A 57,671-nucleotide genomic window follows, 5' to 3' on the forward strand; every position below is an offset into this window, starting at 1 on the left:
TACGGCTTCAATTTTGAATTCTTCAGTGAAATTTTTGGCTGACATAAACACTCCTTCATTGAGCCTCCATTATGAGGTAAAAAAGTGTCTACGAAACCCGGGTCTATTCATTATGGCCTGCTCCCCGTTTATAGACATGCAGCTTTGTTAGTAACGCCCACATCAGATGTAAGAGTAACGGCTAACTTCCGCTTTTCGCTCATAGCGGACTATGGTCAAGGTTGTTGGCAATTGGGGGCCAATGATAAAAGCTTTTTGGCCTGCCTAAACCTTGCTTTGATATCCATATTGGTGTTGTACTGATATGGTTTTGTGCTTACTCGTGGTGTCTGATTTTTGTACGGATTTTTGTTTGTGGGTACAAGTGCGGGTACAAGCTCTTAGTGTTAAAAATAAATAATATTGATATCAGTAGGTTGCATGATATATGCGAGTCCGGCCTTCGCACCATTAGTATGAAAATCAAGTCACCGCAAGGTGGCTTTTTTTTTTGCCTAAAATCCAGTTCCCGCATAGCTTTCCCTCTCTTTTCAGTCAACCTGATTCAATCTACATCAAGTTACTGATGTGGGAACATTTGCGAGTAATCCCGCTTAGATAATGTTTGTCCCCACACAGAGCCCTTGAAAGGATACTCATCATGGCTTTGAGTGATGTGAAGGTTCGTACGGCTAAGCCTGAAGCAAAAGCCTATAAGCTGACTGACGGCGACGGCATGGTTTTGCTGGTTCACCCTAACGGCTCCAAATATTGGCGGCTTCGTTATCGCTTTGGCGGTAAAGAAAAGATGCTGGCGCTGGGCAAATACCCTGAAGTATCGCTGGCTGATGCCAGGGCGTGGCGGGATGAGGCGGGGATGAATAGCGCAAAAGGGTAGTAGCGAGGTAGGGTGATTTCTAAGGCCGCTTCTTTTGTCATTGTCAGTTTTTAGCTGTTTTCGAGTTAATTAAAAGAGCAAGAAAATTTAAATTTACCTTAAGTTTAATTTATTTCTGAAATTGGATGGCGTGATTTTTTGATGTTCCATACAGGCAGATATGAGAAAGGTTTCTAGCGAGGTTTTTTTAATCTTATTCTTGACTATTTTGCTATTTTTTAAATTTAGAATAATAGCTTTTAGATTGATTTATTCGTCTTGTAGGGATTTTCCTACAGCGTTATGAGAAAATTCATATATCAGATGTAGGATATTTCATTTATTATTATACGCCATTTCATTTTTATTGGTTTTGATCAAATAAGATATATCGCTATTAAATTAAAAACATTTAGCACTTAAGTATGACAATCTTTACTTTATGGATACGAAACACCATATTTAACTGTGTTTTGAAGGATAAATATCTATTTAATTTAATTAAAACGATCTTTTAATCGGAAAAATCACAATTTACTAGATAAAAAGATCGTGTATAGTTCGTTCGTGTTGTTCGGGGTGAAATTTAAGGAAAGTTGATAATTCAGAGTATTTAGAAAAATCTGTTAACTATGACATATAGTGTAGGCATAAAGAAAGTCATAAGATGGGTATCTTCTTAATTATCCTCTATTTGTCTGCCTATAAAAAAATATTATCGGTTTTGCTATTCTGTCTTTTTAGAAGGTTTGTACCTTTTAATAATTATTTTGTTTTCTTATTTAATTTTTAATGGCTATTCAATTGCGGTGTTTTCAGCTAAGAATTTGAATTTATCGCACAATCATATCTGTATAAAAATATTATCTAATCAAAGGTCTTTATTATGTCTAATTTCAAGAGAAGTGTATTGGCTACAGCATTTATTTCTTCTGCGTTTATTTCTCAGGCATTTGCTGCCGATGAAGGTAATGGGCGAGTCCATTTTACTGGTACAGTAATTAATGCTCCTTGTTCGATTGCGCCAAATTCTACCGATATTAATGTCGATTTGGGACAGGTATCAAATAAGGTGCTGGAAACTGGCAATAAACATTCCGAGAACGTTAGCTATAACATCGATTTGCAAGATTGCGATCTGAGTGAGCAAACGGCTGGTTCAGTAACTTATCCGGCAATGTCTAAAGTTAGCGTGACCTTCGGTGGGGTTTCCGATGCCTCTGCTGTGGCTTTGCTGGCTAACACCGGTAGCGCGACTGGCGCGGGTATCCGCCTGATCGATGCTAATGGCGCATTACTAAAAGTTGGCGATACCAGCGCTGATATCAATCTGATCTCCGGTATTAACCAAATTGCTTTTGCAGCTCGTGTTGAGGCAACTGGTACAGCAGTGAAGGCCGGTACTATTGTTTCTCAGGCTACCTACGCACTGAACTATAAATAATCTCTCTTTTTATCACGTCGATTTAAGGGGAGGAAACTCCCCTTTGTTCATTTGTGCCAAAAAAGAAACGCTCTAAATCGATATAAATAATTATTTATACGCCATAAGACAGTGATTTATTTATGCAGAGTAATTCTAAAAGAAAAGCAATGATCTTTCGAATGATGCCAATATTATCGTTGGCAGGCATAGGTTTATTCCTGCCTGAGTGTGCTACGGCGGTAGAATTTAATACCAATATTATTGACGCTCAAGACCGTAATAATATTGATCTTTCTCGATTTGAAATTAATGACTATACGCCACCAGGTGATTATCTTCTGGATATTATGGTCAATGGCAGGTTATTACCTGATTCATCTCTGATTACCTATTTGCCTATTGATGAAGGGAGGTCAAGTAAGGTTTGTTTAACGCCTGAATTGGTCAATTCTTTAGGTCTTGCTCCAGCAGTGCGTAATTCAATGGGGTTATGGGATAACGGTCGATGCGTTTCTATCGATGATAAACAAGAAATAACGGAAAGTTACGATAAAGAAAAACAGCATTTGATTATTTCTATTCCGCAAGCCTGGCTAGCGTACAGCGATCCAAATTGGGTTCCGCCATCGCAATGGGATGATGGCGTACCCGGCGCTTTGCTGGATTACAACCTGTTTGGGAACTATTACGCACCTAATTCAGGGAGGAGTACGACAAATATCAGCAGCTACGGTACCGCAGGCGCCAATATGGGGCCTTGGCGTATTAGGGCCGACTACCAATATATTAATAGTGACAATGAAGGTACGCATTACAGTAATTTTGACTGGTCGCAGGTTTATGCTTTTCGTGCTATTTCGTCGATAGGTGCCAAATTTGTCGGTGGGCAGACGTACCTCAGCTCCAGTATTTTTGATTCTTTTCGTTTTTTGGGGGCTTCCCTCGCGACTGATGAGCGGATGTTGCCACCTACGCTGCGTGGCTATGCGCCACAAGTTATGGGAATTGCCCGTACCAATGCGCGTGTCGTTTTGAGCCAGAATGGCAGAACCCTTTATCAGACTAACGTTGCTCCAGGCCCATTTGTTATTCAAGACATTAGTGAAACGGTGCAGGGAAATATTGATGTGAGAGTAGAAGAAGAGGATGGGCATACCACTTCTTTTCAGGTCAGCGCTGCTAGCGTGCCATTTTTAACTCGTAAGGGTTCAGTGCGTTATAAGACCGCTTTGGGGCGGCCAATGCATGGCAGCCATAATGCGCTGGGCGATCCGATTTTCTTTAACGGGGAATTTTCCTGGGGAGCCTTCGACGATATATCGCTATATGGTGGCCTGATTGCCACGTCGCAGGATTACACAGCGGTTGCGATGGGAATGGGGCAAAATTTGCATGAGTTTGGTGCTTTATCCGTTGATGCGACTCACTCACAAGCTCAATTACCTGAGCAGGAAAAACTGAGCGGGGAAAGCTATCGGATCAACTATTCCAAACGTTTTGATCAGACTAATAGCCAAATCACCTTTGCCGGATACCGTTTCTCCGAAAAAAACTTTATGAGCATGAATCAGTATTTGGATCGGCTGAGTGGCAATAACTATCTACAAAATGACAAACAGACTTATACCCTGACGGCCAACCAATATCTGACATGGCCGGATGTCACGATGTATTTATCCGCGACGCATAAAACCTACTGGAATGATGTTTCCAGTAATAACTATGGGATTTCGCTCAGCAAGCTTTTGGATATTGGTCCGTTTCAGGGCATTTCTGCGGCTGTTTCTGCCAATAGAGTGAAATACGAGAACGAAACTGAAAACCAGATTTTCTTCTCTTTTAGTTTGCCAATTGGCGCAGGGCAGAAAATTAGCTATGACGCGCAGCGAGATAAGACGAACGGCTACACGCAAAATATTTCTTACTTTAATAGCCTGGATGCCAAAAATATCTGGCGTGTCAGTGCTGGCGGCGGAAATCCCGAATTGCAGAAGGGTGATGGTGTATTTCGCGGCGGTTACCAGCACCGTTCGCCTTATGGAGAATTTGGTATTGATGGTAGCCATAAAAATAACCAATACAACTCGGTGAATGCCAATTGGTATGGCTCATTAACGGCGACTGCGCAAGGCGTAGCCGCGCATCAGAATCCGTCGGGTAATGAACCCAGACTGATGATTGATACCGGTAATATTTCTGGAGTGTCTTTCAATATTAACTCTACCGTAACTAACGGTTTTGGTTTGGCCGTTGCCAATGGAGTGACAAGCTACCAGCAATCGGATGTTCGGGTTGATATGCAAAGTTTGTCTGATGATATCGAAGTGTATAACACAGTGATTCAGAAAACCCTGACCGAAGGTGCGATTGGCTACCGAAAGATTCGGGTGGTGAGAGGTCAGCAACTGATGGCAGTCATTCGTTTATCCGACGGTAGTTATCCGCCATTGGGTTCTTCGGTAGTAGCAGATAAAACCGGCGCTGAAATCGGAATAGTTGGAGAGAACGGGCTGGCTTATCTGGCCGGATTGGAAGAAGCGGCACAGTTAACCGTGCAATGGGGGAAAAATCAGTGTCGTCTGACATTGCCAGAGAATAAGGGTATCAACTCCGGAAAAATTTTACTGCCTTGCCAGTAACCCAATGATTAATTGACCTTCAGATTGACCTGAATGGCTCAGGCAATTGGGCAATAGAGAGTACAGAACTGACAAAATTTAAAGTGAGTATTAATGATGAATTTAGAAAAAAAAATGAGACGTATGACGGCTAGTCAGTCTAAAAACATGTTGGTGGTGCTGGCGTTAATGCTGCTCGGCACTATGAATAGTCAGGCGGCAATAAATTTGGACCGGACACGGATTGTTTTCGATAGTAGCGATAAATCGGTCAGCATTATTCTTGAAAATAAGAGTAAAACTTCCCCTTATCTGGCTCAGTCCTGGCTGGAAGATGCGAAAGGGAAAAAGATTGAGCGTCCTCTCGTCGCCTTGCCGCCGATGCAACGTATTGATGCAGGTCAAAAAAGTCAGGTTCGTATTATGAAATTGCCTGATGCCAGCACGCTTGCTACGGATCGCGAAACGTTATTCTATTTTAACGTGCGTGAAGTTCCGCCAAAAAGTGAAATGGCTAACGTGGTTCAGATTGCTATTCAGAATCGGGTAAAACTCTTTTATAGACCAACGGCGATTAAAGCGGATTATAAAGAGTCCTGGCAGGACAAACTTCAGCTTACTAAACAACGTGAAAGTCTGAAAATCTATAACCCGACGCCTTATTACGTGACGCTGGGATATTTGAGTCAGGATAATCGAGGTAATTTCCCCGGTTTTGATAGTGTGATGATTGCGCCTTTCAATACTGAAATCGTGAAAACTCCGGGCTATAGCGGAGATCATTATAGCTTGGGATATATGGATGATTTTGGCGGCTTGGTGTTGCGCATATTTAATTGCTCATCGGTTGAGTGCCAGATCCAGCCTGCGGAAAAGAATAAATAATGTTTATTGCCGTTTCGTTAATGGCCAAGGATAAATAATGATTCCTTTTTTTCTAGCTAAATTGCGCCGCTTCTATGGCTCGCTGGTTCTTTTGAGCGCAACTTTGTTACTGGCTCCAACGGCATATGCCCTTGATTGTGTAGAAGCGGGCACCGGCATGGTTATAAAACCGGCAATTCCGATTGGTGCATTGGCAATTCCATCCAATGTCGCTGCAGGAACTAAGGTCTGGGAATCTAATGATATTACGGTGACGGCTTACTGCGATAATGTGCTGGGAAGTGTCCGGGATCAAGTATGGTTTTATTTTAACCCGTTGAATAACGCATTAGGTCAGGGTTTGCAGTTAGGCGTGAGTTATTTAGGTCAGGAGTTAGAAACTAACGGTAAGGGAATAAATACCAATACGGCACCTATCGTTAAAGGGCAGAGCGTAACCGTGACCGTGACCTTCAGACTTTATATTAAAGTGACAGGAAACCCGCCCTCCAGCGGCACTTATCCCGGGGCTAATACTTTTACGGTTTTCCAGTTGGATGGCTCCAATGGGCTTAACCTTACTCCAGCAGCGAAGAATCTAAGATATTCTCTATCTGGATTAAGTTCGACGCGCTTTATTGCCTGCGGTGCGGATTTAGTGGTTTATCCGGAATCACAGGTCGTTAGTTTTGGTTCGTTTAATAAATCGCTGTTATCAACGACGGGAAATGGGATTAGCGCGCCATTTGCAATTACTTCAGTGAAGCAAGGCTGTTTGTCCAACTTTTCTATTCAGGCACAGTTTTCAACTACCAATCCGTTAATTGGTGATAATGCCATCGATATGCAAAATGGTTCTAAATTGACCATTTATGATGATGCTAATCAAGCGGTAGTATTTAACCGTTATGCTGATTTTGCCGTGATGAATGATGTGAATCAGGTAACGAAAAATTATACCGCTAGCCTGAATGCCATTCCGGGGCAAGCCATAAAATTGGGGCAGTTTGATGCGACGGCAATAGTTAAGATTAACTATTACTAGGTTGAGACAGGCAAGTGAAGACTGAAAAGATGCAGCCAGACGAGGCTGCATTTATGGTGCACCCAGATTAATTGATCAGGAATGATTTACCTTGCTGGAGTACTAAATCACAGGCTTTAGTTTTAATTTTTTCAGTGAGTTGGGCAGTGCCCAGATTATTGAGATCCAGACTTTTACCTTCGCCGGTTTTCAGTAATCCCCCCAGGCCTTCCTGATAGTCCTGACTTTTGGCATTTTCCGTACTGGTAATGCCCAATTTACTCATCAGCTGATCTTTAATTGCCGAAGTGCCATTGGCCGATAAAACGTTATTTTGAACGCAGTATTGCAAAATACCTGCGGCATTCGTCATGGTACTCGCGCTGAGTGCTTTATCGCCGCCGTTAAGCAGCCCGGTAAGCGAAGATAATGATGAAGAGCTATCCCCCGATTTACTGTACTCGTCCGCTGCATTTTTTACCGAGTCGAATAAACTGTTGGCTTGAGCACTACCGGTTACCAGAGTGCTGGAAAAGGCCAAAGCCAGTAATAGACGATGGGTGTTATTCATAGAAACTCCTGTTTCACATTGTGGGCTATAGCCAAAAGCCTGAAGCACTGAAGCAGTTAGATAGACCGTTAGTCGTTAACTTCACGGGCAGCATAACGTAAAAATATAACTTAGGAGAGCGTGTGATTTTAGCTCTACTGCATATTTACAGATTTAGAATCCGCATATCAGGTTGTCCGAAAGCTGATAACTTATCGGGTTGGATAATAGAAACACACTGAGAATCATCGGAAATCTACCCCTGAGTGACACATTATGGGATGATCATGACAACAACATAATTTAGGGGACGTTATGGCTTCGCTGAAAGATGTGGCTAATTTGGCTTCGGTATCATTAATGACTGTTTCTCGGGCGATTAATAACCCGGAGCAATTGCGGCCTGAAACCTATCAGCGAGTGGCGCAGGCCATCGAAGCTCTTAATTATGTGCCTGATTTTTCTGCGCGGAAAATGCGAGGTAACACCACGAAAACCTCGACGTTAGGAGTTTTGGCTTTCGATACGGCCACGACGCCATTTTCCGTTGAAATGCTGCTTTCGATTGAGCTGACGGCGCGAGAGTGCGGCTGGAATAGTTTTCTGGTGAACCAAACTTCAGCGGAAGACAGTGAACGCGCTGTTAATCAACTGCTTTCCCAGCGTCCAGATGGCATTATTTTTACCACTATGGGGTTACGCAGTATCCAGATCCCAGCGCGCTTAATGGATAAAAAGTTAGTGCTTGCTAACTGCGTGAGCGACAATTCGGATGTGGCCAGCTATATTCCAGACGATTTTTGGGGACAATATCAGGCGATAAAACGACTGATTGAACGTGGGTATCGCCGCCCTTTGTGTTTTTATCTGCCTGAAAATACGCTCGCTGCTCAGGCTCGTCGCGCTGGCGCTGAAAAAGCGTGGCAGGATGCCGGTCTGCCTTTAAGTGATTTACGTCAGGAACACATGATTTGGGGGGATGAGCATTACCCGGATGTCGTTACACTGCTAAATGCACACTGTCCTAATGGAAAACTAGATTTTGATATTTTGGTTTGCGGCAATGATCGTATCGCTTTTCTCGCTTATCAGGTGCTATTAGCCAAAGGCATTAAAATCCCGCAGCAAGTTGGGGTGCTCGGTTATGACAATATGGTCGGTATCGGTGGGCTATTTTTACCTCCGCTGACTACGGTGCAATTGCCGCATAATGAAATCGGCCGTGCCGCTGCTTTGCATTTAATCCAAGGCAGAACGGACAGCGAAATTCATAAAATTCCGTGTCCTCTGCTAGAAAGATCCTCTCTCTGACTTTCCAATTAAACCGACTGCGGTATTCATCCGCAGCCGTTTAATCCTAAATTTTTCAACCTGTTTTTAGCGTCCAGTATTGCCCACTCGCCAGCAAGGCCTGGCCATTATCTGCAAAAAGTGAAAGCTGGCGCAGGCCTTCACTTGGATAAATTCGACTGGTCAGGCTAGCTTCGCCATTATTTACAAACACCTCTATTGATGATTTATCGATAAATATTCTAAATGATAAGGTGTCGCCAGCGGGGATTTCGACGCTGCGATAGCCGGAAAGACGGTGCTGCGGATAATGGCGATTGAGGATCAACCGTTGAGCCTGGTTGTCGATAAAGACAGATACGCCTTCATCTGCGCCCTCAATTCCCCCCAAACGTAGGCCGAAGCGTTCGGCGTTGCTATCGTTGAGATTCCATTGCAACTGGATTTCCAGCGCGCTGGCCTCGTCGACTATTTGTCGGGTAGCGTTTTCCAATGGCAACTTTTCTAACTCTACGTGCTGGCGACGCAGCGTTTCCAGCTCAGATATGGGCTGCATCCATAACTTCCCATTATCCTTAATACTTAATTCTCGCGGTAAAGTCAGGCAACCGGCCCAATATTCCGCTTTAGAAGGCATATTGGATTCCCACATATCCATCCATCCAATAACAATTCGGCGACCATCTTTTGCTGTGAATGATTGCGGTGCATAAAAATCATGTCCCAGATCCAGCTCGACAAAAGGTTGGGCACGATGAAAGACCGTGCCGGGTCGCCAGGAACCGCGTAAATAACCGCTCTGGAACCGATTCCGGAAACGGTAGCCTTCGGCTTTTATACCTTGCGGGGAAAACATTAAAACCTGCTCCCCTCCCAGAGTGAAGAAGTCCGGGCACTCCCACATATAGCCCTCGCCGGTATCCGCTTTGGCTAGAACCTGTTGAAAAGTCCATTGGTGCAGCGTTTCGCCGCGGTATAGCAACACATGTCCGCAATCGACATGATCTCGCGCACCAATCACCATCCACCAAACGCCGTCTTGTTTCCATACCTTGGGATCGCGAAAATGCATGATGCCGTTCGGTGGAGTCAGGATAACGCCCTGTTTTTCAAAATTGATTCCATCTTGACTGGTTGCTAGACATTGCACTTCGCGAATAGCGCCATCATCTCCCGGTTGATTGAGCCAAACGTGACCGGTATAAATCAGGGTCAGCGTGCCATTATCATCTACCGCGCAGCCGCTGAAACAGCCGTCTTTATCCCACTCATCGCCCGGCGACAGTGCGATCGGCTGGTGTTGCCAATTCACCATATCGGTGCTGGTGGCGTGCCCCCAGTGCATGGGCCCCCAGTTTTCGTCATAGGGATGATGCTGGTAAAAGGCGTGATAAAGGCCGTTATGATAAATCAGTCCGTTGGGATCATTCATCCAACCCGCCGGAGGAGCCAGATGATAATTGGGGTAAAAAGCGTCCCCGACCTGAGGAATTAATTGTTGCAGCGCATGGTTAGCGCGATCCAGTTGCGTTTTCATAATCATTCACTTGGTTGATAAGTTAAGAGATAAGTGCTGGTTTCGGGGATCAGCGCGTAGCAGGAAGCAGGAAAGCAGAGTCAGGCCCAGCACCATGCCGCCCATGATCATGTAAGTTGCAGCGAAGCCGCGTAGGTCATAGCTATGTCCCGCCAATGGCGACAACACGCTGGCGCAAACCTGAGTGACAAATTGGAAACCCACCAGATATAAAGTGGCGGAGAGGCGTGGATCGAACTGGCTGGTGATGTATTTGAACATGGCGATCAATAGGATCGGCAGTTCAACGGCGTGTAGCAGTTTCATTAGGGAAATGGTGACGGCATCATCAGCTAATCCTGAACCGATAATTCGCAGCGACATGATCATACCGCTTAGTAGCAGAGCTTGTTTGGCACCAATGCGATTAACCAAGAAGGGAGCCAAAAACATGCCGCCTGCTTCCAGGAATACCTGTAGTGAATTCAGAAAACCGTACATTTCATTGCCATGGCGCGGATCTGAAAATAGAGAAGAGAAATAGACCGGGAATTGTTGGTCATAAACGTTATAAATACTGACGCCCATAACAAATACGACCAAAGCCCAAAAACGTGGCGTTTTAAGCAGGCCTAGAGCATCTGATAGGGTTAATGCGCTAGATTTGCCATATTCCAACTGATTGAGGGCATCGGTTTTAACTTCCCGAAGACAGAGTAATAACAGCAGAAAGACCACTGCCGATGAGGATGCCATCCAAAAATTGATATTAGGATTAATGTTAAACAGCATTCCGGCAAAGAAAGTGGCGCAGGCCCAGCCTAAAGATCCCCACATGCGTGCTTTGCCAAATTCAAAGCCGACAATACGGCTAACGCGTTCGGTATAGGATTCCAGTGCGCCGATGCCCGCGAAGAAAGTGGCTCCTATATATAATCCGCCCACAATTGCGCCAGCCAGCATGTTAAGTCGCAATAACGGAGCATAGATAAAGATGAAGAAGGGGCCGCTGAGCAGCAATAAGCCGCCAATTGCCCACAACAGATTTTTCCGTAGCCCTAATTTATCCTGAATAAAGCCGTATAGCGGTTGGGCGCATAACGCAGTGAGCGCGATGGCTGAAAATGTAGTGCCCGTTTCTGCGCCTTTTAAACCGACACTTTGATTTAACCATATGGAAAATAAAGAGAATGCCGAAGACCAGGTGAAGAAAAAAGTAAACAGCAGTCCGCTCAAAATCAGATATTGGTTACGAATGTTGCCTTTCATAGCAGTACCCTGATGGCTTTGTATGGCGCTATTGTTAACGTTAACTTTTCATCATGAGAAGCTAGCGTCTTCTTTATTTGCGATGTTAATCACAAATGTTAACGTTAACATTAATGGGTTGTGAGCTGGATACCATAAATTAATTGGTGGACAAGAAAGCAGAGGAATACAGGAAAAAGAGATGTTGATTTGTTTTGGCGATGGTTATTAGTATATTGATATGCAAAAACGATTGCCATAGGGTAAATGGCTGATATAGCATAATTGCCCTTATCTTTTGTTGCCTAAAATGGCGCATCCCATGATGAATACGTCAAATAAGACACAATCCCTCGATGGGCAACGTTCAGCCTCATTATCTTCGTCAACACTTCCCGATGCTGTCCGGAATAAAGAAAGTGTTCAACGTATCCTGGTTATCAAACTGCGGCATTTTGGTGATGTTCTTTTAACCACCCCGTTGTTAAATACGCTGCGAGAAAACTATCCGAATGCGTTGATAGATGTGCTGCTTTATGGTGGAACAGAAGCGATGCTGGCGGCAAATAGCACCGTTAATCATGCTTATATCGTCGATCGAGATTTAAAGCATGCTGGTCTCAAGGCACAAATTTGTGGCGAAAAAGCGTTGTTTAGCGATCTGAAAAAACAGCGATATGATCTGATCCTCAATTTATCCGATCAATGGCGCGCCGGCGTTTATTGCCGTTTATTACAGCCTAAATTCAGTATCGGTATTCGTTTTCCTAAACGGGATAACGGGCTGTGGCGCTACTGTCATTCCCGACTGGTGGATATTCCGCGGGCAGAAGAACAGCATACGGTATTAAATAATCTGGCGATTCTTGAGCCGCTTGGGATTGAGAATATCAGTACTCAAGTCACGATGGCATTCAGTCAGGCTAATATCGATCGGGTCGTTGAGATCCGCCAACAGAATCAACTTGATAGCTATGTGCTGATTCAACCTTCTGCCCGTTGGCGATTCAAGACATGGTCTGCCAGTCATTTCAGCCAATTGATCGATTCACTGACTCAGCAAGGTCAGAAGATCTTGCTGACCGGGGGACGCGACTCCGCCGAGTTGGATTATATTGCCGAAATTATTGGCGGCTGCGCGCAGCCTGAGAAGATTATTAATCTGGCGGGGACGTTGGATTTACCTGAATTAGCTGTATTAATTGATCAGGCAAAACTATTTATTGGGGTAGATTCGGTAGCGATGCATATGGCCGCAGCTCTGCAAACGCCAGCCGTGGTGCTGTTTGGCCCAAGTAATCTGCAACAGTGGTATCCTTGGCAGGCGCCACATACATTGATATGGGCAGGGAACTATCGGACGCTTCCTCAGCCAAATGAAATTGATACAGATACAACCGAGCGTTATCTGGACGCTATTCCGGTGAATGAAGTGAAAATTGCGGTTGATGCCTGGCTTAACGGCTCAGATCATTAATCCATGGCCATTCATTCTCCCCTTAACCCGTCTGAATTGAGAGTACCATGACGACAACATTAAGCTCTCCGGAGGTTCGCTCCCCGGAAATATCTTTGGCCAATCGCTTAAGCGGTTTACTGGCCGGCTTTGCTGCTTTTCTGCTAGGGGTAGCTCTGCCGACTGCCACTTCTTTCGTGAATATTGCGTTGGTTCTGATTATTATTTGTTTGATTATTCAGCGCGACAGGCTGCAATTCAAAGTGTTGGCAACCAACCCAATTGTTTATTTACCCGCGGTGATGTTCTTGCTGCTGGCGGCGTCATTATTATTCCATCATAACGATTACGGTTCTGAGATGGTGGGTAAAATGAAGAAGCTGCTGTATGTACTACCGCTGGCTTTATTTTTCCTGCATCAGAATCGTTTGATTAAGCTATTTGGTGCCGGTTTCCTGCTGGCAAACGCGGTTATATTGGCAGGTTCACTATTGGTTGGCGTATTGCACGTACCGCTAGGCATGATCGACCCGGCGAATCCGACGATATTTAAACTGCAAATTACCCAAAACTTCTTTATGGCATTAGCGGCGGTATTGTGGCTGATGCTGGCGTTTAAAAGCAGCGGTTGGAAGCGTTTGGGATATGGCGTTCTGGTTGCAGGTGCTTGCTATAGCGTGCTGTTTTTAGTACTGGGTCGTACCGGTTATGTGGCTCTGGTCGTAGGGTTAGGATCTTGGCTATTTTTCTCATTGGGAAACCGCCAACGTCTTGGTCTGGTGGCTTTAGGCATTATTGCATTTGCTATTATCGCGCTGGTTCCTAACCGGGCAACTGATCGTATTATGCTGGGCGTTAATGAAATTAAAGCCTGCATGGCATCAACTTCCGGCGATGAATATCAGGCTTGTAACTCTTCTATGGGGCAGCGTTCCGCCTTTGCTATGGAGGCTGCACGACTGATTAAGCAGGCACCTATTATGGGCAACGGTGCGGGCGGTTTCTTCTATTCGAATCCGGAAACTGGCTATAAGATCAATAACCCGCATAACCAATATCTGCTGGAAACTATTCAGTCTGGTATTTTGGGCGTGGTGATATTTTTGGCCTGGGTAGTGTGCTGTTTCCGTGCAGCCTGGCAGCAGGAGCCGAAGTTACGCAATCTGCTGCTGGCATTACTCTGTAGCTATATGGCCTGTAATTTCTTTAACTCCTTCCTGCTAGATTATTCAGAAGGCCATCTGTTCATGATACTGGCTGCGATACTGGCGGGATATTCGGTATCAGCGAAGCAAAAAAGGCCTCAGACGCTATAAGTTAGCCCTGGCTGATCGACGATAAAACGGCTCCTTATTGGAGCCGTTTTGCGTTGTCGCTCTCCTAACCTATGGCTGGCTTCTGGCAACCTGCAAACTTGTCTGAGAGGGACTCAATCTGTTTTGTCGTGGATTCTGGCGGTCAAAATAGTCAGATATGCACTTTATCTGATTAGCTCGTAACTGCAAGCCAGGGGTAACTGAGCGCCCGTTTTTAGCCGTAATAAACCCAATTATATATTTCCCATTCAAATCATAAATCTCAGAATCTAGAAACCATTTTATTCTCATTCTACTCAGCCACGTTAAATAACCCGGAGCAGCGTTTTTTTTCTTATTGGGTAAATAATCGCCATTATGGGTACAGCACCGGATTAACTACTCTGTTAATAAGGCTGCTCTTAGCAGGCATAGCGCACAGGTTTAATTCAGGCGTGGGCAGTATCTGGAATGGCATACTAGAACGAGTGCCGAAGTGGCGCTGTAGCTGGATCTGAGAGGTTTGATGCGGTGAGTTTGTAGATGCAGGTTTGCATTTATAGTGCAGAATTTTGGTGAGTAGAATAATAACTTGGTAGTATGAAATTTGTACTGTAAATAAGACTGTTTGATGACATATCTGAAGCTAACGGAATTACATTATATTCTGTCTCCGCTGTCTGTATATGGATTATTTTCTCAGAAAAAATAGAGGTTTGATCAGCTTAAAGTGTAATAGTTGAGTAGCTTTAGGAAAATATAGATAATTCATTAAATAATGCTAATAATTTATACAAAATAAACAGTAAAAAAATTAACAAGCCATCACGATCTCTGTATTATCGGTTTTTTATTTGATTTTTTGTGAATAAAAAATAGGTGAAAAATAATTTAATTTACTTTTTTCTATCAAGATGGCGATATTTAAATGAATGAATCATGACTAAGCATTGGTGATGGATATATTGATAAATAATAATTAGTTTGTTTTCTGTACAGCCGAGTGAAAATGAATTTGTGGAAAATAAATACTCATTTTTTAGTTTATATATTTTAATTAGACGTTTGCGGTGGGTTTTTATGCTGCTTGATTTGCTTTTGACCGACTCCAATGTTGTGAGAATCTAATGCATAGAAAATGAGTATTTATTATTTATAAGTGGATAAATGTAACTTAAAGCACTTAACATGATAATAACATGTGTTATTGGTGTGCGGTTTTTTTCGAATTAACAGTCACTATTTGTTATAGGAATAATCCCATTATTGTCTGACTCTATTCATTTGCTCTTGGCAACAGAATGCTTATGAATATAGGAGTTTTAAGCAGGATGTTTTTATTTTTAAACACTCATAATAAGATTGAGTCTGTAGTGTGGTTATCACTACATTTTTAACGTTAAAACCTTAGGGATAGCAAGGATTAACAAAAATTTATTTTCCATGGTTTGTTTTTTATTAATTTATTGATTTTATTGTATTTTTATCATTTTTGTTTACCAATCCAACTATTAATCATAGGTGGTGCAATACCTAATATCAAGGCGGGGTTTATTTGTTTTGAATTGGCAGAGTTATCTGATTCTTTGTCATTAAAATTTAATGCGCGGTGATTATAAGGAAATCAAAACACTGTGGTGAAATTGGCTAATAAATTTAATGTGATGCGTAATTCGTTGATTGATAATAATCATAAATCATGATGTGGATCACTTTTGGCCATTTGTAATATGTGTGATAATTTTTTCAATGATTTACATTTTGAAAAATCCAGCCTACTTTCGGGATATTACGCAATAGTTTTAAATCTGACTATGATAAAGATGTATTTCTATTCCTGAGCTGGTTCAGGTTGATTCTGCTGATCGCCTAAACAGAATCTACATTTATTAACCTATCCAACGTCATTGAGAGAATCATGGCAAACTCATCAGCGAATAAACTATCGTTACCCGCACTGACTTCTCTTGTAGTTGGTTCGATGATTGGCGCGGGTATTTTCTCCCTGCCAGCGACATTCGGACGAGCAACGGGGGGATTCGGCGCCATTATTGCCTGGTGTATCGCCGGTGGCGGTATGTTAATGCTGGCTTTCGTTTTTCAAACGTTAGCGCAGCGCAAACCTAATCTGGATTCCGGCGTATTCATTTACGCTAAAGAAGGTTTTGGAGATTATCTAGGATTCGCCTCAGCCCTGGGTTTTTGGGCCGGTACCTGTATTGGTAATGTCTCTTATTTTGTGTTGATCAAATCTACCCTAGGCGCGTTTTTCCCAATATTCGGTGACGGTAATACTATTCCGGCGGTATTAGTCGCCTCGGTGATCTTATGGGGCTTCCATATTCTGGTATTACGCGGAGTTAAAGAAGCCGCAGCGATAAATACCATTGCCACCTTCGCGAAAATTATCCCGATCTTTATCTTTGTTATCGTTCTGATTTTTGCCTTTAAAGGCGATGTCTTTGCGCTGAACTTCTGGGGAACGCCGGATGTCGTCAAAGGGGCTGATTTATCTCATCTTAATGATTATGGCTACGTTGGCCACGCGGCGGCGGCAATGAGCACCGTGGTAGCCGAGCCTGAATCACTATTCTCGCAGGTGCGCAGTACCATGCTGGTCACGGTATTTGTGTTCCTGGGCATTGAGGGTGCCAGCGTTTATTCACGTTACGCTAAAGAACGCAGTCACGTTGGTATTGCGACGGTTTTAGGCTTTATTGGCGTGCTGTGTCTGCTGGTATTAATCACCATGCTGTCTTACGGCGTCATGCTGCGACCTGATTTAGCCGCTCTGCGTCAACCCTCCATGGCCGGTGTATTAGAAGCCATAGTAGGACGCTGGGGCGCAATATTTATCAGCGTCGGACTGATTATTTCCGTGCTCGGTGCTTATTTATCCTGGTCATTGCTGGCGGCCGAAGTGCTTTTTTCTGCGGCCAAAAGTAACAGTATGCCAAGAATATTTGCGACGGAAAATAGTAATGCAGTACCCTCCGCTGCGGTGTGGCTGACCAATATTTTTGTGCAAATATTCTTAGTTCTGACGCTATTTACCGATTATGCCTTCCAACTGGCACTGGAGTTAACCAGTTCTCTAACGTTGATTCCTTATCTGCTCGTGGGTGCTTACGGTCTGAAATTAGCCTGGACCGGCGAAACCTACGAAACCAATGCTAAAGGCCATCGAAAAGATCTGATTTTTGCATTGATCGCCACCTTCTACGCGGCGCTGATGTTGTACGCCGGTGGCATGAAATATCTGCTGTTGTCCGCCATTATTTACGGTCCAGGTACCATCCTGTTCATTATGGCGAAACGCGAGCAGCATCAGAAAGTCTTTAATGGCGCTGAAAAAATCTTGTTTGCCATCGTGATTATCGCAGCGGCGGTCGCGCTGTATAGCATTTTCACCGGAATCATCACCATATAATTTACTGGAGCTATTATGTCGGATAAGAAAACCAAGAAGTCAGGCGCTTACGGCGTACATTCAGAGGTTGGTACTTTACGCAAAGTTCTGGTTTGCGCGCCGGGTAAAGCCCATAACCGTCTGACACCAAGTAACTGTGACGAATTATTATTTGATGATGTTTTGTGGGTAGAAAGAGCCAAGCGCGACCATTTCGATTTCATGACCAAAATGCGTGAAAGAGGCGTGGACGTAGTAGAAATGCACAATCTCCTGACTGAGACCCTGCATAATCCGGTGGCAAAAAAATGGATTTTGGATCAGCAAATTGTACCTAATGAAGTTTCGTTAGGCATTTTGCATGAAACCCGCAGTTTCCTCGAAGGTTTGGATCCGCGAACGCTGGCTGAGTTTCTGATTGGCGGTTTATCTACGCGTGAATTACACGAAGTGGGTAAGTGCGACAAAGAAGAATTGAAGCTGATTCGTGAAGCCGTCGGTATTACCGAGTATTTACTGCCGCCGTTGCCAAACACTTTATACACCCGCGATACCACCTGTTGGATATACGGCGGCGTGACGTTAAATCCGCTGTACTGGCCTGCTCGCCATGAAGAAACCATCCTGACTACGGCGATTTATAAATTCCATCCTGATTTCGCCAATGCCGATATCAATGTATGGTGGGGGGATCCGACTCAGCACCACGGTTCAGCCACGCTGGAAGGCGGCGATGTGATGCCGATTGGGAATAAAACCGTCCTGATTGGTATGAGCGAGCGAACTTCCCATCAGGCGATTACGCAACTGGCAGCTTCACTGTTTTCCAATAAGAAATCTGGGGTTGAGCGCGTGATGATTGCGGCGATGCCGAAGCTGCGCGCTGCCATGCATCTGGATACGGTTTTCACCTTCTGCGATCGCGATGTGGTGACGCTTTACCCGGCGATTGTTAATCAGATCCAGACTTTCTCACTACGTCCGGATGTTGGCCCGACTGGCATGAAGCTGAGCCGAGATAAAGGCACCTTTGTTGACGCGGTAGCCGGTGCGCTCAATCTGAAAAAACTACGAGTTGTGGAAACTGAGGGCAACGATTACGACACTGAGCGCCAGCAGTGGGACAGCGGCAATAATATGGTCGCCATCTCTCCGGGCGTGGTCATGGCGTATGATCGCAATACCAAAACCAACACTCAGCTGCGTAAAGAAGGGGTGGAAGTGATTGAAATTGTGGGCAGTGAATTAGGCCGTGGTCGCGGGGGCGGTCACTGTATGACTTGCCCGCTTATCCGCGATGCCGTTGATTTTTAATTGCTGATAACCGCCAGCTGCGGAACGGTTCTCGCCAGCTGGCGACAGTGCTCTTAAAAAATAGTCGAGAGTGGACAGTGTTATCACGCTGGTTTGCTGTCGGCTATCTGTATTTAAAATCGCCGAGTGTTTTGGGCGACGTAATAGATTTTTAGAAAAGGACGGCACTGTGAAATACGTTTATACGGTACTTTTTCTGTTAATTGTCACATTAACCACTCTTTTTGCCTTTCAGAACAGCGGCGCCGTTCAGGTATCGCTACTCTTTAATGAGATAACCTTGCCCTTGTCCGTGCTGATCGTCCTGATTTACTTTTTGGGCATGTTGACTGGCGGAGTTCTGCTAACGCTGATGAATAAGCTGATTCGCAAAGTGATAAAAAAAACCGATAACAAAACCGATAGCAAGAACGCAGTCAATGGGCGCTGAGATAAGGGATAAACAGAATGTAAATCTGATGATGTTAGGCCGTTTGTTTCTGTCGTTGCGAAGCTATCTGCGGCTAATCCTAACCACAATGTCATCATATTTTCACTTTTTAACCCGATTTTTGCTGGTGCGTTTCAACCGCTGTTGCGCAATTGCAACCCCAATATTTGATTGAACGAGATCTTTATAGTGAAGACAAAAATTGTAGTGACTCTGTTGGCAACGCTGTTATTGGCTGGCTGCGATAAACCTGCGCCTGAAGTGATGGAAAGCGTGCGCCCGGTAAAAATATTTACGGTTGAAGACAGCGGCCAGAACGGCGTGCGTTATTTCCCGGCGCGATTGCAGGCTGGGGATGAAACGCAACTGTCATTTAAACGTGCGGGACAGCTTCAGCAATTACTGGTGCGAGAAGGTGAACAGGTTAAGAAAGGGCAGAATATTGCGATGTTGAATAACACCGATCTGACCTTGAGAGTACGGGATCGCCAATCGGCGTTTAATCTGGCTCGCGATCAGTTCAATCGTTTTAATACCTTGCAAGGGCGCAATGCCATTTCTCGCGCTGAGCTGGATATTCGCCGAGCCGAGCTGGAATCCGCTCAGGCAGCGCTGGATATCGCTCGCAAAGAGCTGAGTGATGCCACCATCAGCGCGCCTTTTGACGGTGTGATTGCTAACGTTAGCGCGCGTAATCATCAGGTCATGGCCCCGGGGCAGGTGGTTGCGACCTTGAGCGCACTGGATACGCTGGACGTGGTATTTAGCGTGCCGGAACGTTTATTTACCGCATTGGATATTGGTAACAAGGATTATCACCCTACGGTGCGTTTAAACCATTTACCGGATCGGGAATTCCTGGCCGAATATAAAGAGCACACTACCTCCACCAGCGCTGGCTCCATGACTTTCCAGGTGACGCTGACCATGAAACGTCCGCCGGACTTACCGCTGTTGTCTGGCATCAGCGGTAGCGTTCGTATCAATACGCATAAATTAACTGGTTCGACGAACGCATCGATTATTGTGCCGGTAGAAGCGGTATTTAATCCCGATAGCACCCAGCTCAATGATGCGCGAGTTTGGGTAGTTAAAGAGGATAAAGGCCAGCTCCACGTTGAAGAACGGGAAGTGCAGGTCGGGCAGCTGATGGCCAACGGTATCCGGATTACTTCGGGTTTGAACGACGGTGAGCAGATTGTTGCCGCCGGTACCAGCGAGCTTCGTCCACAGCAGTTGGTGCGGGCGTGGGTCCGTGAGCGGGGTCTGTAATGAAGCTAACGGACAATTTCATCAACAATAACACGCGAATCTGGCTAACGATTCTGTTGCTAGGAATTGGCGGACTTATTGCCTATCTGAATATCGGCCGTTTGGAAGATCCGGCTTTTACCATTAAAACCGCGGTGGTAGTCACTCGCTACGAAGGAGCCTCGGCGCAGCAGGTGGAAGAGGAGGTGACGCTGCCGCTGGAGAATGCCATCCAGGAGCTGTCTTACGTCGATAACGTCAGGTCAATCTCCAGCGCCGGTTTATCGCAAATTACCGTCAACGTAGGTTCCCAATACGGGCCGAACGAACTGCCGCAAATCTGGGATGAGTTACGCCGAAAAATCAGTGATAACAGCGCCCGTTTGCCTCCTGGGGCCGGTACGCCGCTGGTTAATGACGATTTTGGCGATGTATATGGTTTCTTCTTCTCGCTATCGGGAGAGGGCTACACCAATCAGGATTTACGTAATTTTGGCGAGCAATTACGCCGCGAGTTGGTACTGGTTAACGGCGTTGGGAAAGTCGCTATTGCCGGCATTTTACCGGAAGAAATTCAGATTGATATTTCGCGGGCGCAGATGACCGCCGCCGGTATTACTCCGCAGCATTTATCGGATTTGCTGAGTCGCCAGAACGTGGTTTCCAACTCCGGGCAACTGTTGGTTGGCAGCGAATCGATCCGCCTGCATCCAACCGGTGAATTTAATAGCGTGCAGGAATTGGGAAACTTATTGGTCAGCCAGCCGGGCAGCCCGAAAAGCGTCTATTTGCGTGATATTGCCACCGTGACTCAGGGAGTGACTCATTCGCCTACAAATATTTATCGTGCGAATGGTCAGCCTGCATTGGGGGTGGGGATTTCTTTTGCGCCTAACGTCAACGTCGTCACGGTGGGGAATGCCGTTAAATTGCGGTTAGCGCAGCTAGAGCCTGAACGGCCATCCGGCATGCACATCAGTATTTTTTACGATCAGTCTCATGAAGTGGAAGGCGCGGTAAACGGCTTTATCCTCAACTTCCTGCTGGCGTTACTGATCGTGGTCGTTACCTTATTAATCTTTATGGGCGCGCGCAGCGGCATTGTTATCGCGCTCTCTCTGGCACTGAACGTGCTGGGGACATTATTGATTATGTGGTTGTTTAATATTGAATTGCAGCGTATCTCCCTTGGTGCATTAATTATCGCCCTCAGTATGTTGGTGGATAATGCCATCGTGGTGGTGGAGGGAGTGCTGGTTGGGCGCCAGCGGGGAGATAATATTTTCACCGCGATCAGTAAAGTGGTGAAGCGCTCGATGTTCCCGTTGCTGGGCGCCACGATCATCGCGATTCTGGCCTTTGCACCTATTGGTTTATCAAATGATTCCACCGGCGAATATTGCCGCTCGCTGTTTGAAGTATTACTGATTTCGTTAATGCTGAGTTGGTTCACGGCGCTGACCTTAACCCCGGTATTCGCCAAATGGGCCTTCCAAAACCAAAAATCGGCTCCGGTTGATGAAGATAAGCCGGTTAAGCAGCCTTATGACGGCTGGTTATTCCGTAACTATCGGGTGGTGTTGAATAAGCTATTGCAGCATCGCAGCATCACGCTGGTGGTACTGACTGCGATGCTGGTGGCGTCTATTTACGGCTTTGGTAGCGTGCGGCAGAGCTTTTTCCCGCCTTCGAATACGCCGATCTTTTTTGTCGACTTATGGCTGCCGTATGGCACGGATATTAGCTATACCGAAAGCATCGCGGCGGAAGTAGAAAAGCATATCAAGGAGCAGGAGGGCGTTACCGATACCGTTGGCACTATTGGTCAGGGCGCGATGCGCTTTATGCTGACCTATAACGGCGAGCGGCAATATGCTAACTATGCGCAAATTATGGTGCGTACCGATCGGTTGAATCGCATTCCCGGATTGATCGAAGAAACCGAACAATTTATGCAGGATGAATACCCGCAGGTGAATGCGCGGTTGAAGCGCATCATGTTCGGGCCATCCAATAACAGCGCGATCGAAGCGCGATTTAACGGGCCAGATCCGGACGTATTGCGATCTCTGGCTACGCAGGCCGAAAAAGTGATTGTGGCCGATCCTCTGGCTGATGGCGCGCGTCATGATTGGCAGGATCGCAGCAAAATGATCCGTCCGCAATTCTCAGACTATCTGGGGCGTGAACTGGGCGTAGATAAGCGTGAAGTGGATAGCACTCTGCGGATGAGCTTTGGCGGCTTGCCGGTCGGGTTGTATCGGGATGGTACGCGGTTGATGCCGATTGTCCTTCGGACACCGGACGCCGAGCGGTTGAACGCAGAAAGGCTCAACGATGTCATGGTATGGAGCCAAGCGCGTCAGGCGTTTATTCCTATCGATAACGTTGTCACCAGCTTTGAAACCGAATGGGAAGATCCACTCATTATGCGTTTGGATCGTAAACGCACGTTAACGGTGCAAACCGATCCAACATCGGAAGGCGGGGAAACTTCCGCCGAGTTGTTACAGCGGATCAGGCCGAATATCGAAGCGATCAAACTGCCGTCGGGCTATGAACTGGAGTGGGGAGGCGATTACGAAAGTACGAAAGAGGCACAGCAGGGGATCTTCACCAGCTTGCCAATCGCCTTCATTATCATGTTTGTCGTTACAGTGCTGATGTTTAGCTCGGTACGTAACGCTTTGGCTATCTGGCTAACGGTGCCTTTAGCTTTGATTGGCGTGACCGTTGGTTTCCTATTAACCGGAATTCCTTTTGGTTTTATGGCGTTACTTGGTCTATTAAGTCTGAGCGGTATGTTGATTCGTAACGGGATCGTATTGGTAGAAGAAATTAGCCTACAGCGACAGGAAAAACCGCTGCGGGATGCCATTATTGATGCCTCGACCGCCCGTTTACGGCCAATTATGCTCACGGCCTTTACCACGGTTCTGGGGCTGGCGCCGCTGCTGAGCGATGCGTTCTTCCAAAGTATGGCGGTGGTGATTATGTTCGGTCTGGGTTTTGCAACGGTACTGACTTTACTGGTATTGCCGGTGATTTACAGCTGTATGAATCCAGAGCCAAAACCGCAGCCGACTACCGAGTAATGTATTTTTTCAGCTAAAAAACCGTCCGATGGACGGTTTTTTTTCGGCTGTGGTCAGAACCTTATTTATAAAAACGCTTTTTTATCGTTCCTCGATTTTCCCATCTGTGCGCCAGCTCTCTTATTAACTGAATTAACAACCCTCTTTGTTTCACAATGAAACTCGAATTTCCATTGGTGGTTTCATAATGGAACGTTTTCCCTGCCGGTTACTCAACGGTTTTTCTCGCTCTATAGTGGTTTTAGCCAAAGTAAAACCGTCTCCCGCCAAAGACCGATGCTGACCCGAGACGCCACCTTCTAAAATACATTTACGCTTCAGGAGCCAGATATGCTTAAAGTCATTCAATCTCCGTCTAAATATATACAAGGCGCTAACGCACTTCAGTCTATTGGTGAGTTCGCTAAGCTATTGGCAAATAACTATTTCGTCATCGCCGATGACTTCGTCATGAAACTCACGTCGGATACCGTTGGCAGCAGCCTGCAGGTCAGCGATGTTAAATATCACTTCAGCCAGTTCCGCGGCGAATGCTCTCGTAAGGAAATTGAACGCCTGACCGTAGAGCTGAAAAAACACGGTTGTAACGGAGTGATCGGTATCGGCGGCGGTAAAACCCTGGATACGGCGAAAGCCATCGCCCACTATCAACATATTCCGGTGGTCGTAGTGCCAACTATTGCCTCAACCGATGCGCCAACCAGCGCCCTGTCGGTGATTTATACCGAAGAAGGGGAGTTTGCTGAATATCTCATTTATCCAAAAAATCCGGATATTGTTCTGATGGACAGCGCGATTATCGCCAAAGCACCGGTGCGTTTATTAGTTGCCGGTATGGGGGATGCGCTTTCTACCTATTTTGAAGCACAAGCCTGTTTTGATGCCAAAGCTATCAGTATGGCGGGCGGAGCCTCAACGCTAGCCGCCGTGACGTTGGCGCGTTTGTGCTACGACACGCTGCTGACGGAAGGTTACAAAGCTAAGCTGGCCGTAGAAGCCGGTGTGGTTACCGAAGCGGTAGAACGCATTATTGAAGCCAACACTTACCTGAGCGGCATTGGTTTTGAAAGCAGCGGTCTGGCGGCGGCGCATGCCATTCATAACGGTTTTACCGTACTGGAAGAGTGCCACCACCTGTATCACGGCGAGAAGGTGGCTTTCGGTACGCTGACACAGTTGGTGCTGCAAAACAGCAGCATGGAGCAAATTGAAACCGTACTCGATTTTTGTCAGCAATTGGGGTTACCCATCACGCTGGGCGAAATGGGCGTTCATCAGGATATCGAAAAGAAAATCCGCGCAGTGGCCGAAGCCAGCTGTGCCGAGGGTGAAACCATCCACAATATGCCGTTTGCCGTTACGCCGGACAGTGTTTACGCGGCGATTTTGGTTGCCGATAGGCTGGGGCGCGCTTTCCTCAACTAAGTTGAATTCATTGTGATAACGAACCGGGCCGCCTGTGGGTCGCTCGGTTCTGCCCCACACGGGTAAACGAGCCTCTTTATGGAGCACAGCATGAAAAAACTGATTAATAGCGTTGAAAGCGTTTTACAGGAACAAATTCAAGGTTTAGTGGAAGCGCATCCGGAACTGACTCTGCATCAGGAACCGCTGTTTATTACTCGCCGAGATGCGCCGGTACAAGGCAAAGTGGCGCTGATGTCCGGTGGCGGCAGCGGTCATGAACCGATGCACTGCGGCTTTATTGGTGCAGGAATGCTGGACGGTGCCTGTCCCGGTGAGATTTTTACTTCGCCAACGCCGGATCAAATGTTCGAGTGCGGTCAGGCTATCGACGGCGGGAAAGGCGTGTTAATGCTGATAAAGAACTACACCGGCGACATTCTTAATTTTGAAACCGCAGCCGAACTGCTGCACAGCGAAGGCACCGCCGTTGCCACGCTGGTGATTGATGACGATGTCGCGGTAAAAGACAGCCTGTACACCGCCGGACGCCGTGGCGTCGCTAATACGGTGCTGATCGAAAAATTATTAGGTGCTGCCGCCGAACGCGGTGATTCACTGGATGAATGCGTGGCGTTAGGACAAAAAATCAATAATCAGGGACATTCCATCGGGATTGCCTTGGGAGCCTGTACGGTGCCTGCGGCGGGTAAACCGTCCTTTATTTTGGCTGAAAATGAAATGGAGTTTGGCGTGGGTATCCACGGCGAGCCGGGCATTGAACGCCGTTCCTTTACCTCCCTGGATAGCACCGTTGACGCAATGTTCCAGACGTTGATCGAACACGGACAGTATCAACGCACGTTGCGCCACTGGGATCGCCAGCTGGGCGATTGGCAGGAAACTCGTCAGAGCAAACAGCCGTTGGCGGCAGGGGATAGAGTCGTGGTGCTGGTGAATAATCTGGGCGCTACGCCGCTGTCTGAGCTGTACGGCGTTTGGCATCGGTTAGCCGCGCGCTGCGCCGAGTTTGGTTTGAAAGTCGAACGTAAACTGATTGGCTCTTACTGTACTTCGCTGGATATGCAGGGTATGTCGATTACGTTGCTAAAAGTGGATGATGAATTACTCACGCTGTGGGACGCACCGGTCAATACTCCTGCGCTGCGTTGGGGTTGTTAAATGTCGGAGGAAAAAATGGGATTAACCAAACAAGATATCGTCAATTGGCTGCAACTATGCGCCGAGGTTTTTACTCAACAACGGGATTTCCTCACTCAGCTAGACACTGAAATTGGCGATGGTGATCACGGGCTGAACATGAATCGCGGTTTTAACAAAGTGGTCGAAAAGCTCCCTTCGGTGGCAGACAAAGATATTGGGTTCATCCTGAAAAACACCGGTATGACGTTGTTATCCAGCGTAGGTGGAGCCAGTGGCCCGCTGTTTGGCACGTTCTTTATCCGAGCGGCGCAGAGTACTAATGCTAAACAAAGCCTCGATCTTTCCGCTCTGTGCCAAATGTTTAAGGACGGCGTTGAGGGCGTAGTGATGCGCGGTAAGGCAGAACCCGGTGATAAAACCATGTGCGATGTCTGGTGGGCTGTTGTGGATCAGTTGGAAAAGGCCAATCAGCAAGGTTTATCAGTGGTGGACGCATTGCAACAAACGGTGGAACGCTCGCAGCAGGCGCTGGCCAGCACCATTACCATGCAGGCGCGTAAAGGCCGTGCCAGTTATCTCGGTGAACGCAGTATTGGCCATCAGGACCCCGGCGCGACTTCGGCCATGCTAATGATGCAGGCGTTATTGCAGGTAACCAGCCGTTAGCCATGCGCGTTCCATGAACTGCTTGCCATAAAGTATCAAAAGTGTGTCCGTCAGGCCGGTGCGATAACCGCAGGGCAGTATCAGATTCCAGGAGGAAAGATGGTCAATATCGTTGTAGTTTCCCATAGTGCGTTACTGGCTCAGGGCGTTGCCGAGCTGGCGCAGCAAATGGCGCAGGGCGGATGTCGGTTGGCTCTGGCCGCAGGGGTGGACGACGTGGATCATCCCATCGGCACTGACGCCATTAAAGTGATGGAAGCCATTGAGTCAGTTTACGATCCCGCCGGGGTATTGGTGTTGATGGATCTTGGTAGCGCCGTGCTGAGCGCTGAAACCGCGTTGGACCTACTCGATCCGGAGATGGCGGCCAATGTGTTGCTGTGCGCGGCTCCTTTGGTAGAAGGCACGCTAGCGGCGGTAGTCGCGGCATCGGCAGGCTCATCATTACAACAGGTTCGTGCCGAAGCTATGGGCGCTCTGGTGGCGAAAAGTGGCCAATTAGGCGAAGAAATCCAGTCGGAAGAATCTGGCTCTGCGACGGGATTCGGCGATGATGCGCAAAGCGTCAGCTGGCGAGTGCAAAATCCCAACGGTTTACACGTTCGCCCAGCGGCAAAGTTGGTGGAGGCTTTGGCACCTTTTGACGCCGAGCTACTGCTGGAAAAGAGCGGTAAATGCGTGAACCCACGTAGCCTGAACCAACTGGCGATTTTGCAAGTACGTAAAGGGGATACCATTCGCCTGCTAGCTCGCGGAGCTCAGGCCGAATTGGCGCTGGCTGCGTTTGAACACTTGGCTCAGCAGCATTTTGGTGAATCAGTCGCGAACGGGGATAACGCGGAACTAGCGGGAATTATGGTGCCAAACGGAGTCGTTCGTGGGCCAATACTCCAGCTTCCTCCTGCGATGACGGCGTTTATTCCCCGCACTATCAGTGCCGAACAAGTAGCGGACGAACAGCAACGTTTACAACGGGCGCTGATCCAAACTGCGACAGATTTGGAATCTCTGGCTGCGCAGGTGGGAGAAACGCTTGGTGAAGAATTTGGGGAAATATTCAGCGCTCATCAGCTCCTAATCAGCGATGAAGAGCTGCAGCAGGCGGTCAATCAGCGGATGGCTCAAGAACGTGTTTGCGCCGAGTCCGCCCTGCAAAGTGAGTTGATGGCAATGGCCGCGGATTATCAGGCGCTGGATGATGAATACCTGCGGGTTCGCGAGCTGGATATTCGCGATATTCTTAATCGGGCGCTGGGACATCTGACCGGTTTGCCGTTGGTTTCGTTGCACATTGGTGGTAGCGCGTTGCTGGTGGCGGATGAGCTAATGCCATCGGCGTTGGCCGGGCTGCGCCGACAGCAAGTAAAAGGTATTTGCCTGAGTCAGGGGAGCACGGTGTCACACAGCGCGATCCTGTCCCGCGCCTTGGGGATTCCAATGGCGGTGGGGATGAGCGGCTGTTTGGATGCCACTCATACAGGCATGATGGCTGAACTGGATACAGCCAGTGGCGTGTTAAAAATCAAGGGGTAAGCTACCGGAGCGAAGGAGACTCGCCATCAAAGTAGCTATATTCCAGCAAAATAATATGTTCTCAGCGATATGAGAAAAGGAGCCAGAATTGGCTCCTTTTCTCTGCTTAACTATCAAGATATTAAACCGTTTCTCCGCCTTTAAACTGTCCGATATCCAGCCGGTGCAGCTTCACTTTACGCCACAGTGTGGTGCGGCCAATGCCCAGCAAGGTTGCCATTTCATTAAGCTGACCCTGACACACCAGCGCGGCGCGAATTATCGCCTGCCGTTCTAGCTCTTGCAGTGATAGCACGGGCTGCGGCTGCGGGGCGTCCGGTTCAAGAAGCAATTTTTCACCCAGCAAATGCTCAGGTAAGTCATTGAGACGAATTCGGTTATTGCGACAGGACATCGCAGCGCGTTCGACAACGCTTTTCAGCTCCTGATCGTTGCCCGGCCACGGATACTGATTGAGCTGGCGATTAACGTCTTCATCGGTCTGATACTGGCAGTGAAAATGCTGCCCTAAATCCCGCAGGGTATGGTGTACCAGCAGTTGAATATCCTGTTGGCGCTGGCGTAACGGCGGGATATGTAGTTCGAAAGACTGAAGGGTATAGAACAACTGGCGGCGAAAACGCCCCTGTTTGACTAGCAGCGGCAAATCCGCGCCAGTGGCGGCAATAATCCGCACATCCACCGGAATCACCCGATTGGAATTGACGCGCATCAGAATGCCGGTTTTAACGATCTGCAGCAGCGCGGACTGCATTTCCGGCGACAGGTATTCCACCTGCTCCAGATATAATGTGCCACCGTTGGCTAACTCGAATTTACTCGGTTGTCCGGCCTCGCCTTCGCTGGCATCGCTGCCGAGGAATTCTCGTGCCATTAAGCTTTGCGGCAATGCCTGACAGTTCAAAGCGATATAAGGGCCATCGGATCGTTCGCTGGCGTTATGAATCGCCTGCCCTAGTCGCTGTTTTCCCACGCCTTCTTCACCGTGTAGCAAGATAGGATGCTGGCCTTTAGCTGCCTGTTTGCCGTAACGAACCAAACGGCGCATTTCCAGAGAGCTAACCGGCATCTCATCGAAGGTATGGCTGGCCCGGCCCAATTGGTTGTGTACCATTTGGCGCAGCAGTTCCTGTGGATGCAACAATGCGATAAAGCCGCAACGATCGCCGTCGGGTATGGGTTTTAGCGTGAGTAACGCCGGAATAAACTGCTGTTGGTTCTCAAACGTCACCTCTACGTGACTGAGAGGACTGCGCTGCTGAATTGCGTGGGTCAGCAGAGCGGGAAGCGTCAGTAACTGGTTGACCGGTTTTCCCAGACTATTGGTTGCATCCAGCCGCAAAATGGCGGCGGCGCGCCGATTGAGATACAGCAGGCAGCCACGCTGATCCCAGGCCATCACGCCGTCCTCCACGCCGTCCAGCAGGGCGTTTAACTCATTCAAATGGCGATTGGTTTCTGCCAGCAAGCTGTCCGCATGCAGGGAATTACCGATTTCCCGCGCGATAGCCAGAGTCAGCGGTAAATCACTGGCGGCTTTTTCCGTTAGCAAACAGCCCAACACGATCACGGCTCGCTGTCGCCCGCTGTTGTCGTATACCGGCGTTGCGCAGAAATGCCACGGATGTAGCGCCAGCTTAAAGTGCTGACTGCCGCTGACCTGCATTGGGTTACCTTCGGCTATTGCTAGCGCCGGAGCGTTAGTACCGATCAAACCTTCGGCCCAGTAGCTACCGGCGGTAAAACCTAATTCACTGAGCTGGCGCAGCGTTTTCGGATGACCGCATTGCCACAGGGTACAGCCGCTTTCATCCAGAATAAGCAGGCTGCACTCGCGGGATTCCATATATTCATACGCATCTTCCAGCGCCGCTTGTCCCAGAACCAACAGATCGTTTTTACGCTGGCATATCGAGCTGAACGTTGCGCCAGCCGCCCGATGCGGAATTCGCCAAGTGGCGGGTTGCATCAGTTTATGACAGCGTTGCCAGGAATCATTCAGTGCGGGCGTAACCGCCGGCGCCTGAGAGTTGTAAGCTGATTCAGTAGGAAGCGGGGCAGACTTTGGGGCCAAAATAGATTTACCTCAACCAGACAGTGATCTCCAAAAACCGAGAATCACTATTAACTCTGATTATTGTCTGAATTGTTGTGAAGCCGCAGGCAAATGCGGCTGTCACTTTATTCGCAGCGAATTGACTGAGGGAATAGTGAGCTTTCAACCTATCAAGCTTTAGAGTCTGGATGACGCCAGTGAATTTGCCCCGGCAGAATCAGCCGCTGCTGTTCTAACGGTTGCTCGGCGATCAGAGCGGTAACCATCTCGAAGCTATGACGCGCTAGCCCTTGGCAGTCCTGAGCGATGGTATCGATTTTTAGCGGCAGGCAGTCAAACAGGTAATGATCGTCAAAGCTGCACAGGTGAATATCGCTATCCATCAATTGATATTGGTTCAGGTAACGCAGCACCCCTTCCAGCAGGCCACAGGCGGCGGTAAATACCGCTTTCGGTGGTCGGCCCAATTGAGCGCAAAGTTGAGCGATCATTTCATAGCCGGAGCTAGGCAGATAATTGCCGTTGAGTATCCATTCCGGGCGACATTCTACGCCAGCGCGCTGTAAACCCTGCTGAAATCCGCTCAGGCGGTCGCGCGTCGGTGAAATTCGCGGCTGGCCGCCGAGGAAATAAAACTCATCCTGATGTTGCTGCGCCACTTTCTCCACCAGCGTGGCGGTAGAGGTAATAGAATCGGTGATTACCAGTGGAAGATCCGATTCGCCGATCAGCCGATCCATTTGTATCACCGGCAGCCGAGTGTTGATCTTTTGGTATTCGCTATCGTTCAGCTGGCTGGAGGCGACGATCAAACCGTCAACCTGACGCTGCACCAGACTGTTCACCGCCATCATTTCCTGGCTAGGATTTTCATCGGTGCAGGCGATAAGCAGTTGTAACCCGGCTTCGCGACACAGCATTTCCAGCTCGCGGGAAATCAGGGCAAAACCATGATTGGTCATTTCAGGCACCACCAGACCCAGCGTATGGCTGCGGGTCGATCGCAAAGAACGAGCGTGGAAACTTGGCTGGTAATTGTGTTCGTTGGCCAGAGCGATAATGCGATCCCGGGTTTCGTCAGAAACACGATATTCCTTACTGCGACCATTCAGAACCAGGCTGGCGGTCGATTTAGACACACCAGCCAGTTTAGCTATATCGTTAATAGTAATACGTTTACTGTTTTTCACTGACTGCATCTGCCACCGGGAAAGATGCCCTTATTCTAACATGGGTGACAGTAACAACCAGTGCCGCAGGTGCAGTTCACCCTTGCCGCTGAAAATTGCCTGTGGTTCAGGCTGAGGGAAATAGCTGGAAGTCATGACGCCTTCACCATTGTTGATAAAGATTTCCACGCTACAGCGGTCGAAAAGCAGCTGTAACTGATGCACAGAACCGCGCCAGTAGCGGAACTCTCGCTCGCCTGTACGCAGATTATTGCGACTAAGAGTCAGGCGCTCGCCGTCCCACTCCAGCGTCATGGTGTCGGCCAGTTGTAGGGTGAACTCGCCGCTGATTTCCAACTGGATTTCCGCATTGTCGATGCGAAACGGTGGTGCGGCATCGGCGCTTCCTTTCCACTGGAAAAGAACGGTGCGTAGTGCGGTTAATTCACGGGCTGGTTGCTGAATAATTTTGCCATTACGCAGCGACAGCTCGCGCGGACTGCTCATCGTGTGAATCCAGCCGTAATTCACCGTTGGCTGATATAACTCATCCTGATTCGGAATGCCCATCCAGCCAAACAGTAAACGGCGGCCATCCGCTGCCAGCGTGGTTTGTGGGGCGTAGAATTCGAATCCGGCGTCCAGCTCGTGGAAAGCACCGTGGTTAAACTGGCCTTGCTGATAATCGAGTTTTCCGCAGACATAACCGGCCTGATAAGTATTGCGATAACGTTCGGCCTCCGCTGCCAGCCCTTGCGGACAGAAGATCAGCACATCTTCGTCGCCAAGCGTAAACAGATCCGGACATTCCCACATATAACCGAAGTCATTCAAACCATTGATACCAGAACCAGCGATTTCACCCAGACTTTGCCATTGATGCAGATCCGGCGAACGGAACAGCAACACTTTGCCTTTCAGCTCAAGATCCTGTGCGCCCAGCACCATGTACCACTGACCGTCGTGCTGCCAAACTTTCGGATCGCGCACATGGCCGGTATAGCCAGCAGGTAGGCTCAGTACTGGCCCCAGCTTATCGAATTCTCCGCGCGCATTCTCTCGCGCCAGACATTGAAATGCGGTGCGGCTACCATCTGGATATTTCACATTACCGGTATACATCAGGTGAATGCGTTCGTCGTGGATCACCGCAGAGCCAGAGTAACAGCCGTGGCTTTCATATTCTTCGCTCGGTGCCAGCGCCAGAGGCTGATGTTCCCAGTGAATCAAATCCGCACTGCGCCAGTGTCCCCAATATTTACTGCCGTGGGCGCAGGCCAGCGGATTCCATTGATAAAATAAATGATAGTAGCCAGCGTGATAGATAAAACCGTTAGGATCGTTCAGCAGCCCGATGCACGGAGCCAAATGCCAGCCGGGCCGATGTGGATCCCGCGCGGCCCGAACCTGACCGGACATCACCGCCAACGTGAGTTGTTTGAGTAAACTGGCTTCTTGCATTATTCACTGTCCGTTTTGTATTTCAGCAGCAGCGAGATGATAAAGGCCGAGCTGAAAGCGATAACCAAACCAATCAGATAGCTGACAATGGCACTGCTTTGAACGATAGCCAAACCGGGAATGCCGGTTAAACCAACGGCGGTCATACCGACGTGATTGGCAACCACCCAAGCACCGCCCAGAGCGCCGCCGGCTAGTGCGGCCAGAAACGGCTTCACAAAGCGCAGGTTAATACCAAAGATTGCCGCTTCGGTAATACCTAGCATGGCAGAGAAGGCCGACGGCACTGCGATAGCCTTGATTTTGACATCTTTGGTTTTGAAGTACACCGCCAGACAGGCACCGCCCTGAGCAACGTTAGCCATCGACCAAATCGGCAGCAGAAAGTTAACGCCAATGTTTGGGTTACCCAGTAATCCGGCCTCAATCGCGTGGAAACTATGATGGATACCGGTAATCACTATCACCGAATACAGGCCGCCGAACAGCAATCCGGCAAACCAGCCTGCGTGGGTGATCAAAGTGCTGAGGATCATTGAAATACCGTCGCCGAGTACCCGACCTGCCGGGCCGATGAACAGCAGTGCGATAAAACCGGAAATCACCACGGTGAGGAAGGGCGTCAGGATCAAATCCAGCGCGTTAGGCACCACTTTTCGCAGCCGTTTTTCCACCATGCTCATAAACCAGACCGCCAGTAACACCGGAAACACGGTGCCCTGATAGCCGATCATGGCGATTTCTAATCCGAAAAAATTCATGGTGTGGAAGCCGCCCGCAACGCCCCAGGCGTTGGTCAGTGCCGGATGAGTGAGAATCCCGCCCAACGTGGCACCCAAATAAGGGTTTCCGCCGAACTCTTTCGCGGCGGTAAAGCCAATCAGAATCGGCAAAATGATGAAGGCGGCGGAGCTGAACATATCCAGCATGATAAAGATGGCGTTGTCGGCGTCGGCCCAGCCATAGGTTTTCACCATCCCCAACAGACCCATTAATAGGCCAGAGGCGACGATAGCCGGAATAATTGGCACAAAAATATTCGACAGTAAACGAGCGACCCGTTGGAACGGATTGAGTTTTTTTGCGGCCAGATCGGCTGCTTCAGATTTACTGGATTCGTTTACGCCGGTTTGTCGGATAAATTCCGCGTGAACCTTATTGACCAAACCGGTGCCGAAAATAACCTGAATTTGACCGGCGTTACTGAAGCAACCTTTTACGCCATCCAGTTTTTCGATGGCGGATTTTTGTACCAGATTATCATCTGCCAATACCAGCCGCAGACGGGTGGCACAGTGGGCGGCACTGACGATATTTTCCTTGCCTCCCAGCAGCGGGAGCAGAGCCGAAACGGTCTCAGTCATGTTCATTTTTTTCCCTCATTCTATCCAGCAAAGCCGCGTTCAGATTCGCATAGCGGCCTTTCTCGTAGCGATACATTGTTATTTATATACAGGGTGACTTTATGGTATGTCCGCCGTCATTGCGGTTCGACGGCCAGTTATTATCAGAACCAGGTTTCCATTTGCACACCAAAGTTCCATTGGCCACCGGCGGTAAAATCATTTTTACCGAAAGCATCCTGCTGAGAGTAGTTATCCAGATCTTTGCTCCAGTCCATATAGGTAGCGAAAACGCGCAGTTCCGGACGACTGAAGAAATTCCCAATATCACCGGCTTTAAAGGTTGGTGCGAAGGTCAATTTATAGAAACCGCCGCTGACATCTTTATAGTTGTTGTAGCCCCGTGGGTCTAAATTCATATATTGGTAGGTGCCTTCGTAGGCCAGCGCAAAGTTTTCGGTAATTTCCTGAATAAAGCGGGCGTTGAATGTCACCCATTTATAGCTGTCACCTTGAACATAACGATCTTCACTCTGCTGAGCCATAATCGCCGGTGCCAGACTCCAGTTCTTGCTGAGCGGCGTGGTGCCGTAGGTGGCGATACGCCAGGTATCGGCGCTTTCGTTGAGATTGCCGTCGGAGCCAAGGCCTTTTACTTCGGCACCTAAGCCGTGGCCGTAAAGCACCGCGATTTTAGCTGTTCCTTCGCGCAGGCCGTAGAAGCTGTCGCCGTGGTAGGCCAGCATAGCGTGGAAGCCTTTCTCCGCTGCGTTATCGCTGGCGACAATGCCGTTGATTTTCCGCTGATCGTTATCCTTGGCACGCAGGCCACTTAGCATGAACTGGAATGGGCCAGCGAAGTTATTGGCAGTGAAAATGTAGTTCTGGATGTCATCATCGATGCCTTCAATGGCACCGAAATTACGACCGTAAAGTGAAAAGTTGCTTTTCAGATCTTCATTCCATTTCACATCGTAAATACCGCCGCCGGTGCCGCCGAGGAATACCACATCGCTATCCAACCAGTGAATATCAAAGTTATCCCGATCGAAACGTTTACCGGCCCACAGAGTACTGTCCTTGAATATGCCTGTGAAAGTCGGCAGAGAGCCTAATTCCACGAAAGCCTGACGCACATTGAGTTTGCTGTTATTGCCGGTCCAATCGTTATAGTCGCGCTGACCGTCTGCCAGCATCGCTTTAAAGCGAGTCGTTGCGCCGTTTGACAGAGTCTGTTTTTTCTCCAGACTCAGCTCAACGTAAGTATCGGGTTCGTTGCCCAAACGCCCAATATTGCCGCCGGTACTGCCTGCTGGCGTAACGTCCGGGCCGCCTTGGGTACGGGCACCATTACTATTCATCAGCAGCCCGGAACGGGCATAGCCGTGGAACTCAAAGCCACTTTCTGCTGGCGTTTTGCTTTCCAGCTTCTCAGTGCGCTTAGCCACTTCTACTGTTTTTTCTTCCGCCTGCGCGGTGCGTGCTTCTAATTTTTTCGCCTGTTTTTCTGCAATTTCTGCTCGTGCTTCAGCCTGTTGCGCCCGGCGCTCTGCCTGGTGTAAGCGTTGTTCCAACGCATTTAAGCGCGCTTCAATGTCACTGGTGGAAGCTGCCGTAACGCTGGTGGCCGAGCATGAGAGAATAAGTCCAATAGTTACAGCGAGATAGCTAGGTTTTATCATCATTTTTATATCACTCGATATGTGATTCGTTGTTATTTGCTAAACAGCTAAACCGGTTTTTCATGGCTAACATAATGGAGTTAACCCTGAGTTAGCAAAACATTTTGCTAACCCGTTTCAGCCATTGTGATCCAGCTTACAAATCGATCGTTTCAAACGGAGCTGGCCGGGTTTTTAGCCATAAAAAAGCGCGCCGGGATCGGCGCGCTGGAGAAGTCACTCAATGAGAGGGGGGTTAAAGCGAGGTCATTACCTGAATACCGCAGACTCCTGTGGTGCTGAATGTTCGGTTTCATCGGCGGCGACCCATTTATAAATATCACCGCGCTTTTTGCTGGCATATTTGATTTTTACCCAAGTTTTATCGGTGTTTTCCAGAACGGTTAAATCCACGATCGCGACTTGATCGCCTTTCACCAGATACATCGCTGATTTCTGAGCTTTGTTCGGTGCATTATACAGACGTAACTTTTCATTTTTCACTGTATAAACATAGGGTTCACCTTCAATCCCAATAGCCTGTTGGCTGATTTTCTTACCTTGAGGATCGTAGTATCGTTCGAAAAAAGCGAAGGTTGAAATGTCGTGATCGGGAGCAACGCCCATGTTTAATTCCATATCCGAGGCCAGATAAAGCTTCCCTTGATCATCGTATTTAAATTTGTCGCTATACCAGACTGGGCCGCCACGGCAGGATGAAATGATGGTTTTGTTTTTCTCATCCAGCGTCACATCGGAAAACTGGCCGCAGGCGCCAGGATTATTCGGTTTTAGTGCTTTAAATTGGCCTGCTTCAGGCTGCCAGAGGTAGATGAAAGTCTCAAAATTCACCATGCCGACCGGCACATCGATGGCGATATCGTTATAACCATCGAAGTTGAAATCAGTGAAACTGGCTCCCGGATTTTTACCATCATCAATAAATTCAAAACCGCCCAGTTCCTGAGTTTTTCCGGAGGGTAACAGCACCTCGAAACGCCCGCCGTCGCTATTTGATCCTTCAAACTGCTCAATAGTTAATTGCCCTTTATGGTCTTTATCAATAACAAAAGGTGTTGGTGTAGCAAAAGCTGCCACGGGTAAGACGCTGAGCAGCAAGACCGCAGACAAAGATTTCACGTTGAGTTCCTTTCAGAAAAGAAAATAGCGGGCAGGTAGGTTCAGACAGGAAATATATAGTGGGGTTGGAGGAAAGGCAAATAAGCGGTTACTGCCGAATAACTACGATAAAACAGAGAGATCCGGCAGGTATCAGCGGGCTAAACCGGGGTTTTTAAAAAATGAGCCAGTTGGCTGGAGCTTGGCAACGCGGTCATCGCGCCTTTGGCCGTGGTCGCCAGTGCGCCGCAGGCTTGAGCCTGAGCGATTGCAGCGGGAAGATCTGTGCCTTTGGCCCAGTCTTGCTGGTCAGCCAGGGCGGCCAGCAGCCCGGCGACGAAGGCATCTCCTGCGCCAGTAGTATCTACCGGAGTGACTTTGCGGCTCGGATATTGCTGCAAATCCGTGCGATTATGCAGCCATACGCCATCAGCCCCCAGCGTAACCAACAGCAGTTTGCACGGGAAGTGTGCCATTATTTGCTCTATAGCTAGGGTGGTTTCATCGGTTCCGCTGATAAATGCCAGTTCTTCCAGCGACAGTTTGACTACGTCCGCCAATTGTAGCGCCTGATGCAGGCACGGCAGCAATTCCTCCGGATTTTGCCAAATATCTTCCCGAATATTAGGATCGAAGCTGACCCAACCGCCGGCGGCTTTGATATGCTTCATCGCTTCAAATGCGGTGCTTCGACTGGGTTCACGGCTGAGCGCAATGGAGCAAACGTGAAGCCACTGATGGGCTTCAAATTCCGGTAAATCATCGGGTTGTAGGAATAAATCGGCGCTTGGATTGACCATAAAAGTAAAGGATCGCTCGCCGTTTCGATCTAAATCCACCACCACGGTTGAGGTGTGATAGTGAGGATCTTGCGTCATGTAGCGGGTATCGACATTTTCCTGCTGCAATATCTGCTGCATAAAGCGGCCAAAGCTATCGTTGCCCACTCGGCCAATAAAGGCGCTTTTACCGCCTAAACGGGCAATTCCCACGGCGACGTTTGCCGGTGCTCCGCCGGGACATTTAAGGTAACTATTTGAATTATCAGGCACCAGATCAACCACGGCATCGCCTAAAACCCACACTGAATTCTTCATGATGATCCTCAAATTTATCCGATCCTATTGGTGGCTAAAATTAGAAGAATCGGTTTAGCAAAGCAACAAAATTCCTGAAGTAATCAGAAAAAGTGAGTCATAACGTGATCTAATCGATTTTATTGCAGTGAGAAATATTGGGTAGTTTAAAAACAAAAGATATGGATTATCATTAGCGTTCGAATCTTATTATGCATTTATCAAGGATATATCATGTCCGTTAGTCTTCTCCGCGCAGCCCGCTGGCTATTGGCTTCGCTGGCGATCCTTATGTCCTGGTCTGCGTTGGCTGCACCTATTGTGGTTACCGATGTGGCGGGGCGTGAAGTGACATTGCCTCAGCCCGCCGCCAAAGTCATGTTGGCTGACGCCAGAGCCTTGCTGGCGCTGAATATTTTGCATCCGCAAACGCCGCTAAAAAATATTATTGCTTGGGATAATTCGCTAAAAGTCAAAGCGCCAGATCTGGTAGAGGCTTACGCGAAGACATTCCCTGAAATCAATAAGATTCCTATTTTTGAAAACCCCTACGTTTCTGATTTTAGCGTGGAACAAGCGGTAGTTTTCAGGCCAGATCTAATAATTTTTGATATTGGCTTGCTGGAAAAACTGAAAAGCAGCGGCGTGTTAGGGCAGTTGGAAAAAGCCGGACTGCCGGTATTAATCATCGATTTCCGTCAGCAGCCGCTCACCAATACGGTGCCAAGTATGAGATTACTCGGCAAAGTCTTTGGCGAAGAGGCGAACGCTGAATCCTTTATTCAGTTCTATCAGCAACGTTTGGATTTGGTTCGTGAGCGGGTTGCGGCCTTAAAACCAGAGCAGCGCCCCAGCGTGTTTATCGAACGCAGCGCCGGAATGAAAGGCGATGATTGTTGCAGCACTTTTGGGAAAGGCAGTTTCGGACAATTTATCGATGTTGCAGGCGGTAATAACGTTGGAAGCAAGCTGTTTCCGGCAATGGGCGGAGACGTTAACGTCGAGCAACTGATTGCCAGTAACCCGGATTTTTATCTGATGACCGGCGCTGACTGGAGTCGCGGGCACCGAGGTACTTTAGCGGTTCCGCTAGGTTATAGCACCGATGAAGCTACCACGCAGGCGCGTCTGAAACACCTGATGAATCGCACCGGCATCAGCGTGCTGCAATCGGTCAAAGATAAGAAGGTTATGGCGATTTATCATCAGTTTTACGATACGCCGTTCAACGTGATTGCCGTTGAAGCCATTGCTAAATTCCTGCATCCGGAGCTATTTAGCGATCTTGACCCTCTGGCAGATATCAAGATGTTGCATCAAAAATACACCGCGCTGGATTACAGCGGCGTGTTTTGGGTTCAGGCTAAATAATTCCTGCCACGCTCATTTCTCCTGCTAATCCTCCCCTTACGGGAGGATATTTCTGAGCCTGTTCTATTGAGGCAATATTATTTGCCATTTTGAATATTCGCTCTGCTCAAATGGCTTGTGCGCGTCATGTTTGTTTGTGGTTTTCTACGTAAACCTTTGCCGGCCAAGACTTCGACTGAAATAAACTCTGATTCGATTTATTGCCAATATCGATTTACTTGGTAAGCAGAATCATTAAGATTAGCGTTTCTAAAAAATACATTCATATACATTTCCTTTCGGAATAAACCTCATATGTTTACTTTTACTCGTCTTTCCTTGCTAGCTGCATCCATTGCGCTGGCATTGCCTACCTACGCCGCGGATAAAAAAACTCAGGCTGATGATAACCAGCCAACGGCCAATCAGGATGCACCCGCCACGGGTAAAAGCGACACGCTTTCGGTAGTGGGAAACTGGTTGGATAACACCGATAACAGTACGGTTGTGCTGAATCATCCGGGGGCGCGAACCATCGTCACCCAGCAGCGTTTGCAGGAAAAAGGTGCGCAGACTATCGGTGATTCACTGCGCGGTATTCCTGGTGTTCAGGTGCGCGAAAGCAACGGTACTGGCGGTAGCGATATTTCTCTTAACGTTGGCGTTCGTGGTTTAACTTCGCGTTTGTCACCGCGTTCCACCATTTTGCAGGATGGCATTCCGCTGGCGGTGGCTCCTTACGGACAGCCACAGCTCTCTATGGCGCCGTTATCCATCGGAAATCTACAGTCTATCGACGTGATTCGCGGCGGCGGTGCGGTACGTTATGGGCCGCAGAACGTCGGTGGAATTATTAACTTCAATACCAAAGCGATTCCTAAAGAGTTTAGCGGCGCGGTGAGCGCGCAGACTCAGGGCGCTAGCCACGGCGGCCTGAAAACCCTATCCAGCGCTTCTTTAGGCGGGACGGCGGATAACGGCTTCGGCGCGGCGTTGATGTACTCTGGTTTACACGGCCAGGGGTATCGCGATAGTAACGACAATACCGACATCGACGATTTTCTGCTGAAAACTCGTTATGAAATCACGCCTAATGATGAGCTGTTGGCCAACTTCCATTATTACGAAGCCCACGCCGGTATGCCAGGCGGCCTGACCAGTGCGCAATATGCGCAAAACCCCTTCCAGTCGACTCGACCATTCGATCAGTTCGATGGCCGTCGCCGCGATATGTCTTTCAAATATAAGCATCAGGAAGAAGATAAGCAGTTTGAATTACTGACTTATTTCACCAAAAGCTTCCGCGGTAGCAATATTGAATCTGAAGGCACTGGCAATAATGTGGGTAAAAAACGGATGGTTGCCTATCCGCGCAATTACACCACTTGGGCCATTGAGCCGAGTTATTCCCAATTATTCCGTTTAGGCAGCACTTCCCATGAGGTGACGGTAGGCTATCGTTATCTGAATGAAACCATGGACGAGAAAGCATATCGTTCTGTCTGGTATGCACCGAGTTCAGCGTCTTCTACACCGGCGACGCCGGATTACTACCAACACACCTCTGGCGGCACTGAAGCCCACGCGGTGTATATCGATGATGCGGTAAACGTTGGCAACTGGACAATCACTCCGGGCCTGCGTTATGAAAAAATCAGCACTAACGTCGATGATTCTTTCTCACAAACTTCTCGTGAGAAGCATTACAGCGAGCCACTGCCATCCCTGAACCTGATGTATCATCTGTCTGATGAATGGAAGCTGTTTGCTAACGCGAATACCTCTTTTGGCAGTATGCAGTACTTCCAACTGAGCAAAGGTGGCAACGGTAACGCGCCCGCGCCGGGTCTGACCGCAGAGAAGGCGCATACCTACGAGATTGGTACTCGCTTCGACGACACACTTCTCACCGGAGAAGTGACGCTGTTCTACATTGATTTCGATAACCAACTGCAATACATCAGCAACGATATCGGCTGGACCAATCTGGGCGCGACCAAACATCAAGGGATTGAAATGGCGTTCAGTTACGATTTGAGTGAATTGAACCCGACGCTGGACGGTGTGAGCGTTTATACCAGCTATACCTACACCAAAGCGACGACCGAAGGCGGCGCGTTTGCGGGTAAAGATCTACCGTTCTATTCCCGCCAGGTATATACCGTTGGAACCCGTTACCAGACCGGAAACTGGACTTGGAATCTGGATAGCTATGCGCAATCTAAACAGCGTTCACCGGGGAGCGGCCCGATTTATATTACCGAAGAAAGCGCCGACGGCCAGTTTGGTAATATTCCGGGTTATATGGTGTGGAATACTCGCGCCGAATATAATTTCGGGCCACAGTGGTCAAATCTGACGTTAGGCGCTGGGGTAAAAAACCTATTTGACCAACGTTATTTCACTCGTTCAAATGATAACAATTCCGGCAAATATGTCGGCGAGCCGCGCACCTTCTTCGTGCAAGGTTCTGTAGCATTCTAAAGCCGTTCACCCGGCCAAATACTGGCCGGGTTTCTGATAGTGTTTCGAGCAATTTTTCCTGCTCCGCAATTTCCTTTCGCTATTTCGTGCAGCCATCCTTTCAAAAAAATTATGCCTGAAACAGCAGAAATAACATTCTATAAAAATAGTTACTAAACTAAATTAGCCGCGTTTAGATAGTCAAAATATACCTCGAGCGCGATAAGTTACGTGAATTATTTTCACAATAAACCGACTGATTCATTCCAATAAACTCAACGCATTTTTAATGTACTTATTTAATGGTTTGTATGACTAAATAAATTTTTTATCCCGTTTGGCGTGGTGAAATCCAATGTCTGCGGGGAGCGCTCTGGTATTTAACTGGCAGGGCAAATACATCGCCCCACAGGAAAGAGATAGTCTGGCTGACAACCGATATTTAGTGGACGGATTCCGCGGTAGCGAGCGTATCGCTGGCGAAAGCGACTTTATTGCGACCGTTTTTCTTGGCTTGATACAGTGCTTCATCCGCGGCTTTCAGCGAAGCTGGCAAATCCAAGGGTTGCAGCGGTGAAATGCCGGCGCTGAGCGTGACCGTAGTGGATACTTTATGATTGAAAACGTGGGGAATATCCAGCCCTAGTACGCGCTGGCGAACGCGCTCCGCCAGCTGTGAGGCGTATTCTTCGCTAACGTGGGTCAGCAATACCAGAAACTCTTCTCCACCGAAGCGCACCACGATATCTCGTGAACGCACAGCATCGCGAATGGCTGCAGCAACCCGCACCAAAGCCTGATCGCCCATGGTATGACCGTAGTTGTCGTTATAGGCCTTGAAATGGTCAATATCCAGCAACAAAACATAATGATTACCCGGCGACTGCGTTAGCAGGCTTTCCAGCTTACTTTCCAGGCCGCGTCGGTTATAAAGATTAGTTAATGGGTCTATCATGCTTAAATCACTGAATTTTTCTCGTTCATTATATAAATGGGCGACCAATTTTCGGGTGAATTCATCGCTGCGGCGCAGCATAAGATGATGTAAGCAAAAACCAATGAGTGGCAGCATAACAGTGAATATAATGCGGAAAATATTCTGGAAATCGTCCAGAAAAATCACGGCAATCGCCGCTGGCGCTGAATGTAAACAAAAGGCGATAAAGTTATCGGAAAGCGCGATAGTGCTGATAAAGAAAATTGTAAACAGGCTGATCAATAAGAAGTTATTTTCGTCTCGCCCCAAATATTCATATTTTAGAATGATTTGCCATGTCCACAGAATACCGAGAATAAATGCGAATATATTCAGTTTATTCGCATAATCCTTCGGAAAAAATATGTTAAATAACAATGCACTAATGCTGAGAATAGCAATCAATACCACCGGCAAAGTAAATGCTGGAGTGTAGTGAGCCGGTAATAACATATTAAAAATAGATGAAGACGCATTTAAAAATAAAAAGAGCAGTAAAGAGAGCCGATGCTTACTTTTCAATAGCTGATCGTAGGAATGGCCGTTCATATTAAATTCACTCTGTGTATGTAATGCTGTCCGCAGACAAATAAACAATATCCTCATGCCGCCTGATTTAAGGGGCACGATAAATAGTTTTTCTTTGAAATTATTCTTATTTAAATCTTTTTAAGATTTTTCTTAATACAAAATTACCATCTTTGGATCGGCATGTCATCATGATGTCGAGCTGCTACGCAAAATGATGCACTTAACTACAGAGTGTTATATGATATTGGTTATCATTATCACTTAGTGTGGGGGTATTATCATGATTGGAGCGACAATAGCAGCCTGCCGGTCGTGGAGGCTGAACGATTTCTTACTGAGTCGAATGGCCAGCGGATGGGGTGTTTTACTGCCTTGTGCGCTTTTACCTTTGCTGGGTTGGGGGGATTTTAGCGTGACCGAACTGCGTGGCATTATTGTCGCCGCGATGTTGGCAACGTTGAGTATGCTGTACCACCCGCGCCTGCGCCATTTTCTGTTGATTCCTTCCTGCCTGGCAATGGCTGGCGGTCTACTCGCAGTTTTGACACATCTATGAATACGGGCTGAATGACGGCGTATTTAGGGCAAAATAGGGAAGTTTTTTTGGGAAGATAACCAAGTGCTTTCGAGCGAGTACCGCTAAGTGAGCTATAGCCACATGCTATATCACTTGCACATACCAAGAAGGGAGAAAACCGAGGAATTCAATCAGTGTGGTGCGAAGGGAGGGACTTGAACCCTCACGTCCGTAAGAACACTAACACCTGAAGCTAGCGCGTCTACCAATTCCGCCACCATCGCACATCTGATTGTTTTTACTGCTTTAATTTATGTCACCAGCTTGGTGCGAAGGGAGGGACTTGAACCCTCACGTCCGTAAGAACACTAACACCTGAAGCTAGCGCGTCTACCAATTCCGCCACCATCGCGTACCATGTTCATCACTTTTGTGATGCAACCACGGGGGCGAATTCTAGAGATTTTCCTGTTCAGGTCAATACTTATTTCCCTTTATCGGGACGGTTGCTGTAAAAAACAGCATATCCGCAGTTATTCGGCTGATTCATTGAGATATCGGGCTTTTCAGCGCTATTTTTCGTCAGCATTACTGATGAGTTCATCGGAAATTAAAAGCTTTCTCATCAATAAGAAGCCTGAAATATGTGAGAGAGTTCGGGTTGAAAGGCGGGCAAAGTACGGAATAAGTGAGTAAACGGTGTTTACGCCATGCGGCAGCGGCTATGCGCTGCAACATGACGTGCTGATCTTGAAAATTTCAACGTTAGCGTATTCAAACGCCAAATTATTACAGTATCAGATTATTAACGTTTGGCTTTTGCGCGGGGAGCGCGGCCAACGGTCGCCTGATAAACCTTAAAACGACCATTTTGTGCCAGTACTTCATGGCTGCCAAACGCGGCATCCAGCAGCGCCGGATAAGGCAGGAAAGAGTTAGCCACAATGCGCAGCTTGCCACCAACGTGCAAATGACCGGTTGCACCACGAATGAGCATTTCTGCCGCGTGGAAACTGGTTTGTAACCCATCATGGAACGGCGGGTTGGAAATGATCATATCGAAACGCCCCTGAATGTCAGAGTAAACGTTACTCGCGATCACTTCAGCTTCGATTTCGTTGGCAGCCAAGGTTGCCCGGCTGGCTTCAATGGCCGCTGCGCTAACGTCGCTCAGAGTCCATTTAATCTTCGGTGACTGTTTGGATAATACCGAAGCCAATACGCCTGCACCGCAGCCGACGTCCAGCACGCGACCTTTAAAAGGTTCGTTGAAGGTGGAGAGCAGCAGGTAGCTGCCGGAATCCAGCGCGTCTTTACTGAACACGCCCGGCAGGGTTTTGATGGTGACATCATCAACCTGATAGCTATGCCACCAGCCTTCCGGATCAAATTCAGGCTGTTTATCTAAACGCGCATGGTACAAACCGCAGCGGCGCGCGCTGTCGATTTTGGTCAACGTGGCAAAATCACTCAGCATTTCTTCTGCGCTACGTACGCCACAGCGGTTTTCACCGACGATAAAAATATCGGTGCCGATTGGCAGCATAGACAGCAGATTAGCCAGTTGGAACTGAGCTTCTTGCTTGCTTTTTGGCCAGTAGTAAATCAGCGTATCACTTTGCGCCAGAAAATCGGCGTCAGCCAGCAGACCGAATTGAACATTGTCTTCCAGCGTATTGCTCAGTAATTGCCAGTGGTGATATTGGTTAGTGTGAACACGCACCTCGGCGGCTTCGAACTGCGCCGGTAACGCGTCCTGTAGGTCGCCTGCAAAAATCACGCGGCGTTGAATAAACTCATCACTATGGCGCAGCATCACTTCACTGGCTGGGGTTAATGCGGACATCAGTCGTTGGCTCCTTAATAATATGATCGGGGATTATAGAGGTTTGTTGGCGCATATTCGATGTGTTTGCTAGCATAGCGCCGAAACACGGGTATCTTGACAGGAAATAGCATGGCATCAAGACGAGACTGGCTATTGCAGCAGCTTGGCATTACGCAGTGGACGCTACGCCGTCCCGCCGTGTTGCAAGGCGAAATTGCAGTAAGTTTACCCGAGGATATTCGCCTGCTTATTGTGGCGGAAACGCTCCCCGGTCAGGACGATCCTTTGCTGTGTGATATCGTGCGCAGCCTTGGCCTGAGTGCCGCTCAGATATATAGCCTGACGCCGGATCAGGTGGCGATGCTGCCGGAAGATACGCAGTGTAATAGTTGGCGATTGGGTATCAGCGAGCCGCTTGCGCTGGCCGGTGCACAATTACACAGCCCGGCGTTGACCGAGCTTTATCAAGATGCGGGCGCGAAGCGCGCACTTTGGCAGCAGATTTGTCACCATGAAGCAGATTTCTATCCTGACGCCAGCCGATCTGGCCACCGCGTATCAGATTGAGCAAGCCAGCCACGAATTTCCGTGGACGGAAAAAAACCTGTTCAGTAATCAGGGCGAACGTTATCTCAACTATAAGCTGACGGTCGATCAGCAAATGGCCGGTTTCGCGATTACGCAAATTGTATTGGACGAAGCCACGCTGTTTAATATCGCCATTGATCCGCAGCATCAGCGCCAAGGCTACGGCCGCTTACTGCTTGAACATTTGATTGAACAGTTGGAGACGCGTGATGTAGTCACACTTTGGCTGGAGGTAAGAGCCTCAAACGCCCGCGCCATCGCGCTGTATGACAGCCTTGGCTTTAATGAAGTATCGGTGCGGCGTAACTACTATCCCAGCGCGAATGGGCGCGAAGATGCCATTATGATGGCGTTACCTTTGGCTTAAAGCCGGTTTCGCTGTCGCAGGTATTTTCATCGATTGTCTATCCCGGTTAAATCAGGGAAAATATCGCGCTATAACACTGATTCTCGCTTTCCTGAATCATGCATGACTCCGAGTGATGCCAGAGCAGGGCGGCCCAAAGTAGAAATATCTAACTATGTCTCCAAGTGAATATGCACAAGAAGTGGCGAAAAGACGTACTTTCGCCATTATTTCCCACCCTGATGCCGGTAAAACCACCATCACTGAAAAAGTGTTGCTGTTCGGACAGGCTATCCAAACCGCCGGTACGGTAAAAGGCCGTGGCTCCAATAACCACGCCAAATCCGACTGGATGGAAATGGAGAAACAGCGCGGTATCTCCATCACCACCTCGGTGATGCAGTTCCCGTATAAGGAATGCCTGGTAAACCTGCTGGACACCCCGGGGCATGAAGACTTCTCCGAAGATACTTACCGTACTCTAACCGCCGTCGACTGCTGTTTGATGGTTATTGATGCGGCAAAAGGGGTAGAAGATCGTACCCGTAAGCTGATGGAAGTGACCCGCCTGCGCGATACGCCGATTCTGACCTTTATGAACAAATTGGATCGTGATATTCGTGATCCGATGGAAGTGCTGGATGAAGTGGAACGCGAACTGAAAATTGCCTGTTCTCCAATCACTTGGCCAATTGGCTGCGGTAAGTTGTTTAAAGGGGTTTACCACCTCTATAAAGATGAAACTTATCTGTACCAGACCGGTAAAGGCCACACCATTCAGGAAGTCCGGATTGTTAAAGGCCTGAATAACCCAGAGCTGGACGTTGCTGTAGGTGAAGATCTGGCCAAACAGTTCCGTCAGGAGCTGGAACTGGTGCAGGGCGCTTCCCATGAGTTCGATCATGAGGCTTTCCTGACCGGTGATTTAACGCCGGTCTTCTTCGGTACCGCATTAGGTAACTTTGGCGTGGATCACATGCTGGACGGCCTGGTTTCCTGGGCTCCGGCACCGATGCCGCGTAAAACCGACGTGCGTGAAGTGGTGGCGTCAGAAGAGAAATTCACCGGTTTCGTATTTAAAATTCAGGCCAATATGGACCCGAAACACCGTGACCGCGTGGCCTTTATGCGTGTAGTTTCCGGCCGATACGTAAAAGGTATGAAACTGCGTCAGGTTCGTACCAAGAAAGACGTTGTGATTTCTGATGCGTTGACTTTTATGGCCGGCGACCGTTCCCATGTGGAGGAGGCTTTTGCTGGCGATATCATCGGCTTGCACAACCACGGAACCATTCAGATTGGTGATACCTTCACTCAAGGTGAAGATATGAAGTTCACCGGTATCCCGAACTTTGCGCCAGAGCTATTCCGTCGTATTCGTCTGCGCGATCCGCTGAAGCAGAAACAATTGTTGAAAGGTCTGGTTCAGCTGTCAGAAGAAGGTGCGGTACAGGTATTCCGCCCAATCTCCAACAACGACCTGATCGTCGGTGCGGTAGGGGTGCTACAGTTTGAGGTGGTATCTTCCCGGCTGAAAAGTGAATACAACGTTGAAGCAGTATACGAATCGGTCAATGTTTCCACCGCCCGTTGGGTTGAGTGCAACGACGTGAAGAAATTCGAAGAGTTCAAACGTAAGAATGAGCTGAATCTGGCGCTGGATGGTGGCGATAATCTGAGCTATATCGCTCCAACCATGGTCAACCTGAATATTACTCAAGAGCGTTATCCGGACGTTATTTTCCGTAAAACTCGCGAGCATTAATCTCAGCTGTATCCCTTATAATTCGGGGCATCCACTGCCCCGAATCTTTAGTTTTCCTCATCATTTATACCTCTAAGATTCATCCTACTAATCTTCCGATGTTGCCCCTTTAGGCGGATTCCTACTGTCTTTTTTTATCTGTGGTCTATATTTATAAGCGTGTTAGGCAATCGTTCAGATAAAAACAGTATTCTGAATCAATCAGTTAAGCTTTTGTTTGTTCATTGCCAAACGACAGGTTTAATTCTGTTAAATCAGTCAGTAAGCGAAAATGTGCTCTGGATTAAGCGTTATTGTCAGTTGTAGCAGGCAGTTTTGCTTCAGTTTGTTAATCCGGACTTTGTTTATGGCTGAATTTAATGGTGTTTTAGGCCGGCATCGCAATTGTGGATTGCAATTGCAGTATGTCTGACCGAGCAAGCTCAATTTTTGCCCGTTTGGAAATATTGAAGCTACAGTAATTGTGAAGTATCCATTGAGTGAGCCACGAAAACGGTGGCGAAACAACTGACACTGACTGGCTTCACACCAAAAAGGAAAAATCGATGAAAAACACTACATTTGCACGTTCAGTGATGGCTGTTGTTTTAGGTTCTGCGTTGGTTAGCGGAAGCGTAATGGCTGAAGACACTTTACTCAATAAAGCATCCAGCACGATAGACAGCACCGGTGCGAAAATCGATAGCTCCATGAAAAAAGTTGATAATTACATGGATGAGAGCGCAACTACGGCTAAAGTTAAAAGTGCATTAGTTGAGGATAAAACTATTAAGAGCGGCGATATCTCGGTGAAAACTGAAAATGGCGTTGTTGTTCTGAGTGGTTTTGTATCCAGCCAGGCTGAAGCCGAGCGTGCGGTTGCTGTCGCAAGCAAGGTAGAAGGCGTGAAATCTGTCAGTGATAAGCTGCATGTAAAAGATCAGAAAACACAATCAGTTGGTGAATATGCCGGTGACGCAACCACGACCAGCAAAGTAAAAGCCAAACTGTTGGCCGATGATATCGTTCCATCGCGCAAAATTACCGTAGAAACCACCGCTGGTGTCGTCCTATTGACGGGCGACGTAGAAAATAAAGCGCAAGCTGAGCGGGCTGAAAGCATCGCGAAAGCCATCGACGGTGTGAAAAGTGTAAAAAACGATCTGAACATTAAGCCTTAATACTTCCACAGACGGTCTGTGGAGTAGCAGGCCGTTCTGAAGAGCTTAAAACCCAGAGTTGACCCGTTAGTCGTTGCTGAAGCGCTCTATGGATGGGGCTTTTTGAAGCTACAAATACCACAGTAAGCGTGTTGTTCAGCACTACAGCGGGTCAATTTTATTGAGATACGGATGGAAGGAGAGGGCTTATGTTTCGTTGGGGCATTATTTTTCTGGTAATAGCGTTGATTGCTGCGGCGCTGGGTTTCGGTGGGTTAGCCGGTACGGCGGCCTGGGCCGCCAAAGTGGTATTCGTCGTCGGTATCATACTCTTCTTAATCAGTTTGTTTACCGGACGTAAACGTCTTTAGCTAGCGTAGGAAGATTTTTACATTCTTGTTTTTATGCTGGAAAGCCGCTGTCATTAACAGCGGCTTTTTAATGGGCCAAATGAAGCTATTTAAGAAACCACCAATAGCGAATTAAGACGACATCATTAGCAAAAAGAGTCTGTTTTTCCGATGTTAATCGGTGATTTACTGGGCGTAAAACTGGCTATCAGCAATGATTCTTTACAAGAAGATTAACGAAAGCGCGTAAGACAAGCTATTCTCGGGGTCTATTGCTACTCACTAAGGATGGATGGTGGGACACAGAATACCTATCACGCTGGGCAATATTGAGCCATTAGCGTACAAACCCTATCAGCCCGGGAAAATGGCGTTGGTATGTGAAGGGGGCGGGCAGCGGGGGATTTTTACCGCCGGGGTGCTGGATGAATTTCAGCGAGCCCGCTTTAATCCATTCGATTTAATGATAGGTACTTCCGCCGGTGCGCAGAATCTATCCGCTTTCATCTGTGACCAGCCGGGCTATGCTCGTCGGGTTATCACGCGTTATACCACCAGTGCGAATTTCTTTAATCCTTTGCGCTTTGTTCGTGGCGGCCACCTGATCGATCTCGATTGGCTGGTCAATATCACCTCTGAGCAATTGCCGCTAGCTATTGATCATGCGGAAAAGCATTTGTCCAATGGACGTGAATTCTTGATGTGCGCCTGCCGCAGCGATGATTTCACGCCGACTTATATCGCGCCCAATAGAGAAAACTGGCTGCCGGCGATTAAAGCCTCCAGCGCCATTCCTGGATTTTATCGTTCAGGGGTGGAAATGGATGGAATCAGTTATCTGGACGGTGGTATCAGCGATGCCATACCGGTGGAGGAAGCTCATCGTCGCGGCGCAGATACCATTGTCGTGATTCGCACAGTGCCTTCGCAAATGTATTACACCCCGCAGTGGATGAAGCGCATGGAGCATTGGTTTAGCGAAAGCAGCCTGCAACAAATGGTGCGAATTATGCAGCAACACGAGCATAGCTATCATCGCATTCAAAAGTTTATTGAAAAGCCGCCGGGGAAATTACGGGTGTTTGAAATTTTCCCACCTAAGCCGCTAGCCAGTAACGCTTTGGGCAGTAAAATAGCTTCGCTAAATCGGGATTATCATTTGGGACGCCGCTGTGGTCGTTATTTTTTAGCAACCGTGGGCCACTGGTTATTGCCTCGAGATAAAAGGCCGGATGATAAGAGTAAGGTGGTTTTCTCTCGTCGTTTAATTAAACCGCGCCATGACATTCAGCCTGAAATTGTAGCCTCGTCATTGCTCTCTGAATCGGGTCACTTTGCTGAAACGGGGAAAATCTTACCCGCCGAGAATATGCCGTTAGCAAAGGGGCTTATTTTACCGGCTAAGCTTAGAAATAAAGTGGCGCAGGTGATTTCTGATTTCACTCCACCGGTCAAAGCAAAAAAATCTAAAGGTGATAAGGCATAATGTCAGGTTCTAACAGCAGCGCAGCTTATTTTATTGATACTCACTGTCATTTCGATTTTCCGCCGTTTAGCGGAGCGGAGGTGGCTAGTCTGACATCGGCTGCGCAGGCGAACGTTCGGCAAATCATTGTACCCGCTGTAGAAGCCGAATATTTCGATCGCATACAGGCTTTAGCTAATGATTATCCGGCGCTGTTTGCCGCTCTGGGAATGCACCCGCTGTATATCGACAGGCATCAGGAGCCGCATCTGACTTTACTGGATCAGCGGCTGTCGCAGAGATCGCCAAAAGTGGTTGCAGTGGGCGAGATTGGGCTGGATCTGTATATGGAAAATCCGCAGTTCTCTCGCCAATTGGCGTTATTACAAGCGCAGCTTAAATTAGCTAAACGGTATGATTTACCAGTGATTTTGCATTCTCGCCGCACTCACGATCAACTGGCCGCGGCGCTGCGTAAAGCCGATCTGCCGCGCACCGGTGTAGTACATGGTTTTGCCGGCAGTCTGGTACAAGCGCAGGCGTTTATTAAATTAGGCTATTACATCGGCGTGGGTGGCACTATTAGCTATGAGCGAGCGCAGAAAACCAGAAAAGTGATGGCCGAGTTACCGCTGGAAGCGCTGTTGCTGGAAACCGATGCGCCGGATATGCCGCTGGCCGGTTTTCAGGGACAACCGAATCGCCCTGAACGCACGGCGGACGTGTTCACTGTGCTGTGTGAATTACGATCCGAACCAGCGGATGTCATTGCGCAGCAGCTTTATGCCAACAGTGTGCGTTTGTTTAATCTTCCTCCGGCGTAATACCTTTCATTTCACCGCGCAGTTGTGCTGACTACCTCCATTCATCCCCGAGACTTAGTCGGCTAAGCTCCCAACCACTCACTCAGCTGCCGCGTGGCTGCAACGAAAAATGAACGGATGGCTAACAACGGGCTGAACGTCATTGAAGCCCCTGAATGAGTTACTTAGCGTGGTAACATCCTAACTACTAATAACGGCTATAATTATGTGAATCTGATCACGTTTCCAGTCATTTGGTTGCTTCTTTGTGTGTTTATTTGTGACAGGGATTGTTTGCGATTTGAGCCATGACGCTATAATCCCCCCGAATTCAAAAAAGAAATATGTGGTCTGAACGCATATTAAATCGTGTCATTCTCCATTTAATACATACACAGGGAACATCAGATGCAACCCATCATGAGTTTGGTCGGGATGGCGGTACTGATATTAATTGCTGTCTTACTCTCGAGTAACTTTAGGGCTATTAATATCCGCACCGTCGTAGGCGCTTTTATTATCCAGATTGGCGTCGGAGCATTGGTTTTGTATGTGCCGATCGGTCGCCGTATTTTGGGCGGAATGTCCGAAGGCGTAGCGAATGTGATCGCCTATGGTAACGAAGGGATTTCATTTATTTTCGGCGGACTGGTCTCCGACAAGATGTTTGAAGTTTTCGGCGGCGGTGGCTTTGTTTTCGCCCTGCGCGTTCTGCCGGTTATCGTCTTTTTCTCCTCACTGATCGCGGTACTTTATTACCTCGGAATCATGCAGCTGGTGATTCGCGTACTGGGTGGCGGCCTGCAAAAACTGCTGGGGACTTCCCGCACTGAATCCCTGTCGGCTACCGCGAATATCTTCGTTGGTCAGACAGAAGCGCCGTTGGTGGTACGTCCGTACATCTCTACCATGACACAATCTGAGCTGTTTGCCGTGATGTGCGGTGGCCTGGCGTCGGTTGCGGGTTCAGTATTGGCGGGTTATGCGCAAATGGGCGTGCCGTTGGAATACCTGATTGCCGCGTCCTTTATGGCCGCGCCAGGTGGCTTGCTGTTTGCCAAATTGATGGTGCCGGAAACTGAAAAAACGCACGATCACGAAGATGCAACCAAGCTGATTCCTGAAGCCGATCGCCCAGCGAACGTCATCGATGCAGCGGCAACCGGTGCGGCTTCCGGTATGCAATTGGCGTTGAACGTGGGTGCAATGCTGTTGGCATTCATCGCGTTAATCGCTTTGTTGAACGGCATTTTAGGCGGTATTGGCGGCTGGTTTGATTATCCGCAGCTCTCCCTGGAATTGATTCTAGGCTGGGTATTCTCGCCAATTGCTTTCCTGATTGGCGTGCCGTGGAGCGAAGCGACGGTGGCGGGTTCCTTTATCGGTCAGAAGATTATCGTCAATGAATTCGTGGCCTTTATGAACTTCGGTCAGTATTTGAAAGCCGATGAGTTGGTTATTGCCGCTGGTTTGCCAGTACTTTCCGATCATACCAAAGCCATTATTTCTTTTGCTCTGTGCGGTTTTGCCAACCTTTCATCCGTGGCAATTCTGTTGGGCGGTCTGGGCAGCATGGCGCCGAATCGCCGTCATGACATTGCTCGTTTCGGTTTGAAAGCGGTGGCAGCAGGGACTTTATCTAATCTGATGAGCGCCACCATTGCCGGTTTCTTCCTGGCTCTGTAATTCATATCGATTTGTAAAATATAATATTCTGCAAAGGTAGATTGTTTGTAGAATAGCGTGCTGGCGGGGACGGTTATCACCCGCCAGCCTGTTTTTCCCTTCCGGTGACTCAGGCCGTTTGTGCGTATTGTCATCACCGTCGTCGCACGGAATTAGATGAATAGGCTATTCTTGATGCGAGAGCGAAAGATAGTCTGCACTTATCGATAAATCAGGTTATTTTGTGACTCAATTCACATATAATTCAGACCTGTTACAAATAACTATTAATTAATGTGAGTATTAACACATCTCATTTGAGCGCTTCATGCTCAAATAGAGACAGCTGGCTTTTCTTGTGGAAAAGCTAAGTGCGGTGAGATGGATCTCAGTTGCCGCTGCGGGAGCAAATCCCAAGGGCGCTATCTTCAAGGAACCAAGTCCGCTCGCCAACGTGTTGAGCTGCATGGCCTGGAATTTCCATAGGAAATTGCCGTCAGTTCATAAATGAATGCTCGGTTTTGGCGCGGTGCCGAAGCTGAAATAGAGTTGGAGAGTTTTATGACCGATTTAACCGCCAGCGCGAAACGTGCGCTCAGTTTGATGGATTTGACCACTCTGAATGACGACGATACCGATCAAAAGGTTATCGATCTTTGTCATCAGGCAAAAACCCCTGCGGGTCATACTGCGGCTGTCTGCATTTATCCTCGTTTTATTCCGATTGCTCGTAAAACGCTACGGGAACAGGGTACCCCTGAGATCCGTATTGCCACAGTGACCAATTTCCCGCATGGCAATGACGATATCGACATTGCTTTGACCGAGACCCGCGCGGCTATTGCCTACGGCGCCGATGAAGTAGACGTGGTGTTCCCATATCGCGCGCTGATGGCTGGTAACGATAAAGTGGGCTTCGAGCTGGTAAAAGTGTGCAAAGAGGCCTGTGCCGCCGCCAACGTATTGCTGAAAGTCATCATCGAAACCGGTGAATTGAAACAGCAACATTTGATCCGTCAGGCTTCTGAAATTGCGATTAAAGCGGGCGCTGATTTCATTAAAACCTCAACCGGGAAAGTACCGGTGAACGCGACGCTGGAAAGTGCGGAAATCATGATTCGCACCATTCACGATTTGGGCGTAGGCAAAGAAGTCGGCTTCAAACCTGCTGGCGGTGTGCGTACTGCAGAAGACGCGGCTGCATTCCTGAAATTGGCGGACGGTATCATGGGCGAAGGTTGGGCAGATGCGCGCCACTTCCGCTTCGGTGCATCCAGCCTGTTAGCCAGCTTGCTGACCACTTTAGGTCATCACAGCACAGCCAAACCCGGCGGTTATTAATTATTGCAGATGCACGACGGGCACTGCGCCCGCCGTGTTGCTATTGCTGAAAAGGCACAATGCGCTTTTCGATTTCCCATTCAGGTCAAGCAGGGGGATGCCTTGTTTCTGGCACAAGAAATTATTCGTAAAAAACGCGACGGTCTGCCGTTGAGCGAAGAAGAAATTCGTTTCTTCATCAATGGTATTCGCGACAATGTTGTTTCCGAAGGGCAGATCGCCGCTTTGGCGATGACCATTTATTTTCATGATATGAGCATGCCTGAACGCGTGGCGCTGACTATGGCGATGCGCGATTCCGGTACCGTGCTGGACTGGAAAAGTCTCAAGCTGAATGGCCCTATTGTGGATAAGCATTCTACCGGTGGCGTTGGCGATGTGACTTCGTTAATGCTCGGCCCAATGGTAGCGGCTTGCGGCGGTTATGTTCCTATGATTTCAGGCCGTGGCCTGGGCCATACCGGCGGTACACTGGATAAGTTGGAGGCCATTCCTGGCTTTGATATTTTCCCGGATGATAATACTTTCCGTAAGATTATTCAGGATGTTGGCGTCGCAATCATCGGCCAGACCAGTTCATTGGCTCCGGCGGATAAACGTTTTTACGCCACTCGCGATATTACTGCGACCGTGGATTCCATTCCGCTGATTACCGCTTCTATTCTGGCGAAGAAACTGGCGGAAGGCCTGGATGCGCTGGTGATGGACGTTAAAGTCGGTTCTGGTGCCTTTATGCCAACCTATCAACTGTCCGCAGATTTGGCGCAGGCGATTGTCGGCGTTGCCAACGGCGCGGGTTGTAAAACAACGGCTCTGCTGACTGATATGAATCAGGTGCTGGCATCCAGCGCCGGTAACGGTGTGGAAGTTCGTGAAGCCGTACGCTTCCTGACCGGTGAATATCGCAATCCGCGCTTGCTGGAAGTGACGATGGCGCTGTGCGTCGAAATGTTGCTTTCCGGCGGGTTGGCGAACTCCGAAACCGATGCGCGCGCTAAGCTACAGGCGGTATTGGATAACGGTAAAGCGGCAGAAGTCTTTGGTCGCATGATTGCGGCTCAGAAAGGCCCGACTGATTTCGTTGAACGTTACGACAGCTATTTGCCGGTGGCGATGCTGAGCAAACCGGTCTTTGCAGAAAAACCGGGCATTATCACCGCGATGGATACCCGCGCGCTGGGGATGTCTGTGGTAGCGCTGGGCGGCGGTCGTCGCCGTGCTACCGATTCAATCGACTACAGCGTTGGCCTGACCGATATGGCGCGTCTGGGCGATAAAATGGATAGCGAACGTCCGTTGGCAGTGATTCATGCCAACAATGAAAGTGACTGGCAGCAGGCGGCTGATGCAGTACGCGCGGCCATGACGCTGGGTGACAAAGCGTTAGAACAAACGCCGGTGGTTTATCGTCGGATTACCGAATAAGCTTTCTTTATTCACTACGAATTTGGCGCAGTAAGGCATGTTGGCCGTACTGCTCCCACAGCGTGAGTTCACGCAGGAGAAAATGATGAAACGTACATTTATTATGGTATTAGACTCATTTGGTATCGGTGCTAGCGCTGATGCTGGCAAGTTTAACGATGAAGGTGCCAACACCCTCGGCCACATCGCTGAAGCCTGTGCCCGCGGTGATGCTGATATTGGACGTAAAGGCCCGCTGACGTTGCCGAACCTGAGCCGTTTAGGGCTGGGTAAAGCCGCTGAAGAATCCTGCGGTACTTTCCCTGTGGGTCTGGATAAAGATGCTGACATCATTGGTGCCTATGCTTACGCCAGCGAATTATCTTCCGGTAAAGACACTCCGTCAGGCCATTGGGAAATTGCAGGTGTGCCAGTTCTGTTTGATTGGGGCTATTTCAGCGACGTTGAGAACAGTTTCCCGCAGGAATTGCTGGATAAACTGGTTAAGCGCGCCAACCTGCCGGGCTACCTAGGCAACTGCCATTCATCCGGTACTGTAATTTTGGATCAGTTGGGCGAAGAACATATGAAAACCGGCAAGCCGATTTTCTATACCTCTGCTGACTCGGTTTTCCAGATTGCTTGCCACGAAGAAACTTTCGGACTGGATCGTCTGTATGAGCTGTGTGAAATCGCTCGCGAAGAGTTAACCGAAGGCGGCTACAACATTGGTCGCGTTATCGCTCGTCCGTTTATCGGCGACAAACCGGGTAACTTCCAGCGTACTGGTAACCGCCACGATCTGGCCGTTGAACCGCCAGCGCCAACCATTTTGAAAAAGCTGGT

43 protein-coding genes and 2 tRNA genes (1 of these 45 running past the window's edge) are annotated in these 57,671 nt (G+C 48.3%); 31 read left to right on the forward strand and 14 right to left on the reverse strand.

What is annotated here, in order from left to right:
• The first annotated feature begins 640 nt into the window (after positions 1-640).
• The 5 genes from DBA33_RS00005 (at position 641) to DBA33_RS00025 (ending at position 6,809) form a co-directional block, all read left to right on the forward strand.
• The gene (locus DBA33_RS00005) at positions 641-877 is read left to right on the forward strand and encodes an Arm DNA-binding domain-containing protein (protein WP_276148111.1); all 237 of its coding nucleotides are present in this window, start codon (positions 641-643) and stop codon (positions 875-877) included.
• Between the two features lie 865 nt (positions 878-1,742).
• Positions 1,743-2,300 (forward strand): fimbrial protein, encoded by a 558-nt coding sequence (locus DBA33_RS00010; RefSeq protein ID WP_064516220.1) that lies wholly within the window; start codon positions 1,743-1,745, stop codon positions 2,298-2,300.
• A 161-nt stretch (positions 2,301-2,461) separates the two neighbouring features.
• Positions 2,462-4,921 carry a fimbria/pilus outer membrane usher protein gene (locus tag DBA33_RS00015; protein ID WP_240442674.1) on the forward strand — a complete coding sequence of 820 codons (2,460 nt, stop codon included), beginning with the start codon at positions 2,462-2,464 and terminating at the stop codon, positions 4,919-4,921.
• A gap of 147 nt (positions 4,922-5,068) precedes the next feature.
• A complete protein-coding gene (locus tag DBA33_RS00020; RefSeq protein WP_235601038.1) occupies positions 5,069-5,785 on the forward strand; it encodes a molecular chaperone in 717 nt (238 codons plus the stop codon).
• 37 nt (positions 5,786-5,822) lie between these two features.
• Positions 5,823-6,809: a fimbrial protein gene (locus DBA33_RS00025; protein ID WP_120805163.1), complete on the forward strand. Its 987-nt coding sequence runs from the start codon at positions 5,823-5,825 to the stop codon at positions 6,807-6,809.
• Positions 6,810-6,876: 67 nt separating this feature from the next.
• Here the strand turns inward: DBA33_RS00025 and DBA33_RS00030 are convergent, their stop codons facing one another.
• Positions 6,877-7,359: a DUF2501 domain-containing protein gene (locus DBA33_RS00030; RefSeq protein ID WP_064516227.1), complete on the reverse strand. Its 483-nt coding sequence runs from the start codon at positions 7,357-7,359 to the stop codon at positions 6,877-6,879.
• A gap of 294 nt (positions 7,360-7,653) precedes the next feature.
• Here DBA33_RS00030 and DBA33_RS00035 point away from each other — a divergent pair, with 294 nt between their 5' ends.
• On the forward strand, positions 7,654-8,649 hold the full coding sequence (locus tag DBA33_RS00035; RefSeq protein ID WP_064516229.1) for a LacI family DNA-binding transcriptional regulator: 996 nt from the start codon (positions 7,654-7,656) through the stop codon (positions 8,647-8,649).
• 55 nt (positions 8,650-8,704) lie between these two features.
• Here the strand turns inward: DBA33_RS00035 and DBA33_RS00040 are convergent, their stop codons facing one another.
• Together DBA33_RS00040 and DBA33_RS00045 are read right to left on the reverse strand one after the other, a co-directional pair.
• The gene (locus DBA33_RS00040) at positions 8,705-10,168 is read right to left on the reverse strand and encodes a glycoside hydrolase family 32 protein (protein ID WP_205582766.1); all 1,464 of its coding nucleotides are present in this window, start codon (positions 10,166-10,168) and stop codon (positions 8,705-8,707) included.
• 3 nt (positions 10,169-10,171) lie between these two features.
• Positions 10,172-11,413, reverse strand: coding sequence for an MFS transporter (locus DBA33_RS00045; protein WP_064516231.1), 1,242 nt, complete (start codon positions 11,411-11,413; stop codon positions 10,172-10,174).
• A gap of 301 nt (positions 11,414-11,714) precedes the next feature.
• On the opposite strand from DBA33_RS00045, the gene rfaQ reads away from it, so the two are divergent.
• The 11 genes from rfaQ to dhaM all read left to right on the forward strand — a co-directional run bounded on the left by rfaQ (position 11,715) and on the right by dhaM (position 28,409).
• Complete coding sequence (rfaQ, locus tag DBA33_RS00050; RefSeq protein WP_064516234.1) at positions 11,715-12,869, forward strand: putative lipopolysaccharide heptosyltransferase III; 1,155 nt, start codon at positions 11,715-11,717, stop codon at positions 12,867-12,869.
• Between the two features lie 47 nt (positions 12,870-12,916).
• Positions 12,917-14,164 carry an O-antigen ligase family protein gene (locus DBA33_RS00055; protein WP_064516236.1) on the forward strand — a complete coding sequence of 416 codons (1,248 nt, stop codon included), beginning with the start codon at positions 12,917-12,919 and terminating at the stop codon, positions 14,162-14,164.
• Positions 14,165-16,061: 1,897 nt separating this feature from the next.
• Positions 16,062-17,573, forward strand: a complete 1,512-nt coding sequence (locus tag DBA33_RS00060) for a basic amino acid/polyamine antiporter (protein ID WP_064516238.1) — start codon at positions 16,062-16,064, stop codon at positions 17,571-17,573.
• Between the two features lie 15 nt (positions 17,574-17,588).
• Positions 17,589-18,866: an arginine deiminase gene (gene arcA / locus DBA33_RS00065; protein ID WP_120805165.1), complete on the forward strand. Its 1,278-nt coding sequence runs from the start codon at positions 17,589-17,591 to the stop codon at positions 18,864-18,866.
• A 169-nt stretch (positions 18,867-19,035) separates the two neighbouring features.
• A complete protein-coding gene (locus DBA33_RS00070; RefSeq protein ID WP_064516242.1) occupies positions 19,036-19,296 on the forward strand; it encodes a LapA family protein in 261 nt (86 codons plus the stop codon).
• A 189-nt stretch (positions 19,297-19,485) separates the two neighbouring features.
• Complete coding sequence (locus tag DBA33_RS00075) at positions 19,486-20,568, forward strand: efflux RND transporter periplasmic adaptor subunit (RefSeq protein WP_064516244.1); 1,083 nt, start codon at positions 19,486-19,488, stop codon at positions 20,566-20,568.
• A complete protein-coding gene (locus DBA33_RS00080) occupies positions 20,568-23,642 on the forward strand; it encodes an efflux RND transporter permease subunit (RefSeq protein ID WP_064516247.1) in 3,075 nt (1,024 codons plus the stop codon). The genes DBA33_RS00075 and DBA33_RS00080 overlap by 1 nt, the downstream gene beginning before the upstream one ends.
• 330 nt (positions 23,643-23,972) lie before the next feature.
• The gene (locus tag DBA33_RS00085) at positions 23,973-25,067 is read left to right on the forward strand and encodes a glycerol dehydrogenase (protein WP_064516249.1); all 1,095 of its coding nucleotides are present in this window, start codon (positions 23,973-23,975) and stop codon (positions 25,065-25,067) included.
• A gap of 90 nt (positions 25,068-25,157) precedes the next feature.
• Complete coding sequence (gene dhaK, locus DBA33_RS00090; RefSeq protein ID WP_064516251.1) at positions 25,158-26,228, forward strand: dihydroxyacetone kinase subunit DhaK; 1,071 nt, start codon at positions 25,158-25,160, stop codon at positions 26,226-26,228.
• Positions 26,229-26,243: 15 nt separating this feature from the next.
• Positions 26,244-26,876 carry a dihydroxyacetone kinase subunit DhaL gene (gene dhaL / locus DBA33_RS00095; protein ID WP_064518428.1) on the forward strand — a complete coding sequence of 211 codons (633 nt, stop codon included), beginning with the start codon at positions 26,244-26,246 and terminating at the stop codon, positions 26,874-26,876.
• Positions 26,877-26,975: 99 nt separating this feature from the next.
• On the forward strand, positions 26,976-28,409 hold the full coding sequence (gene dhaM / locus DBA33_RS00100; protein ID WP_120805167.1) for a dihydroxyacetone kinase phosphoryl donor subunit DhaM: 1,434 nt from the start codon (positions 26,976-26,978) through the stop codon (positions 28,407-28,409).
• Positions 28,410-28,530: 121 nt separating this feature from the next.
• Here the strand turns inward: dhaM and dhaR are convergent, their stop codons facing one another.
• The 7 genes from dhaR to DBA33_RS00135 all read right to left on the reverse strand — a co-directional run bounded on the left by dhaR (position 28,531) and on the right by DBA33_RS00135 (position 38,315).
• A complete protein-coding gene (gene dhaR / locus DBA33_RS00105; RefSeq protein WP_064516255.1) occupies positions 28,531-30,483 on the reverse strand; it encodes a dihydroxyacetone kinase operon transcriptional regulator DhaR in 1,953 nt (650 codons plus the stop codon).
• A gap of 152 nt (positions 30,484-30,635) precedes the next feature.
• Positions 30,636-31,664 (reverse strand): LacI family DNA-binding transcriptional regulator, encoded by a 1,029-nt coding sequence (locus DBA33_RS00110; RefSeq protein WP_064516257.1) that lies wholly within the window; start codon positions 31,662-31,664, stop codon positions 30,636-30,638.
• 21 nt (positions 31,665-31,685) lie between these two features.
• Complete coding sequence (locus tag DBA33_RS00115; protein WP_064516259.1) at positions 31,686-33,095, reverse strand: sucrose-6-phosphate hydrolase; 1,410 nt, start codon at positions 33,093-33,095, stop codon at positions 31,686-31,688.
• Positions 33,095-34,465: a sucrose-specific PTS transporter subunit IIBC gene (locus tag DBA33_RS00120; RefSeq protein WP_120805169.1), complete on the reverse strand. Its 1,371-nt coding sequence runs from the start codon at positions 34,463-34,465 to the stop codon at positions 33,095-33,097. The genes DBA33_RS00115 and DBA33_RS00120 overlap by 1 nt, the downstream gene beginning before the upstream one ends.
• Positions 34,466-34,602: 137 nt before the next feature.
• Positions 34,603-36,123 carry a carbohydrate porin gene (locus DBA33_RS00125; protein WP_084414336.1) on the reverse strand — a complete coding sequence of 507 codons (1,521 nt, stop codon included), beginning with the start codon at positions 36,121-36,123 and terminating at the stop codon, positions 34,603-34,605.
• 246 nt (positions 36,124-36,369) lie between these two features.
• Positions 36,370-37,239, reverse strand: a complete 870-nt coding sequence (locus DBA33_RS00130; RefSeq protein WP_064516263.1) for an SH3 domain-containing protein — start codon at positions 37,237-37,239, stop codon at positions 36,370-36,372.
• A gap of 140 nt (positions 37,240-37,379) precedes the next feature.
• Positions 37,380-38,315, reverse strand: coding sequence for an aminoimidazole riboside kinase (locus DBA33_RS00135; RefSeq protein WP_120805171.1), 936 nt, complete (start codon positions 38,313-38,315; stop codon positions 37,380-37,382).
• 213 nt (positions 38,316-38,528) lie between these two features.
• On the opposite strand from DBA33_RS00135, the gene DBA33_RS00140 reads away from it, so the two are divergent.
• Both DBA33_RS00140 and DBA33_RS00145 read left to right on the forward strand, forming a co-directional pair.
• Entirely contained in the window at positions 38,529-39,665 is a 1,137-nt protein-coding gene (locus DBA33_RS00140) for an ABC transporter substrate-binding protein (protein ID WP_064516267.1), read from the forward strand.
• Between the two features lie 294 nt (positions 39,666-39,959).
• On the forward strand, positions 39,960-42,128 hold the full coding sequence (locus DBA33_RS00145; protein ID WP_120805173.1) for a TonB-dependent siderophore receptor: 2,169 nt from the start codon (positions 39,960-39,962) through the stop codon (positions 42,126-42,128).
• A gap of 421 nt (positions 42,129-42,549) precedes the next feature.
• Here DBA33_RS00145 and DBA33_RS00150 read toward each other — a convergent pair whose 3' ends face one another.
• Positions 42,550-43,632 carry a GGDEF domain-containing protein gene (locus tag DBA33_RS00150; protein WP_162975137.1) on the reverse strand — a complete coding sequence of 361 codons (1,083 nt, stop codon included), beginning with the start codon at positions 43,630-43,632 and terminating at the stop codon, positions 42,550-42,552.
• Between the two features lie 262 nt (positions 43,633-43,894).
• Between DBA33_RS00150 and DBA33_RS00155 the strand changes: the two genes are divergently transcribed.
• Complete coding sequence (locus DBA33_RS00155) at positions 43,895-44,170, forward strand: DUF1435 family protein (protein ID WP_064516273.1); 276 nt, start codon at positions 43,895-43,897, stop codon at positions 44,168-44,170.
• Positions 44,171-44,328: 158 nt separating this feature from the next.
• Here DBA33_RS00155 and DBA33_RS00160 read toward each other — a convergent pair.
• The 3 genes from DBA33_RS00160 to rsmC all read right to left on the reverse strand — a co-directional run bounded on the left by DBA33_RS00160 (position 44,329) and on the right by rsmC (position 45,977).
• Positions 44,329-44,415 (reverse strand) — tRNA-Leu (locus DBA33_RS00160).
• Between the two features lie 41 nt (positions 44,416-44,456).
• A tRNA-Leu gene (locus DBA33_RS00165) sits at positions 44,457-44,543 on the reverse strand.
• A 393-nt stretch (positions 44,544-44,936) separates the two neighbouring features.
• Positions 44,937-45,977 (reverse strand): 16S rRNA (guanine(1207)-N(2))-methyltransferase RsmC, encoded by a 1,041-nt coding sequence (gene rsmC, locus DBA33_RS00170; protein ID WP_064516275.1) that lies wholly within the window; start codon positions 45,975-45,977, stop codon positions 44,937-44,939.
• A 111-nt stretch (positions 45,978-46,088) separates the two neighbouring features.
• Here rsmC and DBA33_RS00175 point away from each other — a divergent pair, with 111 nt between their 5' ends.
• The 11 genes from DBA33_RS00175 to deoB form a co-directional block, all read left to right on the forward strand.
• On the forward strand, positions 46,089-46,526 hold the full coding sequence (locus DBA33_RS00175; protein WP_064516277.1) for a DNA polymerase III subunit psi: 438 nt from the start codon (positions 46,089-46,091) through the stop codon (positions 46,524-46,526).
• Entirely contained in the window at positions 46,471-46,914 is a 444-nt protein-coding gene (gene rimI / locus DBA33_RS00180) for a ribosomal protein S18-alanine N-acetyltransferase (protein WP_120805177.1), read from the forward strand. Before DBA33_RS00175 ends, rimI begins: the two co-directional genes overlap by 56 nt.
• A gap of 154 nt (positions 46,915-47,068) precedes the next feature.
• Positions 47,069-48,658, forward strand: a complete 1,590-nt coding sequence (gene prfC, locus DBA33_RS00185) for a peptide chain release factor 3 (RefSeq protein WP_064516281.1) — start codon at positions 47,069-47,071, stop codon at positions 48,656-48,658.
• A 545-nt stretch (positions 48,659-49,203) separates the two neighbouring features.
• Positions 49,204-49,818 carry a molecular chaperone OsmY gene (osmY, locus tag DBA33_RS00190; RefSeq protein ID WP_064516283.1) on the forward strand — a complete coding sequence of 205 codons (615 nt, stop codon included), beginning with the start codon at positions 49,204-49,206 and terminating at the stop codon, positions 49,816-49,818.
• A gap of 188 nt (positions 49,819-50,006) precedes the next feature.
• Positions 50,007-50,168 carry a DUF1328 domain-containing protein gene (locus tag DBA33_RS00195; protein WP_004389381.1) on the forward strand — a complete coding sequence of 54 codons (162 nt, stop codon included), beginning with the start codon at positions 50,007-50,009 and terminating at the stop codon, positions 50,166-50,168.
• Between the two features lie 271 nt (positions 50,169-50,439).
• Positions 50,440-51,633: a patatin family protein gene (locus DBA33_RS00200; RefSeq protein ID WP_120805179.1), complete on the forward strand. Its 1,194-nt coding sequence runs from the start codon at positions 50,440-50,442 to the stop codon at positions 51,631-51,633.
• Positions 51,633-52,436 (forward strand): TatD family hydrolase, encoded by an 804-nt coding sequence (locus tag DBA33_RS00205; protein ID WP_064516288.1) that lies wholly within the window; start codon positions 51,633-51,635, stop codon positions 52,434-52,436. Before DBA33_RS00200 ends, DBA33_RS00205 begins: the two co-directional genes overlap by 1 nt.
• A gap of 399 nt (positions 52,437-52,835) precedes the next feature.
• On the forward strand, positions 52,836-54,101 hold the full coding sequence (locus DBA33_RS00210; RefSeq protein WP_179207938.1) for a NupC/NupG family nucleoside CNT transporter: 1,266 nt from the start codon (positions 52,836-52,838) through the stop codon (positions 54,099-54,101).
• A 540-nt stretch (positions 54,102-54,641) separates the two neighbouring features.
• On the forward strand, positions 54,642-55,421 hold the full coding sequence (deoC, locus tag DBA33_RS00215; protein ID WP_064518433.1) for a deoxyribose-phosphate aldolase: 780 nt from the start codon (positions 54,642-54,644) through the stop codon (positions 55,419-55,421).
• A gap of 102 nt (positions 55,422-55,523) precedes the next feature.
• Positions 55,524-56,846, forward strand: coding sequence for a thymidine phosphorylase (gene deoA / locus DBA33_RS00220; RefSeq protein ID WP_064518435.1), 1,323 nt, complete (start codon positions 55,524-55,526; stop codon positions 56,844-56,846).
• Positions 56,847-56,931: 85 nt separating this feature from the next.
• Positions 56,932-57,671, forward strand: partial view of a phosphopentomutase gene (gene deoB / locus DBA33_RS00225; RefSeq protein ID WP_120805396.1) — the 5' portion only. The gene runs 484 nt beyond the window's last position; 740 of the gene's 1,224 nt are visible here — the first part of the coding sequence; it begins with the start codon at positions 56,932-56,934; the stop codon falls past the right edge of the window.

The sequence above is a fragment of the Yersinia sp. IP36721 genome (assembly GCF_003634395.1).
GTDB classification, from domain to species: domain Bacteria; phylum Pseudomonadota; class Gammaproteobacteria; order Enterobacterales; family Enterobacteriaceae; genus Yersinia; species Yersinia entomophaga.

Bases quoted from the DNA above. Each gene is read 5' to 3' on its own strand.
- DBA33_RS00115 (WP_064516259.1), bottom strand. From the start codon at position 33,095: ATGCAAGAAGCCAGTTTACTCAAACAACTCACGTTGGCGGTGATGTCC.
- rfaQ (WP_064516234.1), top strand. From the start codon at position 11,715: ATGATGAATACGTCAAATAAGACACAATCCCTCGATGGGCAACGTTCA.
- DBA33_RS00150 (WP_162975137.1), bottom strand. From the start codon at position 43,632: ATGAACGGCCATTCCTACGATCAGCTATTGAAAAGTAAGCATCGGCTC.
- DBA33_RS00145 (WP_120805173.1), top strand. From the start codon at position 39,960: ATGTTTACTTTTACTCGTCTTTCCTTGCTAGCTGCATCCATTGCGCTG.
- DBA33_RS00020 (WP_235601038.1), top strand. From the start codon at position 5,069: ATGTTGGTGGTGCTGGCGTTAATGCTGCTCGGCACTATGAATAGTCAG.
- DBA33_RS00080 (WP_064516247.1), top strand. From the start codon at position 20,568: ATGAAGCTAACGGACAATTTCATCAACAATAACACGCGAATCTGGCTA.
- DBA33_RS00030 (WP_064516227.1), bottom strand. From the start codon at position 7,359: ATGAATAACACCCATCGTCTATTACTGGCTTTGGCCTTTTCCAGCACT.
- osmY (WP_064516283.1), top strand. From the start codon at position 49,204: ATGAAAAACACTACATTTGCACGTTCAGTGATGGCTGTTGTTTTAGGT.
- DBA33_RS00010 (WP_064516220.1), top strand. From the start codon at position 1,743: ATGTCTAATTTCAAGAGAAGTGTATTGGCTACAGCATTTATTTCTTCT.
- DBA33_RS00210 (WP_179207938.1), top strand. From the start codon at position 52,836: ATGAGTTTGGTCGGGATGGCGGTACTGATATTAATTGCTGTCTTACTC.
- DBA33_RS00155 (WP_064516273.1), top strand. From the start codon at position 43,895: ATGATTGGAGCGACAATAGCAGCCTGCCGGTCGTGGAGGCTGAACGAT.
- DBA33_RS00205 (WP_064516288.1), top strand. From the start codon at position 51,633: ATGTCAGGTTCTAACAGCAGCGCAGCTTATTTTATTGATACTCACTGT.
- DBA33_RS00110 (WP_064516257.1), bottom strand. From the start codon at position 31,664: ATGCAGTCAGTGAAAAACAGTAAACGTATTACTATTAACGATATAGCT.
- dhaK (WP_064516251.1), top strand. From the start codon at position 25,158: ATGAAAAAACTGATTAATAGCGTTGAAAGCGTTTTACAGGAACAAATT.
- dhaL (WP_064518428.1), top strand. From the start codon at position 26,244: ATGGGATTAACCAAACAAGATATCGTCAATTGGCTGCAACTATGCGCC.
- DBA33_RS00060 (WP_064516238.1), top strand. From the start codon at position 16,062: ATGGCAAACTCATCAGCGAATAAACTATCGTTACCCGCACTGACTTCT.
- DBA33_RS00120 (WP_120805169.1), bottom strand. From the start codon at position 34,465: ATGAACATGACTGAGACCGTTTCGGCTCTGCTCCCGCTGCTGGGAGGC.
- DBA33_RS00195 (WP_004389381.1), top strand. From the start codon at position 50,007: ATGTTTCGTTGGGGCATTATTTTTCTGGTAATAGCGTTGATTGCTGCG.
- rsmC (WP_064516275.1), bottom strand. From the start codon at position 45,977: ATGTCCGCATTAACCCCAGCCAGTGAAGTGATGCTGCGCCATAGTGAT.
- prfC (WP_064516281.1), top strand. From the start codon at position 47,069: ATGTCTCCAAGTGAATATGCACAAGAAGTGGCGAAAAGACGTACTTTC.
- DBA33_RS00175 (WP_064516277.1), top strand. From the start codon at position 46,089: ATGGCATCAAGACGAGACTGGCTATTGCAGCAGCTTGGCATTACGCAG.
- dhaM (WP_120805167.1), top strand. From the start codon at position 26,976: ATGGTCAATATCGTTGTAGTTTCCCATAGTGCGTTACTGGCTCAGGGC.
- DBA33_RS00135 (WP_120805171.1), bottom strand. From the start codon at position 38,315: ATGAAGAATTCAGTGTGGGTTTTAGGCGATGCCGTGGTTGATCTGGTG.
- DBA33_RS00200 (WP_120805179.1), top strand. From the start codon at position 50,440: ATGGTGGGACACAGAATACCTATCACGCTGGGCAATATTGAGCCATTA.
- DBA33_RS00140 (WP_064516267.1), top strand. From the start codon at position 38,529: ATGTCCGTTAGTCTTCTCCGCGCAGCCCGCTGGCTATTGGCTTCGCTG.
- rimI (WP_120805177.1), top strand. From the start codon at position 46,471: ATGAAGCAGATTTCTATCCTGACGCCAGCCGATCTGGCCACCGCGTAT.
- DBA33_RS00015 (WP_240442674.1), top strand. From the start codon at position 2,462: ATGATGCCAATATTATCGTTGGCAGGCATAGGTTTATTCCTGCCTGAG.
- DBA33_RS00125 (WP_084414336.1), bottom strand. From the start codon at position 36,123: ATGATGATAAAACCTAGCTATCTCGCTGTAACTATTGGACTTATTCTC.
- DBA33_RS00055 (WP_064516236.1), top strand. From the start codon at position 12,917: ATGACGACAACATTAAGCTCTCCGGAGGTTCGCTCCCCGGAAATATCT.
- DBA33_RS00085 (WP_064516249.1), top strand. From the start codon at position 23,973: ATGCTTAAAGTCATTCAATCTCCGTCTAAATATATACAAGGCGCTAAC.
- arcA (WP_120805165.1), top strand. From the start codon at position 17,589: ATGTCGGATAAGAAAACCAAGAAGTCAGGCGCTTACGGCGTACATTCA.
- DBA33_RS00045 (WP_064516231.1), bottom strand. From the start codon at position 11,413: ATGAAAGGCAACATTCGTAACCAATATCTGATTTTGAGCGGACTGCTG.
- deoC (WP_064518433.1), top strand. From the start codon at position 54,642: ATGACCGATTTAACCGCCAGCGCGAAACGTGCGCTCAGTTTGATGGAT.
- DBA33_RS00025 (WP_120805163.1), top strand. From the start codon at position 5,823: ATGATTCCTTTTTTTCTAGCTAAATTGCGCCGCTTCTATGGCTCGCTG.
- DBA33_RS00035 (WP_064516229.1), top strand. From the start codon at position 7,654: ATGGCTTCGCTGAAAGATGTGGCTAATTTGGCTTCGGTATCATTAATG.
- DBA33_RS00005 (WP_276148111.1), top strand. From the start codon at position 641: ATGGCTTTGAGTGATGTGAAGGTTCGTACGGCTAAGCCTGAAGCAAAA.